The organism is Mycobacterium asiaticum (genome assembly GCF_001673315.1).
In the GTDB taxonomy this organism is placed as follows: Bacteria; Actinomycetota; Actinomycetes; order Mycobacteriales; family Mycobacteriaceae; genus Mycobacterium; species Mycobacterium asiaticum_B.
In genome coordinates this window covers 1-56296 of sequence record NZ_LZLQ01000096.1, presented here as the reverse complement: position 1 = coordinate 56296, position 56296 = coordinate 1, and the positions used below count along the sequence as shown (strand labels likewise).

General features: G+C 64.0%; 59 protein-coding genes and 1 tRNA gene (1 of these 60 cut by a window edge). 34 read left to right on the top strand and 26 right to left on the bottom strand.

Annotated features, from left to right (window positions below; genetic code table 11):
• The 7 genes in view from A5636_RS14900 to A5636_RS14870 are tightly spaced (at most 47 nt apart) and all read right to left on the bottom strand, a layout consistent with a single transcriptional unit that may run on beyond the window.
• Positions 1-895: the 5' portion of a thiolase family protein gene (locus A5636_RS14900; protein ID WP_065159409.1), read on the bottom strand. Its footprint begins 308 nt before the window's first position; 895 of the gene's 1203 nt are visible here — the first part of the coding sequence; the start codon lies at positions 893-895; its stop codon lies beyond the left edge, outside the window.
• Complete coding sequence (locus tag A5636_RS14895) at positions 892-1320, bottom strand: MaoC/PaaZ C-terminal domain-containing protein (protein ID WP_065159408.1); 429 nt, start codon at positions 1318-1320, stop codon at positions 892-894. Before A5636_RS14895 ends, A5636_RS14900 begins: the two co-directional genes overlap by 4 nt.
• Entirely contained in the window at positions 1317-1820 is a 504-nt protein-coding gene (locus A5636_RS14890) for a MaoC family dehydratase (RefSeq protein WP_065159407.1), read from the bottom strand. The genes A5636_RS14895 and A5636_RS14890 overlap by 4 nt, the downstream gene beginning before the upstream one ends.
• The gene (locus A5636_RS14885) at positions 1817-2899 is read right to left on the bottom strand and encodes an acyl-CoA dehydrogenase family protein (protein WP_065159472.1); all 1083 of its coding nucleotides are present in this window, start codon (positions 2897-2899) and stop codon (positions 1817-1819) included. Before A5636_RS14885 ends, A5636_RS14890 begins: the two co-directional genes overlap by 4 nt.
• Positions 2900-2901: 2 nt before the next feature.
• Positions 2902-4080, bottom strand: a complete 1179-nt coding sequence (locus A5636_RS14880) for an acyl-CoA dehydrogenase family protein (protein ID WP_065159406.1) — start codon at positions 4078-4080, stop codon at positions 2902-2904.
• Between the two features lie 47 nt (positions 4081-4127).
• Positions 4128-4931, bottom strand: a complete 804-nt coding sequence (locus A5636_RS14875) for a transglutaminase-like domain-containing protein (RefSeq protein WP_065159405.1) — start codon at positions 4929-4931, stop codon at positions 4128-4130.
• 1 nt (position 4932) lies between these two features.
• Complete coding sequence (locus A5636_RS14870) at positions 4933-5460, bottom strand: DUF5994 family protein (protein ID WP_253900598.1); 528 nt, start codon at positions 5458-5460, stop codon at positions 4933-4935.
• A 346-nt stretch (positions 5461-5806) separates the two neighbouring features.
• On the opposite strand from A5636_RS14870, the gene A5636_RS14865 reads away from it, so the two are divergent.
• Positions 5807-6010 carry a cold-shock protein gene (locus tag A5636_RS14865; RefSeq protein ID WP_065159404.1) on the top strand — a complete coding sequence of 68 codons (204 nt, stop codon included), beginning with the start codon at positions 5807-5809 and terminating at the stop codon, positions 6008-6010.
• A 105-nt stretch (positions 6011-6115) separates the two neighbouring features.
• On the opposite strand, the gene A5636_RS14860 is transcribed toward A5636_RS14865, so the two are convergent.
• Entirely contained in the window at positions 6116-7558 is a 1443-nt protein-coding gene (locus A5636_RS14860; RefSeq protein ID WP_065159403.1) for an amidase, read from the bottom strand.
• Between the two features lie 26 nt (positions 7559-7584).
• A complete protein-coding gene (locus A5636_RS14855; protein ID WP_155763830.1) occupies positions 7585-10893 on the bottom strand; it encodes a LuxR family transcriptional regulator in 3309 nt (1102 codons plus the stop codon).
• Positions 10894-11073: 180 nt separating this feature from the next.
• Between A5636_RS14855 and A5636_RS14850 the strand changes: the two genes are divergently transcribed.
• Positions 11074-12372 carry a hypothetical protein gene (locus tag A5636_RS14850; protein ID WP_065159469.1) on the top strand — a complete coding sequence of 433 codons (1299 nt, stop codon included), beginning with the start codon at positions 11074-11076 and terminating at the stop codon, positions 12370-12372.
• Here the strand turns inward: A5636_RS14850 and A5636_RS14845 are convergent.
• Positions 12351-13289 (bottom strand): carbohydrate kinase family protein, encoded by a 939-nt coding sequence (locus tag A5636_RS14845; protein ID WP_155763829.1) that lies wholly within the window; start codon positions 13287-13289, stop codon positions 12351-12353. The genes A5636_RS14850 and A5636_RS14845 overlap by 22 nt on opposite strands.
• Positions 13290-13375: 86 nt before the next feature.
• Between A5636_RS14845 and A5636_RS14840 the strand changes: the two genes are divergently transcribed.
• Together A5636_RS14840 and A5636_RS14835 are read left to right on the top strand one after the other, a co-directional pair.
• The gene (locus tag A5636_RS14840) at positions 13376-14083 is read left to right on the top strand and encodes an SDR family NAD(P)-dependent oxidoreductase (protein WP_065159401.1); all 708 of its coding nucleotides are present in this window, start codon (positions 13376-13378) and stop codon (positions 14081-14083) included.
• Complete coding sequence (locus A5636_RS14835; protein WP_065159400.1) at positions 14070-14438, top strand: nuclear transport factor 2 family protein; 369 nt, start codon at positions 14070-14072, stop codon at positions 14436-14438. Before A5636_RS14840 ends, A5636_RS14835 begins: the two co-directional genes overlap by 14 nt.
• 3 nt (positions 14439-14441) lie before the next feature.
• Here the strand turns inward: A5636_RS14835 and A5636_RS14830 are convergent, their stop codons facing one another.
• Entirely contained in the window at positions 14442-14738 is a 297-nt protein-coding gene (locus A5636_RS14830) for a hypothetical protein (protein ID WP_065159399.1), read from the bottom strand.
• A 12-nt stretch (positions 14739-14750) separates the two neighbouring features.
• Positions 14751-15710, bottom strand: a complete 960-nt coding sequence (locus A5636_RS14825; RefSeq protein ID WP_065159398.1) for a DNA polymerase domain-containing protein — start codon at positions 15708-15710, stop codon at positions 14751-14753.
• Between the two features lie 370 nt (positions 15711-16080).
• Between A5636_RS14825 and A5636_RS14820 the strand changes: the two genes are divergently transcribed.
• Together A5636_RS14820 and A5636_RS14815 are read left to right on the top strand one after the other, a co-directional pair.
• Positions 16081-16884 (top strand): mycofactocin-coupled SDR family oxidoreductase, encoded by an 804-nt coding sequence (locus A5636_RS14820; RefSeq protein ID WP_065159397.1) that lies wholly within the window; start codon positions 16081-16083, stop codon positions 16882-16884.
• A 40-nt stretch (positions 16885-16924) separates the two neighbouring features.
• Positions 16925-18493 carry a long-chain-fatty-acid--CoA ligase gene (locus A5636_RS14815; RefSeq protein WP_065159396.1) on the top strand — a complete coding sequence of 523 codons (1569 nt, stop codon included), beginning with the start codon at positions 16925-16927 and terminating at the stop codon, positions 18491-18493.
• A 116-nt stretch (positions 18494-18609) separates the two neighbouring features.
• Here the strand turns inward: A5636_RS14815 and A5636_RS14810 are convergent, their stop codons facing one another.
• The 3 genes from A5636_RS14810 to A5636_RS14800 are packed head-to-tail and all read right to left on the bottom strand — an operon-like array spanning position 18610 to position 21583.
• Positions 18610-19701 carry an NAD(P)H-dependent amine dehydrogenase family protein gene (locus tag A5636_RS14810; protein ID WP_065159395.1) on the bottom strand — a complete coding sequence of 364 codons (1092 nt, stop codon included), beginning with the start codon at positions 19699-19701 and terminating at the stop codon, positions 18610-18612.
• A gap of 2 nt (positions 19702-19703) precedes the next feature.
• A complete protein-coding gene (locus tag A5636_RS14805; RefSeq protein WP_065159394.1) occupies positions 19704-20783 on the bottom strand; it encodes an NAD(P)H-dependent amine dehydrogenase family protein in 1080 nt (359 codons plus the stop codon).
• Between the two features lie 11 nt (positions 20784-20794).
• Positions 20795-21583, bottom strand: coding sequence for an SDR family NAD(P)-dependent oxidoreductase (locus A5636_RS14800; protein ID WP_065159393.1), 789 nt, complete (start codon positions 21581-21583; stop codon positions 20795-20797).
• Between the two features lie 191 nt (positions 21584-21774).
• Between A5636_RS14800 and A5636_RS14795 the strand changes: the two genes are divergently transcribed.
• The 14 genes from A5636_RS14795 (at position 21775) to A5636_RS14735 (ending at position 33495) form a co-directional block, all read left to right on the top strand.
• Entirely contained in the window at positions 21775-22377 is a 603-nt protein-coding gene (locus A5636_RS14795; RefSeq protein WP_065159392.1) for a TetR/AcrR family transcriptional regulator, read from the top strand.
• 148 nt (positions 22378-22525) lie between these two features.
• Complete coding sequence (locus A5636_RS14790) at positions 22526-23173, top strand: hypothetical protein (RefSeq protein WP_065159391.1); 648 nt, start codon at positions 22526-22528, stop codon at positions 23171-23173.
• A gap of 126 nt (positions 23174-23299) precedes the next feature.
• The gene (locus A5636_RS14785; RefSeq protein ID WP_065159390.1) at positions 23300-23905 is read left to right on the top strand and encodes a TetR/AcrR family transcriptional regulator; all 606 of its coding nucleotides are present in this window, start codon (positions 23300-23302) and stop codon (positions 23903-23905) included.
• A 140-nt stretch (positions 23906-24045) separates the two neighbouring features.
• Entirely contained in the window at positions 24046-25575 is a 1530-nt protein-coding gene (locus tag A5636_RS14780; RefSeq protein ID WP_065159389.1) for a nitric oxide reductase activation protein NorD, read from the top strand.
• Positions 25572-26357, top strand: a complete 786-nt coding sequence (locus tag A5636_RS14775) for a CbbQ/NirQ/NorQ/GpvN family protein (RefSeq protein ID WP_065159388.1) — start codon at positions 25572-25574, stop codon at positions 26355-26357. Before A5636_RS14780 ends, A5636_RS14775 begins: the two co-directional genes overlap by 4 nt.
• Before the next feature lie 26 nt (positions 26358-26383).
• Complete coding sequence (locus tag A5636_RS27620) at positions 26384-26515, top strand: hypothetical protein (RefSeq protein WP_036352406.1); 132 nt, start codon at positions 26384-26386, stop codon at positions 26513-26515.
• A gap of 86 nt (positions 26516-26601) precedes the next feature.
• The gene (locus A5636_RS14770; protein WP_436405282.1) at positions 26602-27207 is read left to right on the top strand and encodes a hypothetical protein; all 606 of its coding nucleotides are present in this window, start codon (positions 26602-26604) and stop codon (positions 27205-27207) included.
• A 12-nt stretch (positions 27208-27219) separates the two neighbouring features.
• A complete protein-coding gene (locus A5636_RS14765; protein WP_065159386.1) occupies positions 27220-27651 on the top strand; it encodes a hypothetical protein in 432 nt (143 codons plus the stop codon).
• Positions 27648-28706, top strand: coding sequence for an NAD(P)H-dependent amine dehydrogenase family protein (locus A5636_RS14760; RefSeq protein ID WP_065159385.1), 1059 nt, complete (start codon positions 27648-27650; stop codon positions 28704-28706). The genes A5636_RS14765 and A5636_RS14760 overlap by 4 nt, the downstream gene beginning before the upstream one ends.
• A 25-nt stretch (positions 28707-28731) precedes the next feature.
• The gene (locus tag A5636_RS14755; RefSeq protein WP_065159384.1) at positions 28732-29796 is read left to right on the top strand and encodes an NAD(P)H-dependent amine dehydrogenase family protein; all 1065 of its coding nucleotides are present in this window, start codon (positions 28732-28734) and stop codon (positions 29794-29796) included.
• A complete protein-coding gene (locus A5636_RS14750) occupies positions 29793-31028 on the top strand; it encodes a cytochrome P450 (protein ID WP_065159383.1) in 1236 nt (411 codons plus the stop codon). Before A5636_RS14755 ends, A5636_RS14750 begins: the two co-directional genes overlap by 4 nt.
• Positions 31025-31444: a hypothetical protein gene (locus A5636_RS14745; protein ID WP_065159382.1), complete on the top strand. Its 420-nt coding sequence runs from the start codon at positions 31025-31027 to the stop codon at positions 31442-31444. Before A5636_RS14750 ends, A5636_RS14745 begins: the two co-directional genes overlap by 4 nt.
• A 99-nt stretch (positions 31445-31543) precedes the next feature.
• Positions 31544-32521, top strand: a complete 978-nt coding sequence (locus A5636_RS14740) for a YihY/virulence factor BrkB family protein (protein WP_065159381.1) — start codon at positions 31544-31546, stop codon at positions 32519-32521.
• A 41-nt stretch (positions 32522-32562) separates the two neighbouring features.
• A complete protein-coding gene (locus A5636_RS14735; protein WP_065159468.1) occupies positions 32563-33495 on the top strand; it encodes an LLM class F420-dependent oxidoreductase in 933 nt (310 codons plus the stop codon).
• 8 nt (positions 33496-33503) lie between these two features.
• On the opposite strand, the gene A5636_RS14730 is transcribed toward A5636_RS14735, so the two are convergent.
• On the bottom strand, positions 33504-34976 hold the full coding sequence (locus A5636_RS14730) for a phospholipase D-like domain-containing protein (protein ID WP_172827239.1): 1473 nt from the start codon (positions 34974-34976) through the stop codon (positions 33504-33506).
• A 139-nt stretch (positions 34977-35115) separates the two neighbouring features.
• Here A5636_RS14730 and A5636_RS14725 point away from each other — a divergent pair, with 139 nt between their 5' ends.
• A complete protein-coding gene (locus tag A5636_RS14725) occupies positions 35116-35901 on the top strand; it encodes an emopamil-binding protein (RefSeq protein ID WP_065159379.1) in 786 nt (261 codons plus the stop codon).
• 3 nt (positions 35902-35904) lie between these two features.
• Positions 35905-36177, top strand: a complete 273-nt coding sequence (locus tag A5636_RS14720) for a hypothetical protein (RefSeq protein ID WP_065159378.1) — start codon at positions 35905-35907, stop codon at positions 36175-36177.
• A 358-nt stretch (positions 36178-36535) separates the two neighbouring features.
• Here A5636_RS14720 and A5636_RS14715 read toward each other — a convergent pair whose 3' ends face one another.
• Complete coding sequence (locus A5636_RS14715; protein ID WP_065159467.1) at positions 36536-37312, bottom strand: helix-turn-helix transcriptional regulator; 777 nt, start codon at positions 37310-37312, stop codon at positions 36536-36538.
• Positions 37313-37388: 76 nt separating this feature from the next.
• Here A5636_RS14715 and A5636_RS27315 point away from each other — a divergent pair, with 76 nt between their 5' ends.
• The 4 genes from A5636_RS27315 (at position 37389) to A5636_RS14700 (ending at position 40661) form a co-directional block, all read left to right on the top strand.
• Positions 37389-38033 carry a DUF5994 family protein gene (locus A5636_RS27315; RefSeq protein WP_367592600.1) on the top strand — a complete coding sequence of 215 codons (645 nt, stop codon included), beginning with the start codon at positions 37389-37391 and terminating at the stop codon, positions 38031-38033.
• A gap of 501 nt (positions 38034-38534) precedes the next feature.
• Positions 38535-39446 carry a slipin family protein gene (locus A5636_RS14710; protein ID WP_172827240.1) on the top strand — a complete coding sequence of 304 codons (912 nt, stop codon included), beginning with the start codon at positions 38535-38537 and terminating at the stop codon, positions 39444-39446.
• A 17-nt stretch (positions 39447-39463) separates the two neighbouring features.
• Positions 39464-40015, top strand: a complete 552-nt coding sequence (locus tag A5636_RS14705) for a DUF488 domain-containing protein (RefSeq protein WP_065159377.1) — start codon at positions 39464-39466, stop codon at positions 40013-40015.
• 178 nt (positions 40016-40193) lie between these two features.
• Entirely contained in the window at positions 40194-40661 is a 468-nt protein-coding gene (locus tag A5636_RS14700; protein ID WP_065159376.1) for a nitroreductase family deazaflavin-dependent oxidoreductase, read from the top strand.
• Positions 40662-40923: 262 nt separating this feature from the next.
• Here the strand turns inward: A5636_RS14700 and A5636_RS14695 are convergent.
• Positions 40924-41007, bottom strand: a tRNA-Tyr gene (locus A5636_RS14695).
• Positions 41008-41075: 68 nt separating this feature from the next.
• Here A5636_RS14695 and A5636_RS14690 point away from each other — a divergent pair.
• The 4 genes from A5636_RS14690 (at position 41076) to A5636_RS14675 (ending at position 45894) form a co-directional block, all read left to right on the top strand.
• A complete protein-coding gene (locus A5636_RS14690) occupies positions 41076-41567 on the top strand; it encodes a YajQ family cyclic di-GMP-binding protein (protein ID WP_065159375.1) in 492 nt (163 codons plus the stop codon).
• A gap of 17 nt (positions 41568-41584) precedes the next feature.
• A complete protein-coding gene (locus A5636_RS14685; protein WP_065159374.1) occupies positions 41585-43060 on the top strand; it encodes a flavin-containing monooxygenase in 1476 nt (491 codons plus the stop codon).
• Positions 43061-43081: 21 nt separating this feature from the next.
• Complete coding sequence (locus A5636_RS14680; protein WP_065159373.1) at positions 43082-44107, top strand: NAD(P)H-dependent glycerol-3-phosphate dehydrogenase; 1026 nt, start codon at positions 43082-43084, stop codon at positions 44105-44107.
• A 248-nt stretch (positions 44108-44355) separates the two neighbouring features.
• Entirely contained in the window at positions 44356-45894 is a 1539-nt protein-coding gene (locus A5636_RS14675; RefSeq protein WP_081287803.1) for a SulP family inorganic anion transporter, read from the top strand.
• Here the strand turns inward: A5636_RS14675 and A5636_RS14670 are convergent.
• The 3 genes from A5636_RS14670 to grcC1 all read right to left on the bottom strand — a co-directional run bounded on the left by A5636_RS14670 (position 45891) and on the right by grcC1 (position 48167).
• Entirely contained in the window at positions 45891-46115 is a 225-nt protein-coding gene (locus tag A5636_RS14670) for a helix-turn-helix transcriptional regulator (RefSeq protein ID WP_253900596.1), read from the bottom strand. The genes A5636_RS14675 and A5636_RS14670 overlap by 4 nt on opposite strands.
• 75 nt (positions 46116-46190) lie before the next feature.
• Positions 46191-47054 (bottom strand): zinc metalloprotease HtpX, encoded by an 864-nt coding sequence (gene htpX / locus A5636_RS14665; RefSeq protein WP_065159371.1) that lies wholly within the window; start codon positions 47052-47054, stop codon positions 46191-46193.
• A 105-nt stretch (positions 47055-47159) separates the two neighbouring features.
• Positions 47160-48167 carry a nonaprenyl/(2E,6E)-farnesyl/geranylgeranyl diphosphat synthase gene (gene grcC1, locus A5636_RS14660; protein ID WP_065159370.1) on the bottom strand — a complete coding sequence of 336 codons (1008 nt, stop codon included), beginning with the start codon at positions 48165-48167 and terminating at the stop codon, positions 47160-47162.
• A 45-nt stretch (positions 48168-48212) separates the two neighbouring features.
• Here grcC1 and menJ point away from each other — a divergent pair, with 45 nt between their 5' ends.
• From menJ to A5636_RS14645, 3 genes are all read left to right on the top strand, one after another.
• A complete protein-coding gene (gene menJ, locus A5636_RS14655) occupies positions 48213-49427 on the top strand; it encodes a menaquinone reductase (RefSeq protein ID WP_155763832.1) in 1215 nt (404 codons plus the stop codon).
• A gap of 68 nt (positions 49428-49495) precedes the next feature.
• Positions 49496-50182: a class I SAM-dependent methyltransferase gene (locus A5636_RS14650; protein WP_065159369.1), complete on the top strand. Its 687-nt coding sequence runs from the start codon at positions 49496-49498 to the stop codon at positions 50180-50182.
• Between the two features lie 30 nt (positions 50183-50212).
• Entirely contained in the window at positions 50213-50548 is a 336-nt protein-coding gene (locus A5636_RS14645) for a DUF732 domain-containing protein (protein WP_065159368.1), read from the top strand.
• Positions 50549-50555: 7 nt separating this feature from the next.
• Here A5636_RS14645 and A5636_RS14640 read toward each other — a convergent pair whose 3' ends face one another.
• On the bottom strand, positions 50556-51245 hold the full coding sequence (locus A5636_RS14640; protein WP_065159367.1) for a demethylmenaquinone methyltransferase: 690 nt from the start codon (positions 51243-51245) through the stop codon (positions 50556-50558).
• A gap of 65 nt (positions 51246-51310) precedes the next feature.
• Here A5636_RS14640 and A5636_RS14635 point away from each other — a divergent pair, with 65 nt between their 5' ends.
• Positions 51311-52135: an SDR family oxidoreductase gene (locus A5636_RS14635; RefSeq protein ID WP_065159366.1), complete on the top strand. Its 825-nt coding sequence runs from the start codon at positions 51311-51313 to the stop codon at positions 52133-52135.
• 4 nt (positions 52136-52139) lie between these two features.
• Here the strand turns inward: A5636_RS14635 and A5636_RS14630 are convergent, their stop codons facing one another.
• The 4 genes from A5636_RS14630 to A5636_RS26855 form a co-directional block, all read right to left on the bottom strand.
• Positions 52140-53282: a glycosyltransferase family 4 protein gene (locus tag A5636_RS14630; protein WP_065159464.1), complete on the bottom strand. Its 1143-nt coding sequence runs from the start codon at positions 53280-53282 to the stop codon at positions 52140-52142.
• 76 nt (positions 53283-53358) lie between these two features.
• On the bottom strand, positions 53359-53853 hold the full coding sequence (locus tag A5636_RS14625; protein WP_155763828.1) for a DUF3592 domain-containing protein: 495 nt from the start codon (positions 53851-53853) through the stop codon (positions 53359-53361).
• Positions 53850-55544, bottom strand: coding sequence for a 2-succinyl-5-enolpyruvyl-6-hydroxy-3-cyclohexene-1-carboxylic-acid synthase (gene menD / locus A5636_RS14620; protein ID WP_065159364.1), 1695 nt, complete (start codon positions 55542-55544; stop codon positions 53850-53852). Before menD ends, A5636_RS14625 begins: the two co-directional genes overlap by 4 nt.
• Positions 55545-56074: 530 nt before the next feature.
• On the bottom strand, positions 56075-56296 hold a 222-nt coding region (locus A5636_RS26855), incomplete at its 5' end, for a hypothetical protein (protein WP_216638838.1).

Below are 56296 nucleotides of genomic sequence, written 5' to 3'. Positions count from 1 at the left end.
CATAGATCGATGCAACGTCGATATCGGATCGGTCCAGACCCGACATGGCGAAAGCCTTGTCAGCCGCGCGGGCAATCGGCGTGCGCAGCAGATCGTCGGCATAGGTCGGCGTCTTGAACCGGATGTGCTCACCAGAACCCTTGATCCAGACCGGCCGGTGACGTCCGTGTCCGGCTACGTCTGCGTTCGCGATAAGCACGCCGGCGCCGCCTTGGACCCGCATCACGGTTTCCAGCATGTGGATCGGATCGGCGATCACCGGACTGTTCAGCACGTCGTCCACGGTGATCGGCTTACCGTGGAACACCGCCCCGGGGTGAGCGCACGCGTTGGATCGTTGCTGCACCGCGATGGCGGCCAAAGCAGCAGCGTTGTAACCGTATTCAGCCGCGTACCGCTGGGCGATCTGTGCATAGGGCGCGTTCTGGCCAACGTTTCCGTACGGGATCTCGAACTCGGCCTGCGGTGAACCGTAATTATTGCTCGACGCCCCGTACCAGCCCAACGTGCGCGCGGGTCGCTGCTGGGAACGCGGGATTTCCAGCGACCCCGGCACCACGGCCAGCACCGCGTCGCAGATCCCGAGTTCTACCGCCGCAGCGGCCCGCCACACCATGCCCGCGGCGGTGGCCCCGCCCAGGTCCACCCGGTCACCGAAATCGAGCGGGATGCCCAGATATTCCGACAACGTCGCCGGGGCGAACATGTCCGACTCCGCGATGCCGTGGCAGGACAAGCCGTTCACCACAGCCGGATTCACACCGGCATCCTCGATCACCAGTTTGGCGAGCAGTGCGTATTGATCCAGGGTGAACGACGGCGGCCGGCTCTGCCGCCGTTCGGCCGGCAGTTCCGCGATACCGATGATGGCGGCCTCGCCACCCAGGCCGGTCATGTCGTACGCCGCCGCGGCAAAGCGACGGTGGCGGTGCCCGGCATCAGCACGTCCGCATCGCGGCGGCAGAAGATGTCCAGGTCGACCAGATCCGCCGACCGTTTGCCGGTGACGACGCCACCGAATGTGAGCTCCTGGCCCGGGTACGCGATTGCCCGGCTCTGCACCGAGAACCGCACCAATCGGCCTGCACCGCCGATCCAATCGGTGAGGGTCCGCGACAACAGGGCGGCCTGCAGCGGACCTTGCACGAGCACGTCGTCATAGCCTTCCACGTCGCGCGCCCAGTCTTTGTCGTAATGGATCCGATGCCCGTTGTAGGTTGCGGCGCTGAAGAAGAACATCTGCGTCTCGGTGACGGTGGCCGCCAAAGTCGGTAGCAGGTAGCCGGTTTCGATGTCCTCGAAATAGACCTGCGCGGTCATGCCGGCCTGGCAATCATCGACATGGTCGCTTCGGCGACGAGTTGGCTCTCCTGGTTGCGGTATCGGGTGCGCCAGGTCACCAAGACGAACCGTCCCGATCTGCCCTCCTTTTCGACCATCGACTCGACGGTGCGCACCATCTCGATCTGGTCCCGGTGGTAGGCGGGGAGGTGGAATTCGGTGCTTTCACCACCGGCCATGCGCCGCGGTGCCCGCGGAAACGCGAGGCCCCCGGTTACCGCGCCGGACGATCCGTCGGGGCGCAGGTCACCCAACGCACTGACGCCGAGGATGGCGTACTGCAGAAAGAGCGGCGGGCAGATGATGTCGCGATATCCGTGCGCGCGGGCGTAATCGGCGTCGAACCACAGCGGGTTTCGGTCATCGACCGCAGCGGCCCAGCGCTGCCAGTCCCGCTTGTTGACCTCGCCGGTCGCGGTGGCGACGACGGTGCCGATCCGAGCCGCGGATTCGGCATCTATCAGGCTCTCGGTACTCACTGTCCCCTGTTCCAATCCATCTCTGCGTCAAGCCATCCAGCGGCAACATCGGCGCCGCCACCCAACGTCGCGAGCACCCGGGCGCGTTCGGAGAACAGGTGCAAATCAGTCTCCAGCACATAGCCCATGCCGCCGTGCAATTGATGGGCATCGAGCGTGATCTGTTTGACCTTCGCAGCGTGCATCCGCGCGATCGCGGTCTCCCGGGTGGCAGTGTCGCCGCGGCCAATCCAGAACACGGCTGAGTGCGCGGCCAGTCGGGCAGCCGACAGCGCGATGTGCATCTGCGCCACCAGATGCTGGGCAGCCTGAAAGGACGCGATTGGCCTGCCGAATTGTTCGCGCAGCCTGGTGTATTCGACGGTGCGTTGCACTACCGCCTCGCCCACCCCCACCAGGTCAAGACAGAGCAGCGCGGTTGCCGCATTGGCCACGCGGCGGAGGTCCTGCTCGGTCACACTTCGAAAGACGCGGCGGGGATCGTCGACCAGAACGCCGTCGAAGGTGACTGCGCCAGCGCGGTGCCCACCCATCATGGTCAACGGTGCAACCTCGACATCGGCGACGTCGGCGACGTCGACAACGAAAACTGTTATGCCGTAATCGGTTTCCGCGCTGACGACGATCAGGTCCACCGAATCGGCGTCGGCGACGAAGTCGGTGACTCCGGACAGGCTCCAGCCCCCGCGTGGATCGGCGGCGGCGCGGACGGTCGGCGCGAGCACGCCCGCATCACGCGGATTCCACAGCGCCGTGGAGGCCCGAAGCGTTCCAGAGGTTAAGCCGGGCAACCAGAGCGCACGCGAGGACGGACCGGCCAACACATCGATGGCCAGGGCCGCAAACAGCGTGCTGTGCACGGTCAGCGGACACAGCGCCCGGCCGGCCTCCAGGCAGAACACACCAAGATCGGTCCACCCGCCGCCGGAGCCGCCGAACTCTTCGGGAATGCCCAACCCGAGCACACCGGATTCGCCAAGCGCCGTCCACAGCGCCTTGTCGTCGCCGGCGTGCGTGCTGAGCAGACTCCGGCACATGGCGGCCAGATCACGTTCGTCCTGATCGGCGAGCAGTCGCATGATCACCGCCCGTAAGACGGCATGCCGTAACCACGCTGGGCGATCACATCCCGCAATACCTCGTTGGTCCCGCCCCCGAAACGCATCAACGGTGACACCCGATACAGGCGCTCGAAGAAACCACCGAGCGGCGCCTGCGCGCCGCGATGCGCCAACAGGCCATCCGGTCCCAGCAGATCGATCGCCAAATCCGCGATACGCTGGCGCAATTCGCTGGTGAATATCTTCTCGGCACTGACCTCGACCGAGGGGATACGCCCACTGTCCAGGATCGACGCCGCCTCGTATCCCATCAGCTTCGCGACCTCGACGTCGGCCTCGGCTTGGGCGAGCCGACGTCGGAAGGCGGGGTTGTACGCCGGCACCGAACCGTCCCGGCGTGGCTGGACCGCCAGCGCCAGCAGGTCGTCGAGTGCGCGGCGGAGATCGCCCGCGTTGGTCAGCGCGCCACGCTCGAGGTCGAGGGCCCCGGTGATGTACGTCCACCCTCGGTTGGCCTCGCCGATCAGATTGCCGAGCGGTACCCGCACCTCATGGAAGAACGTCTCGTTGGTGCGATAACCCGACCACGCGTACAGCGGGCGAATCTCGATGCCGGCGGAGTCGACGGGCACCATGATCACCGAGATTCCGCGATGGCGCGGCACTGCCGGATCGGTGCGCACACAAAGCCACTCATGGGTGCAGCGCTGGGCACCGCTGTTCCACAGCTTGGATCCGGTGATCACCCACTCGTCGCCGTCACGCACCGCCCGGGTGCGCAGGCTGGCCAGGTCCGTGCCGGCGTTCGGCTCCGAATAGCCTACCGCGCAGACGATCTCGCCTCTGGCGATAGGTGGCAGAAATTCTTTCTTGTTCTGTTCGGTGCCGTGGCGCATGATCATCGGCGCTACCGAGGTGACTGTCAGGTCCGGACCGGGCACGCCCCAATATTCGAACTCACTCATCAGCAGGTGCTGGTGCATGGCGGTCAGTCCGAGGCCTCCGTACTCGCGAGGCCAATTCAGCCCGAACCAGCCGCGCTCGCCGAGCTTGCGCCGGAACGCAGTCAGATGGCCGCCCTGGAATTCAAGGTCATGCTCGGCCATCTCTGCGCGCAGAGCTGCCGTGACGTTTTCGCGAAGGAACCGGCGCACTTCGGCCAGCCAGGCCCGTTGCTCATCGTCGAGCGCGAAGTCCACAACGCGACAGTAGTCCTAGGTCGTCGGTTGTGTGGCCGGGCACGCCCTTAGCCAATCGAGACCATCTGGTCGATTGAGTCTCTCGGCAGTTCACCGTCGACGATCGCGGTTACCTCGAGATAGTCCAGCCTGATCGCACCCCGGTGATTGGTCAGGAAAGCAGTGTCGGCCGCATCGCGACCGGTTGCGATACGTACCAGTGACTGCCTCGGTGCCAACAAGGTACCGTCGACGGCCCGCCAGCCGCCCTCGACAAACGCCTCGGCCACGGCATGAAAATCCATGGGAAACAGGCCCGGTGCGTAGACAGATACGACCCGGGCAGGGACGAAGACGGCCCGCAGCAACGCAACCACCAGGTGTGCGAAGTCGCGGCAGACGCCCGCGCCGGAAAGCAAGGTCTCCGCGGCGCCGTCGATAGGATCACTAGAGCCCGGCACGTAGTTGAGGCGGGTGCCCACCCAGAGGGATACCCGTTCCAGCAGTGCCGCCGAGTCCAAGTAGTTACCGAATTCAGTTGCCGCGAAGCCATATAGCTTGTCGGCCTCGGCGTAGCGGCTAGGACGCAGATACATCGAGAGGTCATCTTCAGCGACCGGCGCCGGGTCAGCCTGGCCGACGATCGTCGCCTCGTAGCGCACTGACAGCTTGCCCGCCGCTGCGTCCAACAGATGTATCCGGTTCCCATGCATACCGCTGATCTCTCGTGACTGCACGGGATTTCCATCGAATTCGAACGACAAGCGTTCTGCTACTTGAGCCTTCGGATGTGGCGCGACGGCAATCTGGAATTCCAACCGCGTCGGTTCGATGATTTCAACTTCCAGCGCTGCCCCGACTTCACGCCTCATATCACTCCGCCGCGGCGGCACCCGCAAAGTCGTTGGTGTCGGCTGCCCCCGCGCGCAGTCGTGAATCGCACAATTCGCTCTCAACGCGCGCAGCACGCACGATGTGGTCGCCGGCCCGAAACATCTGGCTGCTGAGTTCGGACGGCATGATGGGAAGGTCGGCGGCCTGGCGCAACAGCATGACTGCCAAAGTGCTGGAAGTTCTGCATGGCACCACGAGAAGATTCGCCGAAGCCTCACTCCCCTTGACCATCATCAGCCGTTGCCGATTGACGAGATTGCCGGGCAATGCCGGTTTGGCGCCGCAGAGTACGTCGAGGTCCGGCGAAGCCTGCAAGGACGACCAGTTGACGCTGATTGCGACGATTTCGCCCAACCGGGGCGATATGACTTCGATCAACTCAGGAAGTTCCCGCGCAATCGAAGCTGAGTGTGGCCACCACGCCCCGTCGATCGCCCCTCCGAGAACATGTGCCAGGGTGACCCGGACCGGGCTGGCCAGACGTCGCTCGCGCACCTCGCGGGTCATCAGGCCGACACAGATTTCCGCTGCGGCACTGTGCGATCCATATACGATCCTTCTTCGGGTTGACCCGGCACGCTCTGGTGAGGATCGACAACTGAAACCGAACGCACGATCATTTGAGTTGTGAATATCGGGTACTGATCGGTGTCGGCTAATGACACGTTCACCGCCTATGGTACACGGCATTTCGTCAACGAGGGTGTGTTAGCGGGGTGAAAACCAAAGCGCGAAGCGCGATATCGCGCGCCTCGCGCTCGCAACCATTGCCAGAGACAGGGCCGATCCGGCCGTGCTAGTCTGACGCGGGATGTTTTTTCGACATCCGTTCAAATGAGAAAGTTGATTAAGTATGACACAGGGAACTGTGAAGTGGTTCAACAGCGATAAAGGCTTCGGATTTATCGCTCCCGACGGCGACGAGGGGGATGTGTTCGTTCACTACTCCGAGATCACCGGGAGCGGATACCGGTCTCTCGAAGAGAACCAGCGGGTGCAATTCGAGATCGGCCAAGGCGCAAAGGGTCCCCAGGCGATGGGTGTGACAACGATCTAGACGGATCTAGACGGACCTAGACGGATCTAGACCGATCTAGACCAAGCCGTTACCGTGGGCTGGCAGGCAATGTCCTGTCAGCCCACGTTCGTTTGAATACCTGGTTCACGGCACAGCGGGACGGTGTGCCGCCCACGGATGAGCCTGTTCCAGTAGCGCGGCGACGCGAATCAGCACATCCTCCCTGCCATAGGCGGCGACGAGCTGGACGCCGATCGGCAGGCCATCATGGTTGCGGTGCAACGGCAGGCTGATCGCCGGCTGACCGCTCATGTTGAACGGCGGCGTGAACGCCGCGAATTCTCCGCCGCGGCGCATCGGCGCCGTCGGGTGCTCTGGGTCGCTTTCGAACTGCGCCAACGGAATTGGCGGCTCGGACACCGTGGGCGTGAGCAGCAAGTCCCAGCCGTCGGCCCACCACTGCTGCAGCGCACGGCGGAACGCGTACACCGCATTCTCCGCCGCGGCATAGTCGACAGCGCTCAGCTGCCGCGCCCGCTCGATCAGCACCCAGTTCACCGGCTCGATGTCCGCAGCGGTGATCTCCCGGCCGAGCGTCGCACTGAAACCACGCGCCGCCATCGCCATTGTCGTGGCCCACAGCGCCATGAACTTCTGCTGCAACGTCGTATCGGCCAGACAGGACGGCCACGCAGGTTCGACGATATGTCCCAAGCCTTCCAGCATCGACGCCGCGGAGCGCACTGCCGCAATGCAATCCGCGTGGAGGAACCCGCCGCGTGGGTGATGGTCGAGTAATCCGATGCGCAATCGACCGGGATCGGCACCAAGCTCTTCCAGATACGGCCGCTCCGGTGCCGGCGCGATCACGGTGTCGCCGACGCCCGGCCCGCGCACCGCGTCGAGCAATCCCGCCGTGTCGCGTACCGTGCGGCTGACGCACAACTCCACACCCAAACCCACTTCGGCGCGTACCGGTCCGACGGTGATCCGGCCCTGGCTCGGCTTGAGCCCCACCAGCCCACAACATGACGCCGGTATGCGGATGCTGCCCCCACCGTCGGAAGCATTGGCGAACGGAACCATCCCGACTGCGACCGCTGCGGCCGCCCCACCACTGGATCCGCCCGGGGTGCGATCCAAGTTCCACGGGTTACGCGTAGGGCCCCAGGCCAACGGCTGAGTGGTCGGCAGGCTGCCCATCTCGGGGCTGTTTGTCCGTCCGGCGATAACCAGCCCGGCCGCCTTGAAACGCGACACGAGCGTGGTGTCGGCGGTGTCGATGGTGCCCGCCTCCTTGAGCGCCATGTTGCCGTTGGACAGGGTCTGACCGGCGAAACTGGTGTAGAGATCCTTGAGCAGAAACGGGACTCCGCGGAACGGACCGTCGGGTAGGTCTGGGTCGGCCGCCACCGAACCAGCGTGCTCGAACCACTCGATGACCACCGCGTTCAACGCCGGGTTGGACTGCTCGATGCGTTCGATTGCCGCATCCAACAACTCGCTGGGCGTCACCTCGCCGTTTGCCACCAAAGCAGCCTGGTCGGTGGCATCCATCCATCGTGTTTCCTCAGCAAGAGCAGACATGGCTCTCGGTCTACCACGCGTCCGGATCAACCGTGGCGCGCCGCTTCCTGAACGAGTTGCACCCGAGAGGTCAGGCCAAGCTTGGTGTAGACGTGGGTGAGGTGGCTCTCGACGGTCCGCAATGAGATGAAAAGCCGTGCGGCTATGGCCTTGTTGGCCAGGCCGACGCTGACCAACTCGATCACGGCGCGCTCGGTGGGTGTGAGGGATCCCCAGCCACTGCTCGGCCGCTTCCGTGGACCGCGGCCTCGTTGCGCGTACGCGATCGCCTCCTCGGTGGACAAGGCAGCGCCTTCCGCCCACGCTACGTCGAAGTCGTTGTCGCTCAAAGTCTCCCGCAGCGAGGTCATCGATTGGTCGTGGTCAACGTCATAGGACTTGAAGCGGACCGAGCCCATGCGCTGCCGCAGTGCTTGCGCAGCACCGAAAAGCCGGGCCGCCTCGGTGTGACGGTCGGCATCCATGCTCAATGTCGCCAGCAGTTCGAAGAGGTCGGGAACAGCGAGCACACCATTGAGGCTGACCGCCGAAGTCAGGGCGTCATGCACGTCCCGTTCCGCCTTGTCCGATTCTCCTTGCGCGATCGCTACGCGTGCCCGAGCCGCCAGCGACAGCACGCGGTGCCAGCCCGCGCTCTCCACGACGGCCTCGTCTGCCTGGCGACGCGCCTTGTCCAGGTCGCGCTGCGCCAGTGTCGCTTCCGCACGCAGGTACCCATACATCTGTTGGTGATGGCGGTTGACGCGCAACTCCTCCCAGGCCGCAGTGCTTGCCACCGCTAGGTCGCTCACCACCCCCGCGGCCAGCGCTGCTAGCGCATGCACACCATGGGCATTGCCCAACCAGAGACCGCCAAGCTCAGTGATCACCCCCATCGGCGCGCTCAGAACAAGGCGGGCGGCCGGAACGTCGCCGCGGTAGGACAGCGCCAGGCCACCGAAGGTCGTGGCCAAGGACCAAGAGAGTGCGTCCCGGGTCGCCTGCGCGTCGATTTCAATCTCGCGCAGTCGGGACGCGCTGCCGACCACATCGCCGTGGACCAATTGCGCCCAGGCGAGCCAGATGCCGCAGTACCGGAGGGTGAATTGATCGCGGCTCTCTGTCGCCATTCGGTGACCCTCGCCGGCGACTTGCCGTACGGTCGTCGGATCGCCGGCCAGGAACGCGAAGCTTGCTTGCCAGCCGAGCACCTGACCGAGAGTCCACTTATCGCCCAAGGAGCGCGCCAGGCCTATCGTCTCATCGAAGTACTCGTGCTTCGCTTCGCCCTGACTGGCGGCCATCACGGCGCGGGCGGTGAGAGCCCGCACCAGCAGAGCCGGTTCGCCGATCTCGCGGGCCATCGCCACAGCCTGCTCGGCCCAGTCACCGCCATCGGTACCCACCGCCCAGGTGTGCAGCATGGCCTTGTCGGCGAGCGCGCGCGACACTGCGGACGGTGATGTCTCACCGTGCCGGTCGCTTTCGCCGAGCGCGACGTCGAACCAGCCCATCAAAGCCTCTTGAATTCTGCCCCGGACCACCCAGAGCGGGGCGAGAAGGGACGCCATTCGCAAGGCGGTCTCGGTATCTCCTCTGTCCAGACTCCAACTGAACGCGGCCCGCAAATTGTCGATCTCCGCTTCGACCGACGCTATGTACCTCCCATCGCTCGCTCGGACCGGGTCGTCGAGTGCGCCTGCGATGGCCAGGTAATGGTCGCGGTGCCGGGTGCGCACGTCCTCTCCTTCCCCAGACTCACCCAGCTTCTCCAGCGCATACTGCCGCATGGTCTCCAGCATCCGGTAACGCGTTGCCCCACCGGTGTTTTCGGCGAACAGCAGCGACTTGTCCACCAACAGGGTGACCTGATCCAACACCTGGTAGCGCTCGACCTCACCGCCCCCGCCAACGGCGCGCGCCGCCGCCAAGTCGAAGCCGCCAACGAACACCGCCAGCCGGCGAAACAGCACCTGTTCGGCTTGGGTCAGGAGGGCGTGTGACCAGTCGACCGACGCGCGCAAAGTCTGCTGGCGACGCACCGCTGTGCGAGTGGTGCCGGTGAGCAGACGGAACCGGTCGTGCAGGCTGTCCCGGATCTCTTCGACCGACAGCGCACGCACCCGCGCCGCCGCAAGTTCAATCGCCAGCGGCATGCCGTCGAGCCGCTTGCAGATCTCACTGACCGCGAGACCATGTGCACCGACCGCGAAATCAGGCCGGACCAGGCGCGCACGATCGACGAACAATTCGATCGCCTCATCGTCCAGCGACAGCGACGGCACCCGCCGCGTGGCCTCCCCCGCGACACCGATCGGCTCACGGCTGGTCACCAGTAGTCGCAATCCAGCGCAGCCGCCGAGCAGCGCTTTGATTGCCGCCGCCGTCGCATCCAGGAGATGCTCGCAGTTGTCCAGTACCACGAGCATCTGCCGGTCGCCGACGAACGCCAGCAACGTCTCCCTGGTCGAGCGGCTCGGCTGATCGGGCAGACCAAGAGCGCGCGCCACCGCGATCAACACGATGTCCGGATCAGCGATCGGAGCCAGGTCGACGAACCACACTCCGCCGTCCATACCGTCAGCCACCGAAGCCGCAACCTCTACAGCCAGGCGGGTCTTGCCTACCCCGCCCGCTCCGGTCAACGTCACCAGCCGGCCGGCGGATAGTGCTTCACGCACCTCGCTCACCTGCTCTGCACGCCCAATGAAGGTAGTCAGCTGGGTCGGAAGATGGTGCGCAGCATTGCTTTTTGCCGTTCGCAACGGCGGAAACTCGTTGTCGACACCGGGATGGCACAGCTGCAGCACCCGTTCCGGACGCGGAAGGTCACGGAGTTCGTAGGTCCCCAACTCCGCCAGCCACGCGTCCGCGGGCAGGTTGTCAACGACCATCGCCTCGGTCGCACTGGACAACACGGTTTGACCGCCGTGCGCCAAGTCACGCAATCGACCGGCACGGTTGATGGCCGGTCCGACGTAATTTCCCTCGGCGGTCTCGGGGTCGCGTAGCTGGATGTCGCCGGTGTGCAGCCCGATACGCAACCGGATCGGGGCCAGGTCAGCCAGCTGTAGGGCGAGCGCACAGGCCACCGCATCGCCGGCTCGATTGAACGCGACGACGAAGCTGTCGCCTTCACCCTGTTCGATCGGCCTGACGCCGTGATGCGTACTTACCAACTCGCCCAGCGTGCGGTCCAGGCGCGCTACCGCGGCCGCCGCCTCTTCCGGCCTGGTCTCCCAAAGCCGCGTCGAACCCTCGATGTCAGCGAGTAGCAGCGTCACCGTTCCGGTCGGCAGCTCATGCACGCCCAAGTCGCTCCAAATCAACGTGTCCATGCGGGCTGTTGCGCTCATGCTAACCAGCCTCAGCTCAGCCACACAGCAAAACATCCGTGCAAACTCTGAGGCTTGTTTTGACCGCGGCCGAAAAATGCCCGAGTCGCCGTTCGCAGCGACCGCATTTAGGCTCGATGGACACGATCTAGCGGGGGGAACGCTATGAGGGTGCCGATCCGGCTGTTCGCGTCCGAGCGCATGCGTGCGCTGGCCGCCTCATTTGCCTGTCTGGCCATTGCCTCGTGCGCCACCACCGCAACCGTGACGCCCCCCGCCGCGCAGACCACGCCCAGCACAGTCAAGCCGCCACCAAACGCCGTTGCGCCGCCGCCGCAGCACATCAGCGCGCTGGCCAAGGATTGGAAGACCTACGGGCAAACCGTCTACTTCGGCTGCCCGGGCGAATTCTCCGCCAGCAAATCCGCGCTGGAAGACATTCGACCCAAAATCCTGGATCCGAAATCAGCCGATTTGATCATGCCGGCGGTGCCGGCGGTTGCCCCCGGCGACACGGTCACGGGCGCGATGTGCGCGCTGTCAAACGACATCAGCGACATGAAAGTCGTGTACGTCCTCTCAACGGTCAAACCCGGAACCGTCGCCAAGAACACCGCTTATGTGTTCGACCTCAAGTCCAGTCAGCCGCTGGCCACCAGAGAACTGCAACCGCCCGCCCCCGACCTGAAACTCGCCCCTGCCAAGGACTGGCGGCTCGCACCGACCAGGACCGGCGTGGCGTGGCTCAACGCCTTCACCGACGCACGCCCAGTTGCATCGCCACCGCGCACCGTGATCCTGGCCAACACCGATCTGTCGACATTATGGGACGACCCACAGCAGGGGCGGGTATGGCAAGACATTCTTTCCTTTCCGCGCAGCACCGTGCCCGGTAGCACGGCGGGCGCCGAATTGCGGCTTCCCACAGGCGAACCGATACATCAAGACAACGACATCGCCACCGTAGATGGCGAACTTTCCGACGGGCCGGACAAACTCGTGCAGATCACCCGCTGGGATTCACAGCACCCACCCGTCATGTCCACCCAGTTTTTCGACCTGGCTTCCCGGTCGATGATCAAACTTGGTGACACCGAACGGATTTCGGGCGGCGGATTGGTGGCCACCCTGTCGGACGGGAAGCTGTTCGTCGATGGACGCGGTTCGGACACCTCGCAGTTCGGCTACGGGGTATGGAATCTGCGGACCCAACATTGGGATCTCTTGACCAGTCGGGACGAAGCCAAGAAACAACCGATCTCGAAGCTCGCGTTTTTCGGTGACCACCTGTATGTCACCAACACCGCAGGCACATTCTCGGTGCTTGCCCTGCCCGCCACCGAGCCGGTCGCAACCAACTGGTCCGGTCGGCCGTTCGGGCGGATAACGGGTTGGACGCTGGTCTGCCAGGGTGAGACCGCGCCATCCCAACACGGTGACTGCAAGGAGATCGTGCTGGTGCAGGACGCTGACGGCCGCTACCCCGGCCCGTGGTTCTGAGCGAATGCCTCGATGACCGCGAGGTCGTAGGCGCCGGCATCGGTGCCGAGGCCGCCCGCGACGTGAGCCGCTGTGGCGCACCCGAGTCGCGCCGACTGGGTCAGGTCACGGCCGAGAACGCGTCCGAGGATGAATCCCGCCGAGAACGCGTCGCCACATCCGGTGGTGTCGACAACGTCCACGGCGTAGGCGGGCACCGCGATTGTCTCGTCCGCGGTGACCACGAGGGCGCCCTCGCGGCCCCGGGTGACCGCGACGCATCCAACACCCGCGGCCACCAGCGTTCGAGCGCCTGCCTCCAGGTCGGCCGCACCCGTGAAGCCAAGTAACTGTTCGTCGTTGGGCAGCAGGTAGTCGGTGTGCGCAAAAGCCTCGACGATCCATGCCAGCAGTCCCGGATCGCCGGCCGCGAGGATGTCGACGGACGTGCTGAGTCCGTTGTCCCTGGCATGCCGCAGCAGTCTCGCGGCAGCCTGCCCACCAAGGAACTCCGGACCCCCCAGATGCACATGGGTCCCGCGAGCGACGTCGTCGAGATCGACGTCGCCGAGCGTGAATGTGGCGTTGGCGCCCACGCAATGCCACGCCGGCCGGTCGCCGTTGGGACGCACCGGAATCACCGATGCCGACGTCTGGCTGGCCGTGGTGCGCACCAAGCCAGAGACATCGACACCGTGCGACTCGAGTAACGCCAGTAGGGTGTCGCCCATCGGATCGGCGCCCACGGCGCCATAGGAACGGACGCGCGCCCCCAGGCGGCTGAGCACCACGGCGGTACCGCCCGCAGTGCCGGCCGGGGACACCTTGATCGTCTCGACGAGCTGACCCACTGAACCCTCGGGAATCGCGGCGACCCCGACGATGTGGGTATCTAGAACGTGCACCCCGACAACGGCGATGTCGACCTGAGTCACCATGTGGTTCCATTCACTCGGGGCAGCCGGAATTCACCGCAGCCAAATAATTGTTGACGAGTGCACCACAGTCAGAAGGGGTTCTGCCAATGAGTGAACGCGTCGCCATCATCACGGGTGCCTCGCAGGGAATTGGCGATGCCCTCGTCACCGGCTACCGAAAAAGCGGCTATGCCGTGGTGGCCAACTCACGCCACATCGGCGACAGCACCGATCCCCTGGTGCTTGCCGTGCCAGGTGACGTCGCGCAGCCCGGCGTCGGCGGCCAGATCGTCGAGGCGGCGTTGGAGCGCTTCGGTCGCGTCGACACCGTGGTGAACAACGCCGGGATCTTCGTCCCCAAGCCGTTCACGGAATATACCGATGCGGACTACGACGCGGTCACCGGAGTGAATCTTCGTGGCTTCTTTGAGGTTTCGCGTGCCGCGATCGGCGCGATGCTGGGCCGTGAGGGCGGCGGTCATGTGGTGAACATTTCCACCAGTCTGGTCGACCACCCGAATGCTCAGGTGCCCTCCGCATTGGCGTCACTGACCAAAGGCGGGCTCAACGCGGCGACCAAGGCGCTGGCGATCGAGTACGCGGCCCGCGGCATCCGGGTCAACGCTGTCGCGCTCGGCAACATCCGGACGCCGATGCACGACCCGTCGACCCATGACTTCCTGGCCAAGATGCATCCGCTCGGACGACTCGGCGAGATTGACGAAGTCGTCGACGCGGTGCTGTACCTGGAGGGCAACTCGTTTGTCACTGGTGAGATCCTGCACGTCGATGGAGGTCAAAATGCCGGACACTGATGCAGCACAGGCGGTCCGTGCGGTGATGGACTGCTGGAAGGCAGGCATCGACGCCCACGAACCGCAACGGGTAGCCGAGCTGTTCACCGGGGATGCCATCTTCCAGGGTTTGCGCCCCTACAGCGTCGGACCACAAGGCGTCGCAGCGTATTACGACTCTCAACCGCTGGGCATGACGGTCTCCTACGACATCCTGGAAACTCGTCGGGTCGCCGCCGGCAACGTGCTCGCGTACCTCAACGCCGATTTCTCGATCCCGGACCGGCCGATGATCAGCGTGCGCATCGGCATACTCGTCACACAGGCCGGCGGCAGGGCAAAGATCGCGTATTACCAGGCTTCCCGGATCGAGTGAGCCTCAGTCGGCCGGCGAGGTGTCGAAATTCGATCCAAGTCCCCGCTTGCCCTGCACGCGCTTGGCTACCGCCAGTGCAACACGCATGTCCGCAGGCGCCTTGTCCTCGCCGAGAGTGCCCTTTGTGATCGCGAGCGCGATCATGATGTCGGCGTAGGTGATGAACAGCCCGGCCCAGAACGCCCACCGCATGTTCGGGTCCGGGTCCGACACAAAAAACATCACCAGGAAGCTCGGGCCGACGATGCCGAATATGAACATCATGAATTGAATTCCGAGGTACCGCTTGAACGTAGACACGCGTGCTGCTCCTCAGTTCTCGTTCGCTCGTCGCGCCCGGGCCCGTCGCTTTCCCTCATGCATGGCGGCCACCCTTGCGACGGGAATGGTATGTCCTTGCTCAATCAGATCACGCGGGAGACGTTGCGGCCCGGGCATCGAATCGGCCCAGGGGTCACGGCCGGCCAGGGCGCCGATCGCCGTGTGCACGGTGAAGTCGGCGGGGCTGACTCGATCCAGGTCCGACCAGTCCAGCGGGAACGACACCGGCGTACCGGGGCGCAGTCGAGGGCTGTAGGCGGCGGCCACCGTCGCGCCCCCGGCGCGGGTCGCATCGACGAACACCTTTCCCGCGCGATCCTCGACGATGAACGCGGTCGTGGCCAAGGCGGGGTCGAGGGCTTCGGCGCGAGCGGCCAACGCGCGGGTGGCCGCCGCGACATCATCCACCGGCGCATGATCGTCGATGGGCACAAACACGTGAACACCTTTGGCGCCACTGGTCTTAACCGCGCCGGCTAGACCGCATCCCTGCAGCGCCCCACGGACGAGGTGGGCCACCTTCACCACGGCGGTGAAGTCGCCGTCGGCGGGCGGATCGAGATCCAGCACGAGATGAGTGGGCCGATAGACATTCTCGGCCAAGCCCAATGCGGGGTGGTATTCGACGGCACGCTGATTGGCGAGCCAGAGCAGTGTCCGGCGGTCATCACACACTGGATAATGCACCTCGCGGTGGGAGGCCTCAGCCCAGATCACCACCGTTCGTACCCAGTCCGGGGTGTACTTGGGCACGTTCTTCTGCATGAACGGCGCACGCCCGCGCAGCACTCTGAGCACTGTGAGCGGACGGCCGGCCAGGCCGGGCACAATCCTGTCCGCCACCGCGTCCAGATAGTCGATCAGATCGCGCTTCGTTGCGCCGGCGTCGGGACTGAGCGGCTGGTCCAGGTTGGTCAGATCGATACCGGCCCGCGACTCCCCGGAACTCATAGGCAAAGCCTATGCGCACCGCAAATCGACAGGTCCGAATCACTCAAGAAGGACTACCCAAGAAGGACTATCGTTGTTTTCCCAGGCAGTCGGTTCGAGGGCAGATGACGGTCATGAAGATGATGATGGCGGCACTCGTGGCAGCCGGTGCGCTGACATTTGCCGGCCCGCCGATTGCTCAAGCCGATCCGCCGCTTCCTGATCCGGCCTGTCTCGAAGATGGCTGTCACCTACCGCCCCAAGCGGCACCGCCTCCTGTTCGCGGGGTTCTGGGATGCGTCCGGGGTGTCTGCGTTCCCAAGCCCAATCCGCCCCGAACGCGGCACTAGCCTGCGGGTGCTCTGACGGTCAGCGGCTAACGTTGCGCGCTATGGGTGTATTGGACGGGCGGGTCGCATTCATCACCGGCGGGGCTCGAGGGCAGGGCCGGGCACATGCGCTGGCTCTGGCGGCTGAAGGCGCGGACATCGTCGCCGTTGACGCGCCCGCGCCGATGACCGGCCTGACCTACCCGCTGGGCACCGAGGACGACCTGCGCGAGACCGCCAAGCTGGTGGACGAACTAGGCGGACGGTGTTTACCGCTGGCCGTCGACGTGCGTGATTCGGCCCAGGTCAATGCGGCAGTCGAGCAGACCGTCGCAGATCTGGGCAGCCTGGACATCGTGGTGGCCAACGCCGGCGTCGTCAGCACGGGGCCGCTGGAACAGGTCACCGACCACATCTGGCAACAGCTGATCGACACCAACCTGACCGGCGTCTTCCACACGCTGCGGGCGGCCATCCCGATCCTGCGACGACAGCGTTTCGGCCGGGTGGTGGTGACCTCCTCGATGGGCGGCCGGATGGGTATCCCGGAACTCGCGGCCTACAACGCCACCAAGTGGGGCGTGATCGGGCTGGCCAAGTCCGTCGCCCTCGAGGTCGCCAAGGAAGGCATCACCGTCAACGTGGTTTGCCCGACGACGACTCAAACACCGATGGTGCAGCCCACCGGCGGTGACGACATCCCCGACGAGTTGGTGCGCCGCATGATGAAGGCCAATCCGATTCCGCAACCGTGGATCCAACCCGAGGACGTCAGCCGCGCAGTGGTCTACCTGGTCACCGATCCTGGCGTGGTGACCGGCAGCGTGCTGGAGATCGGCCTGGGCGGCAGCGCGCGGATCAACTGATGCCCCGTTCAATTCGCATTCGAGATGGAAGGCCTACCGCATGCCAGAGCTAGCAGATCCGCGCTTCCTCGACGAACGCCTGGCCCACTGGGCCGAGGCCAAGCCCGACGAGGAAGCCATCGATTACTTGGACCGGAACTGGACCTGGGCACAGTGGAACGACCGGGTGCGCCGCCTGGCGGGCGCTCTCACCGAGCTCGGAGTGCAGCGCGGAGATGTGGTGGCGTTCCTGGACAAGAACCACCCGGCCTGCGTTGAACTGACGATGGCCGCGGCGTCGTTGGGCGCGGCGAACGCGATCATCAATTTCCGGCTGGCCGCCGACGAACTCGACTATGTGATCAACGATTCGGATGCCAAGGTGCTGATCGTCGGGTCGGAGTTGAAGCCGAATGTCGAGAAGGTCCGGGCCGCCCTCACCAACATCGAGCACATCATCGAGGTCACCCCGGATGGCGCCGAGGGTGACGAATACGAGGCGCTGCTGGCCGGAGCGACACCCGTCGGCCGCTCCGACGACGTCCAGCCCGACGACGTGTGCATCATCATGTACTCGTCGGGCACGACCGGGCGCCCGAAGGGCGTCGAACTGACGCAGGCAAACCTGATAGCGCACACACTCAATGCGCATGAGGGCTTCGATTTCGACCCCGGCGACAAGAGCATGGTGTCGATGCCGCTGTTCCACGTCGGTGGGTCGTCCTACGTGCAGTTCGGTATTCACGACGGCGTTCCGAGCGTGATGACGCGCGACGTCGACGGCATGACGCTAGCCGGTGCAATCCTCAAGGGCGCCAACAGGACCTTCCTGGTGCCGGCAGTGCTGGCGAAAGTGCTGGAGTCCGGCGAAGACGCCGTGAAACTGTTCGGCGCGCTGAAGACGTATTCGTATGGCGCGTCACCGATGCCGTTACCGCTGCTGCGCGCGGCCCTCGAGGCGTGGCCGAATACGGACTTCATTCAGGCCTACGGACTAACGGAAGTATGTGGCGTGATCAGTCATCTACTCCCCGAGGCCCACCGCGCCCAGGACCACCCGGAGCGGTTGAGCAGCGCCGGCACGTTGGTGCCCAACGCCGAGGTGCGGGTGGTCGACCCGTACACCCTCAAAGACATGCCGGCGGGTGAACAAGGCGAATTGTGGTTCCGTACACCGCAATTGATGAAGGGCTACCACAACAAGCCGGAGGCCACAGCCGAGGCGGTCACCGAGGACGGCTGGTTCCGTACCGGCGACATCGGGCGTGTCGACGACGGCGGGTACATCTTTGTCGAGGACCGACTCAAGGACATGATCATCTCCGGCGGGGAAAACATCTACTCGATCGAGGTGGAGCGGGTGTTGGCCGAGCATCCGGCGGTGGCCGATGTTGCGGTGATCGGGGTGCCCGATGAGAAGTGGGGCGAAGTCGTCAAAGCTGTTGTCGCACTTGAGGGTGAAGCCACCGAGAAAGAACTGATCGCGTTCACTCGCGAGCGCCTGGCCGCCTACAAGTGCCCAAAGACGGTCGACATCGCCGACGAGTTGCCACGCAACCCGACCGGCAAGATCCTGAAGAAGGATCTGCGCAAGCGGTATTGGGACGGGCGCGACCGCGCCACGGTGTGACTCCGCGGTCAAGATGTAACCCGGCTTGGCAGAAGTCTTGGGAGACGGCTTGGCAGACGGCTTGGCGGAAGTTGCGGTGAAATCGTCCTTACCCCACGCGTAGGGAATTGGCGTCGCTAGCGCACCACACCGCGTAGCGTCACAAGTCCGAGTTCCTTGTGGGTGAGGAACCCTGGTGGTGCATCGCAGACGGCCGGGATCGTGTTGACCGGGCCCATCGCCGTCCAGGTGTATCCGGGATTTCCGTGATCACCGTTCTCATCGGCGGCGCCGCGCAGAATCAACTCGGTGGACACGTCGCCCTCCACTACCAGGCGGTAGTGGTAATAGCCGTCCCAGTCGGGCCTGGGGTCAATAGCGTCATGCTCGATGAACGAGTACATCTCGTGCAGGGTGATGAACGGTCTGCCGTCGACCCAGGCCGTCCACTCGTGTTGCTGGGCTGCCACGGTGCCCTTCTTGATGACCCCCTTCAAGCCGGGCATATCCATCTCTTCGGTTCCCTCGTAGGGGATGTCGCGCGTGGCCAGCCCGATTTTGGTCTCCGTTGTGAATTTGTCGACGGTCTTGCCCACGCCGTCCACCACCATGGACAGCGACTGTGCGAACAGGGACCACGCGGCCCCGAACAGATTCCCCGCTTCGAACTCAGCAGGTTGCTTCCCGAATCCCATTTCGTCCAGGTACTTGAGCGTGTCCTTGTTGAAGTTCACTACTTCATAGATGTGAATACGGTCGATGCGGCTCGCGATCCGGCACAGCGTCAGCACCAGCAGGTCCGCGGCAAAGCCGGGATGAATCCCGCCGCCGTGAAACGATGTGCCACCTTGCCGGCATGCTTCCTCGATCTTGTCGATGTCGGAGGCGTTCGTCTCGGTTCGGTACCACCACGCACCACCGGAGGCGACGACGTTCTTGCCGCCACGCAGCAGACGACAGATTTCGTCGATGTCGGACCACAGCGGTGCATAGAACACGCAGTCCGCATCCAGCGCTTCCAGAGCTGCCTTATCGGTTGTCGCGAGCACACCCAATGGGGCCACCCCGACGAGTTCGCCGGCATCCTTGCCGACCTTCTCGGGGCGGCTGCAAAGCACGCCGACGACCTCGTAGACGGGATTGTCGGCAAAGTGGCGCAATGCGAGCGTTCCCACATTGCCGATGCCCCACTGGATCACGCGATACTTCTTCTCCGCCGTCTGCGTCATCGCTACTCCTTCCACATGAGGCCGCGGAGAGTCTCCGCGGGTGGAATCTCATCGACGGCAATCAATCCCGCAGGCGCACGACACACCCAGTCGATGACATTCATGGCCCGAGCGGCCGTCGAGATACAACCGGCGTCTGTCGTGTCGAATACCGGATGCGAGACGTGCGTGTTGATCTCTATTCGGGGTTCACCCTCGGCGACGACCCGGTGTACCCCGGGTTGGCCGTCGGGCGGGAAGGGCCAATCGGGAGCCGCTGCGTCGGTGAGTCTGGTTATGTGCTCCAGCGTGATCACCGGCTGCCCGTCAACGACGCCCTCGGCGGCGAATCGGACCGCGGCCATTCCGCCCGGCTCGACTCTGGTCATGATGCAGTCGATCGGTTCGGGCGTGTACCAGCGTTCATCACGTTGTCGCACCTCGTCGAGTGTGATGCCAAGATGGTCTGCCAGATTCCGTACCGCGCCGCCAAACATGGACACCACCACGCCGGGCAGGAAGAGCATTGGCGGGTCGTCATCGGGTTTCAGACCGAAGCCCATTGACTTACCGGTGAATTCGTAATCGTCGTAGTTCGCGTAGTCGAAGATCTCCTGAACGGTGATCGCGGAAATGCGGGTAGTGAGGCTGCATGCCGAGTAGACCAGTGTGTCCCCGGAGAACCCTGGGTCGATTCCGTTGACGTACAGCGACGTGTTGCCCGCCTCACACGCCCGCTGCAGGGGGTCGCGCAGCCACTCATCGGCATGTCGTGGATTGGCAAGCCAAACCAGTGATGTGCCGACCACATTGGTGCCCGCGGCCAGAAATCTGGTGATCTGGTCGATGACCTCCATCGGCCGTGTCTCACCCAGAGCCGTGTAAACCACACAGTCGGCGCCCAGTGCGACGAGCGCGTCGACGTCGTCGGTGGCCGTGATGCCGGTTGGCTCGCTCAACCCGCACAACTCGGCGGCATCCTTACCTACCTTCGCCGGGCCGGATGCGTGGACTCCGACCAATTCGAAGTCTGGACGTCCGATGATGGCCCGCAACGAATGTCGTCCCACGTTCCCAGTGGAGAACTGGATCACCCGGCGCATCAGCAGCCTCCTCAGTAGTCAGGGATCGGCAAAGGCGAGTTGTTCGACTCGATTCCGCCGTCCACGTGGAAGATCGCATTGGTGGCGTAACAGTCGGCGGTGCTCAAGTACACGCAGAGGCGCCCGAGGTCCTCGACCTTGCCGAGACGATGCAGCGGTGTTGACTCCTGCATTTTCTCCAGCGACCCCGGCATCAGATCGAGGCTGGACTGCAAACCGTCGGTGGCGAACGAACCGAGTGCGATGGCGTTGACCCGGATCTTTGGCGCCAGCTCCTGAGCCATCGCGCGGGTCAGCGCTTCCAGGGCACCCTTGGCGGTGCAGTACGCGGCCAGTGCGCGGATGCCGAAACGTGCTGAACCGGAGGAGATGTTGACGATGTTGCCGCGTCCGGCGTCAATCATGTGCGGGGCGACGAGTTGGCTCATGATGAACGTAGACTTAACGCACCAGTCGAAGGCGAGTTGGAAATCCTCGTCGGTGATATCGAGAAACCTCGCGTACGTCGCTCCCCCGACGTTGTTGATCAGGATGTCCACCCGACCGAATTGCTCGATAGCCGTGTTGACCACTCGCTCGCCATCCGGGCGGCTCATCGCGTCGGCGACCAGCGCCAGCCCCTTCCCGCCGGCGGCCTCGATACCGTCGATGGTGGCCACGATGTCCGACTCTGTCCGAGCGGTGCCTACGACCGTCGCACCGGCCTCGGCGAGCACCCTCGCGATGCCCTGGCCCACACCCTTGCCGGCGCCGGTGACTATGGCCACCTGCCCCGTCAAATCGAACTGCTCCAACGCCATGCGAGCTCCTCCCAGGGTAGGCGGCATGCGGTGCGATACCGTAAATACCGTAGTCATCTAACGACGCAAATTGACTTAAGTCAACGATTGAGCCCGCCCGAATCTGGTCCCTCATCTGGTCGGAATGGGGTTGTCGCGATATTGTGTGCAGTCAAGTTTGCCTCCCAAACAGAACGGACAGCAGAGCCATAATGGCGGCGAGCAATAAGCTTTCGGCGCGCGAAACCAAGCGCTTGCAGACGCGGGAGCGGCTGATGGGAGCGGCTGTCGCCGAATTCAAGCGGTCCGGAATGGCCGACGCGGACGTCGGCAACATCGTGGCGGCCGCCGGGGTAGCCCACGGTACCTTTTTCTTCCACTTTCCCACCAAGGAACATGTGTTGCTCGAGTTGGAGCATCGGGAGGAGCAGCGCATCGCAAACCAGTTCGCCCGGTTCCTGGAGGCCGAGCACGACCTCGCGGATGCCCTGCAGGAAGCGGTCCGGCTCGTCTCCGGTCTGGAGCGTCGACTCGGCGGCGTCTTGTTCAAAGAGTTTCTGGCACTGCATTTTTCACAGACACGACCGCCAGCAGAAGACGGCAGAGACCACCCGATCATCGTCGGGGTCGCCCGTGAGATCGAGCAGGCGCAACAACGCGGGAGCGTGGACCCTGAGGTTATTCCGATGAACAGCGCCGTGTTCTTCTTGCTCGGGTTGTACGCACTTCTCACGACGACGAACACCTGGCCGACTCGCGACGCCATGCTCGGCGACTACGTCACCAGGACCCTGCGCAGCCTACAGCCACGGTAAGCCCTGTTGACCCCAGTCAGTTTCTGGACTAGAACAAGCTGGGGCAAGGGAGGTGAAATTGAATCTGCCTACTATCAACTTCCGCCGCTCGAACGCAGGCGTTCCGTCAACTGGTAATGCCGGCGAAGGGCCCACCTTCGACGAGCACATGGAGGAGTCGCGGCTTGCGCAGCGGCAGGCCGACAAGTGGTTGATCTCGGGGTCCCTGCTGATCGGCACGGCAGCGCTGGGCATCTTCGGCCTCCCCCTGTTCCTTCGCGGAGTCTGGCTGTTGCGCCGTGCACAGCGGACCGGCTTATCCGTGCGGCCGATGCTTGTCACCCTGCTTGGCTATCTGGTCATCATTGATGCGGCCATCAACACAGTGGGTTGGGCGCTGGACATGGTGGGCAACCACACTCTGCTTGGCAGAGTGCTTTTGGTGGGTTGGGGCAATATGTTCGATGCCGGTTACTTCTGGCACTTCAACGAATTGTGGATTGGCGGTGCGGCCGGCCCCGGCGAGAAAGGCTGGGAGGTCGGGTTGATCTTCACCGTATTCACCATGCGGATTGCGGCCGGCATCGGCTTCCTGCAGATGAAACGGTGGGGTCATCAGTGGATGGTCATCACCTGCTGGATGGGCGTGGTGATCTGGATCGGCTACGTGTTCAACATGACCATGTACGCCGACGTTCGCTTCGCCGGCGTCATACTTCCGGTCATCGGCTGGTGGCTCTACGACATCTTTTACATCACCCCCTTCCTTGCCATCCCCTATCTGCACACCGTCAACCGCGAGATCTTCTCTGACTGACTCCTGTCATTGCCAGGGGCCAAGTCAGCCGGCGTGGATTGACTGGTCTTCCAAGCACATCGACGCGCCCGCTCCTGCTCATTAATATTGACTTCAGTCAGCAAAAGGATTACAAAAGAGCACACGATGACTGCCCAAGTCAGAACGTCCGTGCGCGAAGCGCAGCGGTTGCAGACGCGCCAGCGCGTGCTGGGCGCGGCGCTGGCCGAGTTCCAACGGGCGGGAATGGCCGCCGCCGAGGTGAGCGCGATCATCAGCGCCGCGGGCGTTGCGCACGGCACGTTCTTCTTTCACTTCCCCACCAAAGAGCATGTCCTGCTCGAACTGGAGACTCGAGAAGAAGCGCGCATGGCGGCCGAACTCGTGCGCTTTGTGACGAAACCTCGTGACCTGGCTGACGTTCTGGCCAGCGCGGCACAACTCGTCGTTGATCTCGAACAGCGGCTCGGCAGCCCACTCTTCAAAGACTTCCTGGGAATCCACTTCTCACCCACTCGTCCCAAGCGTGATGAGGAATGGACCGATCACCCGCTAATTGTGTTGCTGGTCAGCGAAATTCAGCGAGCACGCGATCTCGGTGAAGCGCACGCTGATGTCGACCCGTTTTACAGCGCTGTTCTATTCCTGCTGGGCGTCTACGGGGCGCTGAGCACGACGCCGTCCGGTCACGCGCGCGACACGATGCTCGGTGAGCTCATCGCCACTGCTGTCAGGAGCCTGGAGCCTCGATGAATCCCGCAACCCGACAAGGAGATTGACGCATATGGATATGGTTTGGGAGCTATTGCGGTACGTCGGCGCATGGGGCGGTACCGCATTGATCATCTGGTTCTGGTACTGGATGTTCTCCAACATCGGAACGTTCTGAGCACGTGTCCGAAGCGGCCGACACGTCGGCGATGTCGATAGAGCGCAGTTGCGCATTGACGGCGGTGGCGCTCAGTGACCGGCGCCGCGAAGGTGCCCGGTTGATGACCGGCGCCCAACGCAACTTCGGCTTGACCGGCGACTTGGACATTGTGCTCGTCCCCTACCCGTCGTTCGCCCGCGACTGGACGCGGCGGACGTTGACGTGCGGGGTTGCCCTGCAATGCTCACCGTCGAAAGAGCGCCTCGCCCATTACCGGCTGACCGATCTCTCTGCGCGAGAACACCGCGCCCTGGTAATCGTTGAGGCGTCTGTCGCCGTGGGCTGGATCGCCGCCAAGTGGCCAGGGCTGATGCCCGAGTTGCACAGGGTGCTGCCTAACATCGAGGTCGGCGACCCAGACCTCGATGCGGCGGCGATGTTCGACCGAGCAATCGAAATGGCGCGCGCCGGTCAGTCGCTTCCCGAGTATCGCCTGCTCGGCACGTTACCGCGCACCTACTCGAGTGCTCGCGGGTTGGCCAGTGCAATCAAGAGATTCGGCCGTATGCCGTGGACCACGACCCAGAAGCGCCATCCCCGTGCTCATTCCGTTCCGGTGGGCGGCGACGGTGGTGTGCGCAACCCCAACCTGCCGCCGCCGAGTCGGCCCGAGGACAACGACCTGGAAATCAGCCCCGAACGCCGACAGGGCATTCCTTATCCCGAGTGGAATGCGTGGACCAAGAGCTTCCTGACGGACCACGTCTCGGTTCTCGAACTTCCACCCGGGCCGCGCGCCTGTCAGCCGCAGCCGCTCTCGGCGAATTTACGCAAATGGTTCGAGGAACACACGCACCGCGCAATGACCAACGGGCTCGAAGACGGATCCGACCTCGACGTCGACCAATACGTCCGCCACTACATCGACACCATGACCAGCCAGACCAGCGAACCCAGAATATTTCGGGAGCTGCTGCCGAGCGGCCGCGACGTCACCACGGCCTTGTTACTAGACGGGAGTTCGTCATTGGGCGTGCACGGCGGCCGCATCTTCCGGCTGGAACTGGAATGTGCCGATGCGCTATCCCGAGCCATGAGTCTCGCCCGCGAACGGCACGGCATTTTCGTCTTTACCGGAAACACCAGGCATCGCGTCGAAGTTCGCTGCCTCAAGGATTTTCGCGACAGCCGATATGTGGCACCGGGCAGCCTCGGCCTGATGACCGGCGGCTACACCAGGTTGGGCGCACCGATTCGCCACTTGACTTCGCGCCTGCTGGCGCAGCCTTCGGAGCGCCGTCTGCTCATCGTGATCGGCGACGGACTGATGTCCGACGAAGGCTACGAAGGGCGCTACGCATGGGCCGACGTAGCCCACGCCGTCGAGGAAGCCAACGACGCCGGTGTCTCGGTGTACTACGTCGGTGTCGGACCGACACGCGTCGACCCCCTACCCGAGGTATTCGGACCCCGCCGATCCCGACGAATCAAACGCGTCGAGGAACTACCGCGCGTCCTTGCCCACGTCCACCGAGAGTTGGTTGCCGCATGACCGACACCTACATTGCCAACGGCAACGAAGTCGAATTGTTCGAACAGGCCTACCGCGAACGCATTCCGGTGATGCTAACCGGACCGACCGGCTGCGGTAAGACCCGTTTCGTCGAACACATGGGTGTGCTGCTTGGACAACCCGTCGTCACCATCAGCTGTCACGACGATCTCACCAGTTCCGACCTCGTTGGCCGGTTCATGGTCACCGGCGGAGACGTGGTGTGGGCCGACGGGCCGCTGACCAGAGCCGTCAAGGCTGGGGCAATCTGCTATCTCGACGAGGTCGTGGAAGCCCGGCACGACTCACTGGCCATCCTGCACTCACTCACCGATCACCGCCGTGCCCTTTTCCTCGATCGCGCGGGCGAAGTTGTCCAGGCACCGGATTCGTTCATGCTGGTCTGTTCCTACAATCCCGCCTACCGCAGCTCACTGAAGGAGCTGAAACCGTCCTTCCGACAACGATTCGCCACGTTGCCAATGAAATACCTGCCTCCCGACCAAGAGGCAGAGGTTGTCGTTGCAGAGTCAGGTGTGGAGATTGCGACCGCCAATCGACTTGTCCATTGCGCCAATGCCATTCGTAACGCCGACGACGTCTTCCATTTCGAGCCGCCGTCGACCAGGGTGCTGGTCACTGCCGCGAAGCTGATTGCGGCCGGCGCCTCAGAAATGAACGCGGCCGAAGCCTGCATACTCGCCCCGCTGAGTACCGACGGTGCGATCAACGACGGTTTGCGTGAAGTCGCGGCAGCGACATTGGTCGCGAGCAACCCCTGAGAGCACGAGAGGAAAGGCAGTACGAAATGGTGGATCAACAAGAGCGCAAGCGCAAGAAAGCACTGATCGTCTTCCAGATCTTCATCTACGGTTACCTGCTGATCATGTTCGGCATCCAGCTCTACATGTCCTTCGCCCGGGGTTGGTGGGATCTGTGAGTCTTTCTGTCGCGCCAGGTGATTCAATCAGCCTGGCCGAGCATGATGACGAGTCGCGGCTTGCACAACGTCGGGCCGACAAGTGGATGATCGTCGGCGCCGGCTTGATGGGATGCTGGGCGCCCGGTCTGATCGGGTTCCCCATCTTCATGCGCGGAGTCTGGTTGCAGCGCCAGGCGTTGCGCGCGGGCCTGTCGGTTCGGCCGATGATCATCACCTTGATCGGTTACCTGGTCCTGATCGACGGAATGCTCAACACCCTTGGCTGGTCCTTGGATCTCGTCGCCAACCACACCTTGATCAATCGGGTGCTGATGGTCGGGTGGGGCAACATGTTCGATGCCGGCTACTTCTGGCACTACAACGAATTGTGGGTCGGCGGCGCGGCGGGCCCCGGTGAAAAGGCCTATGTGGCGGGGCTGATTCTCACCGTGTTCTCGATGCGGGTCGCCGCGGCGATCGGATTCCTGCAGATGAAGCGGTGGGGCCATCAATGGATGATCATCACCTGCTGGATGGGCACGGTCATCTGGACCGCATACGTGTTCAACATGACGATGTACGCTGACGTGCGCTACGCCGGTGTCGTCTTCCCGGTGATCGGCTGGTGGTTGTTCGACATCTTCTACATCACGCCGTTCCTTGCGATCCCTTACCTGCACACCGTGAACCGTGAAATCTTCTCGGACTAAGAGGAATCAACCATGACAACCACACCAGCCGATACCGCGAAAGACGCTACGGCAGAAGACCTTCCGCCAGGCACGACGCCCTACTACGCCCGCATGCACAAGTGGATCAAGCGCGCGGTCCTGGTGTGCCTGATCGCTCTGGTGATCGAGGGCGCGTTCACACTGCCGTTCATGGCGGTCTATTACGGCTATCCGACTTTGAGTCTCACCGAGATCTGCAGTGAGTTACTCAAAGTCCGCTACTCCGACGACGCCCTGGAGTGCAAGTACCCCTACCCACCGCTGGGACCACCCGAGGGCGCCGAAGGCAAGGACACCGCCAAAGACGTGTGGGGCATTCAGCCGATACCGAAATACCACCGGCTGGGGTTCCGTGAACTGGTGCGCATCCACGACGAAAGGCTTGCCCGTCAGGCGCAACAGCCGGCCGGCGCGAGACCGTGACAAAGAAGCTGCGCGTCGTCCAGTGGACGACGGGCAACGTGGGCAAGAAGTCCGTCCACGCGATCACCGCTAACACACAGCTGGAACTGGTCGGTTGCTACGCATGGTCGCCGGAAAAGGTCGGCCGTGACGTCGGGGAGCTGTGCGGCATCGCGCCCCTCGGAGTCCAGGCTACCGACGATGTCGATGCGCTGCTCGGGCTGAAACCCGACTGTGTCGTCTACAACCCCATGTTCACCGATGTCGATGAGGTGGCCGGCATTCTGCGCGCGGGAATCAACGTCGTGACCACCTCAGAGTTCATCACGGGGCATCAACTAGGTGCCGCCCGGGACCGCATCATCGACGCGTGTGCGCACGGGGACTCGACCATTTTCGGCAGCGGCATAAACCCGGGGTTCATTCAGCTCCTCGCGATCGTCACGGCCGGCCTCTCCGACCGAGTCGACCGGATAGCAATCGTCGAATCCTTCGACACCAGCATCTACAACTCGCCGGCGACGGAGATACCGATGGGTTTCGGGTACCCGATCGATCAGCCGGATCTGCACGCCATCACCGAAAAAGGATCTGGCATTTTTCGCGAAGCCGTGCAGCTACTCGCCGATGCCCTCGGCGTCCAACTCGACGACATCAGTTGCACCGCCGAGTATGCCCAAACCACAGACGATCTCACGCTCCCGGGCGACTGGACAATCAAGAAGGGATGTGTGGCAGGCATCGACGTCCGGTGGAAGGGAATCGTCGCCGCCCGTGAAGTGGTTGAACTCCGCGCCGTGTGGACCAAGGGTCAGTCGCTGGACCCGGCCTGGTCGACGAACTTCGGTTACACCGTCACGGTCGAGGGCCGCCCCACCATCAAGACAACACTGAATTTCGAGCCGCCTCCGGACTTTCACGGCGAATCGATCGAGGACTACATCATGCTCGGGTTGACAATTACCGCAATGCCGCCGATCACCGCGATACCCGCGGTTGTCGCGGCGCCGCCCGGCATCGCCACCTACACCGACCTTCCCCTGCTGCTTCCGCGGGGCGTGCTGGCACGCAACTGACACGCAACTGAAAGGACGGCATTCGATGTCGAAGACATATCGCGTCATCCAGTGGATGACCGGAGATGTCGGGCAAGTGGCGCTCCGGCATTTCGCGGACAGCCCCGTGTTCGAACTGGCTGCCGTCCTGGTGCATACGCCCGAGAAGGTCGGCAAAGACGCGGGGGACATCGTCGGCATTGCGCCGACAGGAGTCATTACCACCGACGACATCGACTCGGTGCTCGCGACCCAAGCCGACTGCGTGTTCTACACACCGATCATCATGGATGTCGATACGGTCTGCCGACTGTTGCGGTCCGGCAAGAACGTCGTGACCACCAGCGGATTCTTCCACCCTTCCAGAGACTTTCGCGAGGAGGCCGCCAAGATTGAAGCCGCCTGCCGCGAGGGTAGAACCAGTTTCCACGGCGGCGGCATCCATCCGGGATACGCTGGTGACCTGCTGCCCCTGACCCTTGCCCGCGTCATCAGTCGGATTGACAAGATCGAGGTGTACGAGGTGGTCAACGTGCTTGCCGACGCACCCCTGGACCACATCGACTGGTTGGGCTTCGGTAAAGCCAAGGATGAATTCCTCTCGTCACCAACAATTCTGGGCCTGGGATTGCCGTTCTTCGCACAATCGATGTACATGCTGGCGGACGGCCTCAGCGTCGAAATCGAGGACATCAACTACGAATTGACCGTTGCTACCGCCACCGAAGATATTTCGCACGGATTCGGTGTGATTCCCAGCGGGACGGTCGCCGCGCAGCATCACACCTGGACGGCGTTGGTCGAAGGTCGACCGCTGATCGTCTTCCATGCCATCTATCTGACGGGTGGTCCCGACGCCATCGAGCCGGCGTGGGATTGGGGGAAGACGCGCTACCGCATCGTGATTGACGGTGATCCACCGAGCGCTCTGACCTTGGAAGGTGTCGAGGTGACCGACGGAACTACCCCTTCTTCCATGACACATCCCGGCTACAACTGGACCGCGATGGGTGCCGTCAACGCCATTCCCGACGTGTGCGATGCGGAGCCGGGGTGGCTGACCCATCTGGATCTCGGTTTGGTCCGGCCGCGGGGGCTGGTACGCAAATGACCTCCGCGACCAGTGCGCCCAGCATCTTCGACGCAGGACTCCCAACGCTCAACTACGACGTCGACGAATCGCCACATGCGGTCTGCGATCGAATCCGGGCGGCCCAACGAGCCGCCCCGATGGCCCTCGGACCGCTTGGGCCCGAAGTGCTTTCGTACGAAATGGCTAGAGGCATTCTTCGGGACGCCCGGTTCGTCATCCCCCCGGGTCTACATTTGGCTGCTCAGGGCGTGACGTCAGGTCCACTGTGGGACCGGGTTGTCGGGAGCATCATCTGCGCCGAAGGCGCCGAACACCACCGGCTGCGCAGCCTGGTCTCGCGGGCCTTCACCCCTCGCGCGATCGCCCGGCTCGACGACACCATCGAGACGGTGCTCAACGACCTGATCGACGGCGTGGCGGCCGCGGGACGCTGCGACATCGTCACCGATATCGCCCGGCACTATCCGATCCCGATCATCTGCGCGTTACTCGGTGCGCCACGCGCAGATTGGGGGCAGTTCGAGGGATGGGCCGAAGCGATCTTCAAGATGGTCAACTTCTCGGTCAACCTGGTCGACGAGATGCCGACCGTCCTTCGCGGTTGGGCCGAACTCGACGCTTACGTCGACGACATGATCGCCGAACGGCGGCACCACCTGACCGAGGACCTGCTCTCTGATCTCATCCGCGCCGAGGATCACGGCGACCGACTCAGCGCCGACGAATTGCGCATGACGGTAGCTGGACTGCTCCTTGCCGGCACCGATACCACCCGCAATCAGCTGGCCGCCTCCCTGCAGGTGCTGCTGGATCATCCCGAGCAGTGGGCGGTGCTGCGTGAACGTCCGGAACTGGCCATGTCCGCGGTCGAAGAGAGCATGCGTCACTCGCCTGCCGTCTGCAACACGGTCCGTACCGTAGCTGAGGACGTCGAGTTCGGCGGATACACCTTCCCGGCCGGCGCGTTTATCGTCGTCAATTCCTTTGCAGCCAACCGTGATCCCGCGATCTATCAGGATCCCGACCGCTTCGACATCACCCGGCAGGGGGCCCCCGCGGTGTTGACGTTCGGTGGCGGCGCGCACTACTGCCTCGGTGCGAACCTGGCCAGGATGGAATTGGCCGCAGGACTCAAGATTCTGGCGCAACGGATGCCCGATGCCCGTCGAGTGGGACCGGCCCCCTGGAAGCCGATGATGGGCATGAGCGGGCCGACCAGCCTGGTCGTCGAGTTCGGCCCGCAACGATGACCGACACACCGTCGCGGCTGCATCATGTTGTCTTCGCGGTAAGCCGGGACCGGCACGACAATGTGGGGCGACTGTTCACCGAACTGGGCTTCAGCTTCAACGACGCCACTCTGGACGAGTTGGGACTTCGGGTGATGTTGGACTGGGATCGGGGTATCGAACTGATCAGTCCCGAGCCGGGATCTACCGCAGAGGTGGCGGCCTCGGTGAAGGAGTTCCTCGCCACCCACGGCGACGGCGTCTACACAGTGGTGGTGCAGGTTCCCGGCGCGTCCGCGGCGGAAGACATCGCCAAACGCTACGGCGCGATAACCCGATTCCGACAGGGCTTCTCTGGTGCTGGCAACTATCTCGAGGAGATCGACCTTTCGGTGTGCGGGCTGCCGCTGACGTTCCTGGCCACCAATCTGCCGTGAACATTCACGCCGAGCCTGGTTGACATCGCCCCGTTGGGGGTATCTCACCGGCAGCCCTGCGGGCAGGGAATGGCTTCAGTGCGAACGAAGTGAGCGGCGATGGTCGGCTGGCTGGACAGGCTGCAGCGTCGCAATCGTGGCGTCGGGTTGGTTGTCGGCGTCGTTTACAAGTACCTCGACGACCAGGGTGGTTACCTGGCCGCCCTGATCACCTACTACGCATTCGTGTCGCTGTTTCCACTGCTCTTGCTGTTGACCACGGGGCTCGGGGTGCTACTGAGAGGACACCCGGATCTGCAGGCCCAGGTGTTGCAGAGCACGCTCAGCCAGTTCCCGGTGATCGGTGCTCAGCTACACCAACCTGAAGGTCTCAACGGCGGTCCCGCCGCCGTCATCGTCGGGATCCTCGGCGCGCTCTACGGCGGTCTGGGGGTCGGGCAGGCGGTACAGAACGCGATGGATTCGGTATGGGCCGTGCCGAAGCACGCGCGCCGCGATGCAATCAGGAGCCGCAAACACAGTCTGATGCTGCTTCTGGTGCTCGGTTCGGCGGCGATCGCGACCACCGTCCTGACGGCAATCGGCCATGCGACGGGGTCGCTGGGCGTGCTGGGCAAGATCGGCATCACTCTCATCACCGTCTGCATGAACGCGGTCATCTGTCTGATGCTCTTCCGGGTTACGACGGCGCGGGAATTGACCTACCGCCAGGTGCTGCCGGGAGCACTAGCGGGGGCCGTGATCTGGCAGGTGCTGCAGTGGTTCGGTGCCGGATACATCGGGCACGTCGTGAAAACATCGAGTGCGACCAACAGCGTCTTCGCGCTCGTCCTCGGGATGCTGGCCTTCCTGTTTCTCATCTCCTCCACGCTGGTGCTCTGCGCCGAGATCAACGTGGTGTTGGTCGAGGAGCTGCACCCCCGGGCCCTGCTGACACCGTTCACCGATGATGCCGATCTCACGCCGGCTGACCGCAAGACCTATACCAGGAAAGCCAAAGCCGAGCGGGTCAAGGGATTCCAGCGGGTCAGCGTGAGATTCGGTGATCTGGACCGCAAGAAGACGGACGCTCCCTGACTCGTTAACATGTTGCGGTGAAGACGGATTCGGAAGGAATCATGGAATTTCGGATATTTGTCGAGCCGCAGCAAGGCGCAACGTACGCAGATCAGCTCGCGGTCGCCCAGACCGCCGAGCAACTTGGTTTCGACGCGTTCTTTCGCTCCGATCACTACCTGGCGATGAGTGGGGACGGCCTGCCGGGCCCGACGGATTCGTGGGTCGCGCTGGGCGGGATCGCGCGGGAGACGTCGCGAATTCGGTTGGGTACCCTGGTGACTTCGGCAACGTTCCGTCATCCCGGCCCACTCGCGGTCGCGGTAGCTCAAGTGGACGAGATGAGCGGTGGGAGAGTCGAATTCGGCTTGGGCAGTGGTTGGTTCGAAGACGAACATCGAGCTTACGGGATTCCGTTCCCATCCGTCCGGGAGCGCTTCGACCGGCTCAGCGAACAGTTGGCCATCATCACCGGGTTGTGGACCACCCCGGCCGGTGAGACCTTCGACTATTCCGGCGAGCATTACACCCTCGCCGGCTCACCGGCTCTGCCGAAACCGGTCCAGACGCCGCATCCACCGATTGTGATCGGCGGCACCGGCGCCAAGCGAACCCCGGCACTGGCCGCCGCCTACGCCGCGGAATTCAATCTGCCGTTCGTCTCAATGGACGTGGCTCAGAAGCAGTTTCAACGGGTCGCCGATGCGGTGGACAGCGCGGGCAGGGACCCCCAGTCGATCGTCTACTCCTGCGCGTTTGTGCTATGCGCCGGCAAGAACGACGCCGAAGTTGCCCGACGCGCGTCAGTGATAGGTCGGGAAGTCGACGAGATGCGCTCCAACAGCCCGCTGGTCGGCACGCCCACCGAGATCGTCGACAAGCTCGGTCCCTGGACGGAGTTGGGAGCACAGCGCATCTACGCGCAGATGCTTGACATGTCCGACTTGTCGCAACTCGAACTCTTTGCGCACGAGGTGATTCCACAACTGCGGTGACTGGGCTGTCAACTTCTGAGTCCCGCCAGGAACCGTTGCATGCTCCGGGCCAGTGACCGCGGCACGTGATCGGGATCCATCAGGTCGTTCTCGGCCAACGGATTTGCCTCACCTGACACGGTTTCTTCGGTGAGCGGCCGCAACGTCTTGCCCCGACCGCGCAGTGCCTCAATGGCTTTCAGGACAGAACCGGACTGTCCTGCCACCCGTTCGAACTCGCTGACCGAGACGCCGAGGTGCTCGGCGATCAATTGGTCCCGCACGCACACGACTTGGCGACGCACGTCGTCGCGGGATGCGTCGTCAGGATGCGCCTCGACGGCCAAATCGCATTCGCTGTCAAATCCCAGTGAGCGGTTGTTGATGTTGGATGATCCGACACGCAACAACCGATCGTCGATCGCGATCACTTTCGAGTGAACGTATATCGGTGTGCCGCCATCGGTCACCGGCCAATAGACGCCCAATCGCCGATGGACGTCCGCCTCCCATAGCAGCTGCAGGAGCAGGTGCCGTGCGCTGTCCATCGCTCCTCGCTCGAGCGGGTTGTTGCCACGCCGCGGCAAGACGATGACGACCTCGGGACCGTCCTGCTCTCTCAACCTGGCGGCCAGGGCCTCGACGATGCGCCGCGCGGCCAGATATTGATTCTCCAGATAAATGATTCGGCGTGCGGAGGCGATTGCCGCCAGGTTGAGTGCCTCAACCTCGCGTACCTCAACACGATCGCCCGATTCCGGTATGGTGCGGGCGATTCCGACATCGACCTTGCGCAGGATCGGCTCAAGCCTGCTGGGCCACGGTGCGTGCTTGGCATCGACCGCCGACAACGACTGGCCGGTCGCGTTCTGCCACCGGACCCGAGCCTGCTCGGCGAGTGCGCGCGCCGCGGCCCCGTCGACGGCCGCACCTACCTCATGACGAGGCCCGTAACCGCGTCCCAGCGTCCGGCGGTTGCGAGAGTGATGCTGATGCGCGGGAGTATCCCAGCGACCGATCGTGAGGTCCACGCCGCCACAGAACGCGACGGCATCATCGATGACGGCGATCTTCTGGTGATGGACAGACCCGGTCGGGTGGTCGCCGTCGACAGAGAAGTGCAGCCGCTTGTTGCTGATCTGATTGACCAGAGAGACAGGGGTAAGCCCGAACCAGACATCGTCGAAAACAGGCAGCAGCCGCAGATTCGATTTCAACAGATAGATATCCAGGCCCGGTCGCTTTCTCAACATCCAGTACAAGAACGTGCCCAGTTGATTGGGCCCGGGCATCGTCTTCCCACCCCGCTCGAATGCCATCCGGAGGTCCAAATCCCACCCGATCAGCATGATTCGGTGTTGGGCACGCAACATCGCGGCCTTGACGTGCATGAAGTAATCGGCGGCGTCGACCACGGTGGCGAACTGGTCGGCCCGTGCTACGCGCCAGCAGGTCTGGCCGGGCACAAGCAATCGATCGTCGGGCACGCCAACTCTTTCCATCCGGGTGCACGGCTCAATGCCGGCATCGCTCTAACTACCGATCTTCCGCCGTGCGCAACGTAGACAGGCGTCCGGCACCACCGTATATGCTGCCTCAGATCACAAGTAGTTGATACTCGCCAGGCGACGGAGGTCCCTCGTGCACGACGACGTCACGACATTCCACGACACCGAACATGATTTCGCCCAGCCCTGGGCCCCGCACCGACGGAAGATCTACACCGCTACCGCGGCATTCACCTTTGCCGTGTTCCTCTTCATGACGGTCGGTGTCGGCATTGGAGTCATCGCGCCGACGTTCACCGCAGACGTGATCGCGAACGTGATCTTCGGCATACCGGTATTGCTTCTGCCGTTCGTGATTCTGTGGAATTCACCGGGAGAGAACCGGTCTCGACTGGACAAGGCGACCGAACTGACCCTGTTCTATCTGCCATACACGGCCGGCAGCCAGATCGGCTATGAACTCGTCTTCTTGATCGGCCACCCGCTCGGCCTCTGGGCGCCCACTACCGACCCGGGCTGGAAGTGGTTGTGGTGGCAGTACGGACTGGCCGACACCCGCTATGTCAGCGGCAACCCGTGGATCTTCGCACTCGAGGTCGTGGGGGTATGCACGGGCGTCACCGTATTCGTCATGTGGACGCGGCTGATCCGTCGCAACCTGACCGCCGAATCGCGCATCCGCAGCCTGTGGATTGCGTTCGCCGGATGCGCTGTGCTGATGAGCAGCACGGCCGTCTACTTCCTGGCCGAAGTCGGCGCTGGATTCAGCGACATAGGACAGGGCGCCTTCGGGCTTGGGTTCAAGTTCATCGCCGAGAACATTCCGTTCATCGTGCTGCCGCCGCTGGTTCTGTACTCCATTCACCTTCAGATCGATTACCTGACGCGCCGAGCGGGGGCGAAGCTCGCGCTAGTCTGAGCCGTGACCAAAGCGGGCCTGTGGCTGAACGCAGTCCTCGCGGCGGTCGGGATCGCAGCCTTCCTGGTGATGGCGGGAATCTTCGGTTACAAATGGCTGGCGCGCGACGAAGTAAACCGTTCCTACAGCTGCGGAAGCGGCAGCCGAGGTGGCACGTGCTTCGAGGGCGAAGCGACGAACATGGTGCTTACCTTCGTCTTCGGCGGCCTCGCGGTGCTGGGGATCGTGCTGTGCGTACAGGTGATTCGGTCGCACCGGCGAGCCGGACGCGACTAGCTTGTCTTCACTTTCGCCCCGCGGCAGGAGCGACCGCGTATCCGACACTGTGCGCCGTCGTCCTCGATGACCGTGACCCGTCCGGCGATAAGGCGTCCAGCAGCGACTCACGTGGCTGCTGCGAGGCATCGCCGCCACGGGATATCACTTCAGTTGTTCGAGCTAGATTTGGCCACCGTCAGCAGGACAACCGAATCGTCGATCGCCTCGAGGCATTGCCACGCTCGCGAGATACTCACGTGGTCGCCGACGGTGCATCATCGTCCGTCGCCACTGTGATGCGGTAATTGTGGTCTCCGAGTGCCTCGACGTGCATCTGGTTCGCCCGCAAGAACGCCGACGTGAAGCGGGCAAGCCCTCAGTGAGCCGCCAGTCTGGCCACGCAGAGTTCGGGCTCGACCAACGGCTCGAGGTGTGCTGAGATCTCCTCTGATGCCTGGCGACGACCACCGTCAGCGTCTGCTTGAGCGAGCAGGCCCTGCAGCAGTCCCAAATGCATTGCACATCCCACTTCAGGGTGCGCCCTGGCGAAACTCCTTACCGGGCAAGCGTGCAGTCGCATTATTCGCTCCCGCCCAACCGTCGGCGCGCTGTCGTGGGACGGGTGCGCTGTCGGTTCGGCGGTAGCGGTCAGCTCAGGATCGAACCCCATCCGCTTGAAGACCTCTGTAACGTGCAGAACCGCTCGATCAAATGCCTCATCGACCTCTTTGTCGGAGGCGGCTTCGGTTTGTCCGGCTTGGGCAGTCGGCGAAGCGGTCAACCGGGTGGCCCACTTTCGTCCCGCGTGTTGGGCACGCCGAGCGCGGGTTTCCATCGTCTGGCCCAGTTCCATTGCGAGGACCTCAAGGAGAACCCGGTAATCCAGCCGCTCCTCGACCGCCAGATATTTGGTGCGCGGTCTGCCCACGCCGGGACGGTTGAAGGTGGTGCGCACGATCACTCCTTCGTCGCACAGCGCGTCCAAATGGAACCGGACTGTCGTGACATGCAACCCGATCTGGGTGGCGAGCTGGACGGCATCGACACCGCCATCATGATCACGCACCATCTGGAGTATCTGTTCGCGTCTGTGGTTGTCACGTAAGCGATTTCGCCGCGGGTGCTGCACCTGGGTGTCTGTCTCCTCTTTCAACTGCCACCTTTGCTTAAATATATTTAAAGGATATACTTGCTTTATATTACGGCTTTTCAACGACGCAAGTAGCAATATGAGGATCGGCGTGAACGCCTTGGCCTTGACCGAACTGCACGTCCAGCGTGGACCCGAGCCGCCCGCCAAGGCAGCAAAGCCGGTGGTCTCGACGTCCACCCTGGGAAATCACGCTCCACCAGCCGGCGTAGCTGAGTTCCTAGGCCTGCGCCTAGGACTGAAGCCCGTCCACCAACCATCCGGACACGTGCAGGGCGCGTGGTGGCCGCGATCTACTCAACTAGCCACCGAACTGCCGCAGTTGCTCGCAGCCCTCGCGTCGCGGTCTGGCTCGATTGACCGAGTTGTCTACGACGAGAGGGCTTGGGCGACAGCACCATCGCATCTCCGCTCCGAGGGACGCGATGTGAAACTCTGCAGCTCTTCTGACCGGTCGATCAACACAATTTCGTTGATCGGAGATCAGGTCGGACAGCTTGTTCTCTTGGTAGTCCCCCCATACACCCAACCCTCGCGGGCATATACGGCTGTGATGACGGCGGCGAGATCGGGTGACGAGTCGACGACTGACGAACTGTTAGGGATCGGGAAGCGGGCGGCCGAGGACCGCCGTTCCGCACTGATGGCGCACCAGCGTTGGGACACCGCCGGCGGCGCTTTGCCCCGCCGGCGACAAGACCCGGCGGATCGGTCAACACGCTGAGAGATCAGGAGATGCGAAAATGTCTAGTGACGAAGAACCCGGAGCCATAACTGACACCATGCGTCGGTTTCTCTGGGAAAGAAGAGGTTTCGCTCAGTTGTCTGACGGTGCCGAACCGCGATCGGCGCGGAGTCGCCGTAAGCGATTCCGCACCCGGACGCTCGTGGTTGCGGTGGCTTTTGCAGGTTTGGTGATCCTTGGACCACGCACTCTGAGCGAGAGGGAACTCAGGTTCCGCAAAAGTCCGCCGCTTCCGCGGGAATCGTTGCCCGCCCATGGGGTCACTCGCCACACGGACCTCGCTTCTGGCCCCGCCGCGTTGGTCGCATCGCCGGATACCGTGGTCGATTTGTCTGTACGCCCCTCAGCAACTCTCGCAAACGCGTCATGAAATTCGCTGAGGCTGATCATGTCGATAGACATGACTGTTTCAACACACATTGAGCCCGAGTCCGGCAGCGAGTGCGACCACATACCCGGGCGGAACGGGAGGAAATAGTGATCACCCTCTACGCCGTGGCGGCCACCGTTGGCGTTGGACTTCTCCTGCTGGGAACAAACCTTCGCGTTGTTAAACAATTCGAGCGTGGTGTGGTATTCCGATTCGGTCGTGTGCAACCTCGCGTACGGAGACCCGGCCTCGCACTGCTGATTCCCCTCGCGGATCGCCTCGAGAAGGTCAACATGCAGATCGTCACGATGCCCGTGCCTGCCCAAGACGGCATCACGCGCGACAACGTGACCGTTCGGGTCGATGCGGTCATCTATTTCAACGTTGCGGACCCACTGCGTGTCGCGGTCGACGTGCAGGACTACATGGCCGCTATCGGCCAGGTGGCGCAGACATCGTTGCGCTCCATCATCGGCAAGAGCGATTTGGACGACCTGCTGTCCAACCGGGAGCATCTCAATCAGGGCCTGGAACTGATGATCGATAGTCCCGCACTCGGCTGGGGTGTGCACATCGACCGCGTCGAGATCAAGGACGTGGTCCTGCCGGATTCGATGAAGCGGTCGATGTCGCGCCAAGCCGAGGCCGAGCGAGAAAGGCGGGCCCGGATCATCACCGCGGACGGTGAACATCAGGCCTCGCAACGGCTGGCCCAGGCCGCCGAGGTCATGGCCGAGCATCCTGCCGCACTGCAACTCCGGCTTCTTCAAACGGTTGTCGAGGTTGCCGCAGAAAAGAACTCAACACTGGTGCTCCCCTTCCCCGTCGAACTACTGCGGTTCTTGGAACGGGCAACACCGCAAGGAGTCGATCAGGGAAACAGCAACGTGCATAGCGCCCCCGATCCCACCGCGGCACCCATCAATGAGACGGCGAGCGAGGCTGCGCCGCACGTCCCAAGCGCGCACGAACTCAAATTGGGCGTCCGGATCGAAGATCAACCATTCCAACTGAGCCGATAGCGCCCGAAAGGCTCAGTATGACCGGGCAGGGATTGATCACCGTGGGACACGGCACCTCCGGGCGCACGAAGTTGACCACGTTGCTACATGGCGCCGGTGTGGCGAAACTAGTAGACGTGCGGACCGCTCCGGGCAGTCGTCGCAATCCGGATGCAACCCTGAGTGAGCTCCAATGCTGGCTCCCTGCAACGGATATCGAATACCGCTGGGAGAAGCGGCTCGGTGGCTGGCGCAAGGCCGCCCCGGATTCACCAGACATAGTTTGGCGGAACGTCTCGTTCCGCGGGTATGCCGCCTACATGCGCGATCCAGACTTCGTCGCCGCAATCGAGCCGTTGCTCGAGGACGTCGCGCAGTCACCAACCGCGGTCATGTGCAGCGAGACATTGTGGTGGCGTTGTCACCGTCGCCTCATTGCGGACTTCGTTGTCCTTTCCCGTCGCGTGCCTGTGCACCATCTGATGCAGGACGGTCGACTCGTTCCGCACGTCCCCACGCCGGGAGTGCGATTGCGAGCTGATGGACTACTGATCTACGACGACATCGCGGCGAGTCTTCAGAAAGTCTGATCGATGACCGTGCGTGCTGCATCGACTTATGAGTTCAAACCGATACTGACGCCGCGTCTTTCGCTGCCGCTGGTAGCGCCGGAGGAAATCGCTGAGCAGCGCGGCGGTTGATGAGATTGACCGCAGTGGGGATCGTCGCCCCGCGGCAGCTGCTCGTGCGAATCGAGGAGGAACCGAAATGACACAAAAGAGGCCCCCACTTCTTATCTCATTCCTGGCACCCCGTCTCCTGAAATGGATATCCAAAGCGAACGTGGCAATCTATCGCGCCACCGACGGGCGAGTAGGTGGTCATGAGCTGGGCCTCCCGTTGTGTCTGTTGACCACCACTGGCCGCAAGAGCGGGTTATCCCGGACGACTCCGCTGATATTCATGGCCGACGGTGACCGCGTTGTCCTGGTGGCGTCGCAGGGCGGCCTGCCCGCACACCCGATGTGGCTACTGAACATTCGCGCCGATTCTGACGTGCGCCTCCAGATCCGCGGCGAGAGTCGCGCCATGCGTGCCCGCGTCGCCGACGACGAGGAACGCACACAACTCTGGCCGCGACTCATTGCCCACAACCCACGATGGGCGAGGTACCAATCGTGGACCGACCGGGTCATCCCGGTGGTGATTTGCGAACCGCCGAGTGTGACTGAGTAATCGCGCATGCATTCAGAGCCAAGCAACGAATCGCCCTTGACGGTCGAACCGGCCGCCGCCGCCACGGCGGGTGACCCGCCGCGGACTTGGACCCCAGCGGCAACCCGCTGAGCGAATTTGCCGGTTCGCCCCAACACCATCTCGGGATCTCACCGGCGCCATCTAGGCCACAAGCACGTCAGCGGCACGCTGTCGGTGATCAGCGCTCCATCCGGCTGCACCGAGTTCGTCTTACGTCGTGGCCAAACATCGTCTGACCTGGTGGTGGCAGGTACTGGATTCGAACCAGTGTAGCTTTCGCGACGGATTTACAGTCCGCTCCCATTGGCCGCTCGGGCAACCTGCCGCCTAGCAGGTTACAACGAACGGGTAGACAGTTCACAAACGGCTAGCACGACGAGGAAGGGCTATCGCATGGCGGACTCATCGTTCGACATCGTCAGCAAGGTCGACCGGCAGGAAGTCGACAACGCACTCAACCAGGCCGCGAAGGAACTCTCCACCCGGTTCGACTTCCGCGGCACCGATACCAAGATCGCCTGGAAAGGCGAGGAAGGCATCGAACTCACCTCCTCGACCGAGGAGCGGGTAAAGGCGGCCGTCGACGTCTTCAAGGAGAAGTTGATCCGCCGCGACATCTCTATGAAGGCCTTCGAGGCGGGCGAACCGCAGGCCTCCGGCAAGACCTACAAGGTGACCGGCACCCTCAAACAGGGCATCAGCAGCGAGAACGCCAAGAAGATCACCAAGCTCATCCGCGACGAGGGGCCCAAGACCGTCAAAACCCAGATCCAGGGCGACGAGGTGCGGGTGACCAGTAAGAAACGCGACGACCTGCAGGCCGTTCAGGGCCTGCTCAAGCAGGCTGACCTCGACGTCGCGCTGCAGTTCGTCAACTACCGCTAACCCAAGCGAGGTTTTGCATGACCGACACGGATCAAGTCGACGTCCTGATCGTCGGCGCGGGTATCTCCGGCATCGGCGCGGCCTATCGCATCTCGCAGCGCAATCCCTGGCTCACCTACGCCATCCTGGAGCGGCGGGACCGGGTCGGCGGCACCTGGGACCTGTTCCGCTACCCGGGCGTGCGGTCGGACAGCAGCATCTTCACGCTGAGCTTTCCGTTCGAGCCGTGGACGCGTGAGGAGGGTGTCGCCGACGGCGACCACATCCGCGAGTATCTGGCAGCTACGGCCCGCAAGCACGGCATCGACAAACACATCCGGTTCAACAGTTACGTGCGCCGCGCGGACTGGGACTCAACCACCGACACCTGGACGGTGACCTGCGAGCAGGACGGCGCCGCCAAGCAGTACCGCTGTCGATTCCTGTTCTTCGGCAGCGGCTACTACAACTATGACGAGGGCTACACCCCCGACTTCCCGGGCATCGAGCAGTTCGGCGGCACCGTCGTGCATCCCCAGCACTGGCCGGAAGACCTGGACTATGCCGGCAAAAACGTCGTCGTGATCGGCAGCGGGGCCACCGCGGTCACCCTGATCCCGTCAATGGCCGAACGCGCCGGCCGGGTGACCATGCTGCAGCGCTCGCCCACCTACATGATCTCGGCGTCGAAATACAGCAAGTTCGCCTGGTTCAGCCGAAAAGTCATGCCCCGCAGGGCATCGCACTTGGCAATTCGGTTCTACAACGCCTTGATGGAAGGGGTGTTGTGGTTCCTGTCGCGCAAAACGCCGTCGTTGATCAAGTGGTTGCTACGACGCAAGGCCATCCAGAACCTGCCTGATGGCTACGACGTCGACATCCACTTCAAGCCGCGCTACAACCCGTGGGACCAGCGGCTGTGCCTGATCCCCGACGCCGACCTGTACAACGCCATCAAAGACGGCCGCGCCGAGGTGGTCACCGACCACATCGACCATTTCGACGCCACCGGCATCGCGCTCAAGTCCGGAAAGCACTTGGACGCCGACATCGTCGTCACGGCGACCGGTCTGCAGCTGCAGGCCCTCGGCGGCGCCAGCATCAGCATCGACGGCGCCGAGATCAACCCCACCGACCGTTTCGTCTACAAGGCGCACATGCTCGAAGACGTGCCCAATCTTTTCTGGTGTGTGGGCTACACGAACGCGTCCTGGACCTTGCGGGCCGACATGACCGCACGCGCGACGGCCAAACTGATCGAACACATGGCGGCGCACGGCTACACGCACGCCAGTCCACATCTGGGCGGCGAGCCGATGGACGAAAAGCCCGCGTGGGACATCCAAGCGGGTTATGTGCGCCGAGCGCTGCATGCGCTGCCCAAGTCGGGTACCAGACGGCCGTGGAATGTGCGGCAGAACTATTTCGCCGACGCGATCGACTATCGATTCGACCGGATTGACGAGGCGATGATGTTCGGACGCGCGTCTGACCGGGCAGCCTTGGCGGGCTAGTTCGGGGTTTACGCTAAGCCCATGGCAGCTGACAAGCGCGAACCCAAAGTCGTTGTCCTCGGTGGCGGATCCTGGGGCACCACCGTGGCGTCTATCTGCGCGCGGCGGGGGCCGACACTGCAGTGGGTGCGCTCGGAGGACACGGCCAAGGACATCAACGAGAACCACCGCAATAGTCGCTACCTGGGTGACTCGGTTGCCCTCTGCGAAAGCCTGCGCGCCACAACTGATTTCGCCGAGGCCGCTAACGCCGCCGACGTAATCGTGATGGGTGTGCCATCACACGGGTTCCGGGGCGTGCTGACCGAACTGGGCAAGGAACTGCGTCCCTGGGTCCCGGTGGTCTCGCTTGTCAAGGGTCTCGAGCAGGGCACCAACATGCGAATGTCGCAGATCATCGAGGAGATCCTGCCCGGACACCCGGCCGGCATCCTGGCCGGGCCGAACATCGCCCGCGAGGTGGCCGAAGGCTATGCTGCGGCCGCCGTGCTGGCCATGCCCGACCAGCATCTGGCCACCAGACTGTCGACGTTGTTCCGCACCCGCCTGTTCCGCGTCTACACCACCGACGACGTCGTCGGAGTGGAGATGGCCGGTGCGTTGAAGAACGTCTTCGCGATCGCGGTCGGCATGGGCTATTCCTTGGGCATCGGCGAGAACACCCGCGCACTGGTGATCGCACGATCGTTGCGCGAAATGACCAAATTGGGTGTGGCCATGGGCGGCAACGCCGAAACGTTTCCGGGCCTGGCCGGCCTCGGTGACCTGATCGTGACGTGTACCAGCCAGCGCAGCCGCAATCGGCACGTCGGTGAGCAACTGGGAGCGGGAAAACCGATCGAGGAAATTATCGCGTCGATGAATCAGGTCGCTGAAGGCGTGAAAGCGGCCAGCGTGATCATGGAATTCGCCAACGAGTTCGGGCTGAGCATGCCGATCGCCCGCGAGGTCGATGCGGTGATCAACCACGGATCGTCGGTGGAGCAGGCCTACAGCGGCCTGGCCGCTGAGGTCCCCGGACACGAGGTGCACGGTTCCGGTTTCTAGTCGGATTTGAGCCTGCTGGGGCGGCGCATAGAAGATTTGGGTTCGCTATGCACCTGGCGCGCCAGGTTGCCCACTGGTAGCCCTACCCCTACCGTCGTGCAGAGGTTGCGAGGCGGTCCGGTCCAAAACAGCGTTGTTTCTGGGTAACCGTATTCGCTTGTGCGCCAGATTGTTACGACTGCGTAATAAGACGCGACACGGGGCGGGATATCGGATTGTCCCCCGGTGGTATGACGAGGGAGCCTCCGATGCAACATGTCGACCAGATCGGTGAAACTGATCTTGATCGTGGTATCCAATCCGCCTCGCGCACCGATAAATTGCGCTCGGTCATTGCCCATGACCTGCCCGCATCGCTAGTGGTGTTCCTGGTCGCGCTGCCGCTGTCCTTGGGTATCGCGATCGCCTCGGACGCACCGGTTCTTGCCGGGTTGATCGCTGCGGTTGTCGGCGGAATCGTCGGCGGCGCGCTGGGCGGTTCGCCGTTGCAGGTCAGTGGACCGGCGGCCGGGCTGACCGTCATCGTCGCCGATCTGATCGCCGAATTCGGCTGGGGCATCACCTGTTTCATTACCGCCGTCGCGGGTCTGATGCAGGTGCTGTTGGGGCTCAGCCGGGTGGCGCGCGCCGCATTGGCGATCTCGCCGGTGGTGGTGCACGCGATGCTGGCCGGCATCGGAATCACTATTGCGCTGCAGCAGACCCATGTGTTGCTCGGCGGCGAGTCACACAGTTCGGCATGGGTGAACGTGGTCGAGTTGCCCGCCCAGATTCTCGGCGCCCACCGACCCGGAATGATCCTGGGCCTGCTGGTGATCGCCATCATGGTCGCATGGCGCTGGGCGCCGGCCAAGATGGCCGCAGTTCCCGGTCCGCTGGTGGCCATCGTCGTGGTGACCGTTGCCTCGGTTGTGTTCCCTTTCAACGTCTCTCGGATCGCTCTGAACGGTTCGGTGATCGATGCCCTGCAATTGCCGGCCATTCCACACGGGAACTGGGGTGCGGTGGTGGTCGGCATCATCACCGTCACCCTCATCACCAGCGTGCAGAGCCTGCTGACTGCCGTCGCAACCGACCGGATGCACAGCGGGCCACGTACCAACCTGGACCGGGAATTGATCGGGCAGGGCGCCTCCAACATCGTCTCGGGTGCTATCGGCGGCCTGCCTATCGCAGGTGTGATCGTGCGCAGCTCGGCCAATATCAAGGCCGGTGCCAAGACCGGCGCCTCGACGATCCTGCACGGCTTCTGGATCCTGCTGTTCGCCCTTCCATTCGCAGGACTGATCGAACTGATCCCGAGTGCCGCGCTGGCCGGTCTGCTGATCGTCGTCGGGATGCAGCTACTGCAACCCGCACACATCGAAACCGCGGTGAAGAACCGCGACTTCGCCATCTACCTGGCGACCATCGTCGCCGTCGTGTTCCTCAACCTGTTGGATGGTGTTGTCATCGGGCTGGTCTTGGCCATCGCGATGACGGGGTGGCGCGTGGTTCGGGCCAAAGTAGAAGGCATGCCGGATGGCGACGAATGGCGTGTCACCATCGAAGGCGCCTGCACATTCCTCAGCCTTCCCCGGCTCACCCGCGTGCTGACTTCAGTGCCGCAACGAACCGCGGTCACGTTGCACATCGCAGTCAACTACCTCGACCATGCTGCGCACCAAGCCATTACCGATTGGCAGCAGCAACATCACGCCAGCGGCGGGACGGTGCATGTCGACGGGCTACTGCAGCATGGGCACTCGCCGCGCCGCTCCACGCTGGTGGCCGGCGAAGCGCCTTAATTGATCTCGATAGCGATGTGCAACCGTCGGCCGCACACCCGCGCCAAGCGGTCCAGGACATCGACGCGCGGCGCCTCGGCTCCCGTCTCCCAGGCATCGACATCTGCCTGGCTGACACCGAGTTCGGCCGCCAGTTGCTCCTGACTCAGGTCTGCACCGGCCCGCGTCTCGAATATCAACTCAGCCAAGTTCAGCGAGACACCGGCTTCGTGAACTTCCATTGATTTTTCCTGCGGTGTTGCCATGTTTGTCGTATACCCCGATGGGTGCCTACTCACGCGGCGGGCCAGTGGATTTCAGCCCCGCGCCATCGCCTCCAGCCGGCGGATGCGGTCCTCGATCGGTGGGTGCGTGGAGAACATCGACCCGATGCGCTCGCCGGCACGGAACGGGTTCGCGATCATCAGGTGCGCCTGGCTGGCCAGTTGCGGCTCGGGCGGCAGCGGAGCCATCTGTACCCCACCGGAGATCTTGCGCAGTGCGGACGCCAGCGCGAGGGGGTCACCGGTCAGCATCGCTCCCGACTCGTCGGCCTGGTACTCCCGCGAACGCGACACGGCCAGCCGCACCACCGTGGCGGCGATCGGGCCGAGCAACGAAACCAGCAGCAGCGCAAAAGGATTGGTGCCGCCTTCACGGTTACCGCCGAAAGCCCCGAACAACATCGCCATGTTGGCCAACGCGGTGACCACCGACGCCAGCGCTCCTGCCACGCAAGAAATCAGAATGTCACGGTTGTAGACGTGGGAAAGCTCGTGGCCCAAAACGGCGCGCAACTCGCGCTCGTTGAGAATCTCCAGGATGCCGGTGGTGCAGCACACCGCGGCGTTGCGCGGGTTGCGTCCGGTCGCGAACGCGTTCGGCGCCGTGGTGTCGCTGATGTACAGCCGGGGCATGGGCTGATGAGCCGCGGTGGCCAGTTCCCGGACGATCTTGTACATCACCGGGGCTTGCAGCTCCGACACTGGCTGGGCATGCATGGCCCGCAAGGCCAGCTTGTCGCTGTTGAAGTAGGTGTAGACGTTGATGCCGACGGCGAACAGCGTCGCCAGGATAAGGGCGGTTTTACCGAACAGCGCGCCCACGAAAACGATCAGCGCGGACATACCGACCAACAGCGCGAAGGTCTTCAGCCTGTTGGCATGCGGATGCCAGGTCATTGGTGTGTCCTCCTACGAACACGCAGCTTGTTTGGAAACTTGTTTGAACTACAGCCCAACAACGCCCGGGAAGAGGGTGAAGGTTCCACACCCAGGGAATTCGTCCTACCCGTGCCGACTGACGGTGTAGTCGACCAGGGCCCGCAGCGCGGCGCGGCCGGGGCCGTCCGGCAGCAATTCCAGCTCGTGACGCGCCTGGTCGGCGTACTGCGCCAGGGTCTCCTTGGCCTTGGCCATGCCCGACGACGACCGCAATAGACTGAGGGCTTCGAACACTTCGGCGTTGTCGTGGATGGGTCCGGCCAGCAACTCCCGTAGCCGGGATCCCTCGGGCGCGGTCTCCTGCAGCGCGTAGAGCATCGGCAGGGTGCGTACACCTTCCCGGAGGTCGGTGCCGGGCAATTTGCCTGATTCCTCAGACTCACTGTCGATGTCGATGATGTCGTCGGCGATCTGGAACGCGGTACCCACGATGGCGCCCAGGCGGCTCAACCGTTCGATCTGCTCGTCGTCGGCGCCGGAGAACATGCCGCCGAACCGGCCCGCGGCGCCGATCAGGCTGCCGGTTTTCTCATGCACCACCCGCAGATACTGCTCGATGCGATCCGTGCCCTCCGGGGAGCCGCGGGTCTCCCGCATCTGGCCCGTCACCAGCTCCGCAAAGGTGTCCGCGACGATCCTTACCGCTTCGGGCCCCAGCCGGGATACCAACCGCGACGCGGTCGCCAGCAGATAGTCACCGGCCAGGATGGCGACGTTGTTTCCCCACCGGGCGTTGGCGCTGGGTGCCCCGCGCCGAACCTCCGCCTCGTCCATCACGTCGTCGTGGTAAAGCGTCGCGAGGTGGATGAGTTCGACCACGGCACCGGCCACCGTTACGTCGTCGTTGTTCGGGTCCGGCCCTGTGTGCGCGCTCAGGACGGTGAACAGGGGGCGAAAACGCTTGCCGCCGGCCTGGAACAGATGCAGCAGTGACTCGGTCATGACCTCGTCAGAATCCCGCAATTCGGCGTCCATGAGCTGCTCGACACGACCAACGCCATCGCGCACGGTCGCGGCGAAATCGGCGTCGCCGAAGTCGACGCCCGCCACCACCGTCGCCGGAGTTCTCATTCGACCAACATACTGGTGGACGTGGAGAACGAAGCCCCCAGCGCCCTGCGCGCCGACGTCGTCGTCGTCGGTGCCGGACCGGCTGGGTCGGCGGCGGCAGCCTGGGCCGCCCGTGCCGGCCGCGATGTACTCGTCATCGACTCGGCCAGCTTCCCTCGCGATAAGGCATGCGGCGACGGGCTGACACCTCGCGCCATTGCCGAGATGAAGTTGTTGGGACTGGACGAGTGGCTCGCCGGCCGCATCCAGCACCAAGGTTTGCGCATGAGTGGGTTCGGAGGCGAGGTCGAAGTCGCTTGGCCGGGCCCGTCGTTCCCCGCCCACAGCAGCGCTGTCGCGCGGTTGGAACTCGACGACCGGATCCGTAAGGTCGCCGAGGAGTCCGGTGCGCGGATGCTGCTGGGCGCCAAAGTAGTTGGCGTGCATCATGATTCGTCGCGTCGGGTATCAGGGCTGACGCTTTCTGACCGTACCGAGGTGTCCTGCGGTCAATTGATTGTCGCCGACGGAGCGCGGTCCTCGCTGGGGCGCAAACTGGGCCGGCGTTGGCATCAGGACACGGTGTACGGCGTGGCCGCCCGCGGCTACCTGGCTACGGCGCGCGCCGACGACCCATGGCTGACGTCGCACCTGGAGCTGCGCTCCCCCGACGGCGCCGTGCTGCCCGGTTACGGCTGGATCTTCCCGCTGGGCAATGGAGAAGTGAACATCGGCGTCGGCGCGCTCTCGACGACGAAACGGCCGGCCGACCTGTCGCTGCGACCGTTGATTTCCTACTACACCGATCTGCGGCGAGACGAATGGGGATTCGACGGCGGGCCGCGCGCGGTGGCGTCGGCGCTGCTGCCGATGGGGGGCGCGGTCTCGGGTGTGGCCGGGCCCAACTGGGTGTTGATCGGTGACGCGGCGGCATGCGTAAACCCGCTCAACGGCGAAGGCATCGACTACGGATTGGAGACGGGCCGGCTTGCCGCCGAGGTGCTCGACTCGTCCGACCTGTCCCAGCTGTGGCCGGCCCTGCTCACCGATCATTACGCCCGCGGCTTCTCGGTCGCGCGCAGGCTGGCATTGCTGTTGACCTTCCAGCGATTCCTGCCGGCAACCGGACCGATCGCGATGCGCTCGACCACTTTGATGCGCATCGCGGTGCGGGTGATGGCAAATCTGGTGACCGACGAGGACACCGATCTGGTGGCGCGGGCGTGGCGCAGCGGAGGCCGGGCATCCCGGCTGATCGACCGCCGGCCCCCGTTCAGCTGAAGTCTCGCGCGCGTCGGCAATATCAACTTGGTTGACATATATCAGGCAGATTGATATGAATTTGAAGCATGAGTGCACAACCGGAATTCGAGTTCGACGCGGTCTACCGCGGTGAATCCACCGAACTGGGCGAGGGTGTCCGACCGCCGTGGAGCCTGGGCGAACCGCAACCCGAACTGGCCGCGCTGATCGAACAGGGCAACTTCGTCGGTGACGTCCTAGACGCGGGGTGCGGGGAAGGCGCCATCTCCCTGGCCCTGGCCGAACGGGGCCACACCACCGTGGGTCTTGATTCCTCGCCCACGGCAATCGAATTGGCTCGGCGCGAGGCCGAAAAGCGCGGCGTGACCAACGCCACCTTCGCCGTGGCCGACATCACCGACTTCGGTGCTTACCCGCCGGGGTCGGCCGCCCGATTCGGCACCATCGTGGACAGCACCTTGTTCCACTCGATGCCTGTCGAACTGCGCGAGGGCTACCAGCAAGCCATCGTCCGAGCCGCGGCACCGGGGGCGCGCTATTTCGTGCTTGTCTTCGACAAGGCCGCAATACCCGAGGGTCCACCCTTCGCGGTCACCGCGGACGAACTGCGCGAAGCGGTCGCCAAGCACTGGGTGATCGACGAGATCCGGGCGGCCCGTATCTACGCGCAGGTCCCGGCGAACTCACCCGGGATGCCCTTCGAGACCCGCGACGAACCCGATGGCCGCAAGTCGGTTGGAGCGTGGCTGCTCTCGGCGCATCTAGCCCAATAGCGTGCCCGGCCCAGGTGTATAGTTCGTCTAATGAAGCAGACTCGGCTGGCTGTTTTCGCTGGTCTGACGGTCGCCGCGATCGGCTTTGCGGCACCCGCCCAGGCCGATGACTACGACCAGGTCTTCAACAAGACACTGAACAGCTACGGCATCTACGGCCCACAGGATTACAACGCCTGGCTGGCCAAGATCAGCTGTCAGCGACTGGAGCGCGGCGTGGATCACGACGCCCACCAGGCGGCGACGTTCCTGCAGCGCAATCTGCCCCGCGGCACCACCCAGGGGCAATCGCTGCAGTTTCTGGGCGCGGGGATCGACCATTACTGCCCCGAGCAGGTAGGCGTGCTCCAGCGGGCGGGAACCTAGGGTTTCGCTAGACCTGCTTGTACGCGGCGTGCAGCGCCACGATGCCGCCGGTCAGGTTGCGCCACCGCACCGCCGACCACCCGGCCCGCGCAATCTCCTGCGCTAACGCCGCCTGGTCCGGCCAAGCCCTGATCGACTCAGCGAGGTAGACGTAGGCCTCGGGGTTGCTCGATACCGCGCGCGCCACTCGGGGCAACGCCTGCATCAGATACTCCTTGTACGCCGTGGCGAACAAAGTGTTTGTGGGAGTTGAGAATTCGCACACCACCAATCGACCACCCGGCTTGGTGACGCGCGCCATCTCACGCAGCGCGACGGGATAGTCAGCCACATTGCGCAGGCCGAAGCTGATCGTCACCGCATCGAAGACCTCGTCCGCGAACGGCAGTTTGGTGGCGTCGCCGGCGACTTTGGGCACCTCGCGCGCGCTGCCGGCAGCCAACATGCCGACCGAGAAATCGGCCGCCACACACCACGCTCCGGACTTGGCCAACTCGACCGTCGAGACCGCCGTGCCCGCGGCCAGGTCCAACACCTTCTCATCCGACCCGATGCGTAGCGCCGCACGGGTGGCCCGCCGCCAGAATCGGTCCTGGCCCAGAGAAAGCACGGTGTTGGTGAGGTCGTAGCGACGGGCGACGCCGTCGAACATCGACGCGACGTCGCGTGGATCTTTGTCGAGGTCCGCGCGGCTCACGCCTGAGACGCTACCCGGCCCGCCAACCCGGGAATGCGCCGCCGGGTAATGCGTTGCAACAACGCGTGAGCGAAAAAGTTTGGTTTATCACCGGGACATCACGCGGCTTCGGGCGGCAGTGGGCCGCAGCCGCTCTGCACCGCGGCGACAAAGTAGCCGCCACCGCACGCGACACCGGGACCCTCGACGACCTGGTGAGTGAGTACGGCGACGCGGTGTTGCCGATCCAACTGGACGTCACCGACCGAGACGCGGACTTCGCGGCCGTCAAGCAGGCACACGACCATTTCGGACGCCTGGACATCGTGGTCAACAACGCCGGCTACGGCCAGTTCGGATTCATCGAAGAGCTGACCGAGCAAGAAGCCCGCGACCAGATCGAAACGAACGTGTTCGGCGCGCTATGGATCACCCAGGCGGCGTTGCCCTATCTGCGGGCACAGCGCAGCGGGCACATCATCCAGGTCTCCTCGATCGGCGGCATCAGCGCGTTCCCCGACGTCGGCATCTACCACGCCTCCAAATGGGCGCTGGAAGGTTTCTCCCAGGCGCTGGCCCAGGAAATCGAGTCCTTCGGGGTCCACGTCACACTGATCGAGCCGGGCGGGTTCGACACCGATTGGAGTGGCTCGTCATCCAAACGGGCGAACCGACTTCCGGACTATGCCGAGGTGCACGCCACCCAGGACGAATGGCGTAACCAGCGGTGGGCCCGGCCCGGCAACCCGTCGGCGTCGGCGGCGGCGCTGATGAAGGTGGTAGACGCCGAAAAACCGCCACTGCGAGTGTTTTTCGGTGCCGGTCCGCTGCAGATAGCCAAGCAGGACTACGAAAGCCGGTTGCGCACCTGGGAGCAGTGGCAGCCCGTTGCCGAGTTGGCGCAGGGCTAGAGGACTAGGCGTAGCGCTTGATGACTCCGGGTCGGGCCGGAGCGGCCAACACCGCCTCGTAGTGGCCGAGGAGTTCATCGCAGATGACCGGCCAACTGCGGTCTAGCACGCTGCGCCGGGCCGCCGCGGCATAGCGCTGACGTTCCTGCAGTAGATGTGTAACCGCGTTCGGCAGTTGCGCTTCGAACTTCTCGACGGGCAACAACAGCCCGGTTCGGTTCGGGGCGACCAGGTCACGCGGCCCACCGGCGTCGGGCGCGATGACCGGCAGGCCCGAAGCCAACGCTTCCTGCACGACCTGGCAGAACGTCTCGTGTTCCCCGGGGTGCACGAAGACGTCCATGCTGGCGTATGCCGCGGCAAGTTCGGCACCGTACAGGGCGCCCGTGAAAACCGCTGTGGGCATTGCTGTTTGCAGCTTGGGGCGGTCTACGCCGTCACCCACGACGACAAGGCGAACCGCGCCGCCGGCCGCAAGTCCGGCGAGCCGTTCCACGTGCTTCTCCGGAGCCAGACGGCCCACGAATCCAACGATCGGCTTGCCCTCCGGCGACCACCGGCGGCGCAGTGTCTCGTCGCGGGCCGACGGTGCGAACCGGATCAGGTCGACCCCGCGAGCCCACCGGTGAACCCGTGGGAACCGTTGCGCGGCAAGTGACTCCATAGTGGCGGTGGAGGGCGCGAGGGTACGGTCGGCGAGGCTGTGCAGGTGCCGAAACCATGCCCACGCGGCCCGGGCGGTTATCGGAATGCCGTAACTGGCGGCGAAACCGGGTACGTCGGTTTGGTAGACGGCAACCGTCGGCACACCGAGGCGCCGTGCGGCGAGCATCCCGCCGTAACCCAGCAGTGCCGGTGAGGCCAAATGCACCACGTCCGGGTCGAATCCGCGTAACACCCGCAGCATGGTGGGAGTCGGCACCCCCAGCGGAAGCGATGTCACCTTGGGGAACATGCGAGAAGGCGTCCGATGCACCCAGACACCGTCGTGCAACCGGTCGGCGCGGGGCTCGCCGGCGGGGTTGTCCGGTGCGATGACGAGGGCCTGGTGACCGGTGCAACGCAGATGTTCCAGCACTCGCAGGACCGAGTTGCTGACACCGTTGACCTGCGGAAGGAAAGACTCCGCGACGATCGCAACACGCACCACACCACCGTGGCAGCACCGCCTGTCGCCAAGGTTGCCGTCCGGAATACGCGACGCGAAAAGTTGGCGCTGCAGGCTAAGCGCGACTGCTCAACCGTTTGTCCAACACCGCGAGCAGGGCCAACGCGATGGCGGCCGCCAGCCAGCCCACCACCGCGATCGATCCGGCGGGGATGATCGCCAGCGCGGCGTTACGGTGCTGCACCCGCACCAGATTGGGGTCCCGCTTGTTGTACTCGACATAGATCCGCATGCCCGTCGCGAGCTCGGAGGGGTAGAGCACGCCAAGCTCGGGCCGATAGGTGACGCGTTCTGGTGTGACGAATTCGATCGTGGAGCGCCGCGGTCCAGCGCTGAGCACCTCGGCCTGCGCCACCCCCATGTTGCGTTGAATCGCCAGGTCGTTGCGCCACGCGCCGGCCACCAACAGCACCGATTGCAGCGTCACCAGGAACGTCACGATCAACACGATGATGCGCGCCCAGCGCACTACGATCCTGGCCCGGGTATCCGGCATCTCTTCACTGGTGCCGTGAATCAATATGCGCAGCAGATGTTTTGGTGATTTCAAAGGGCTGCCCTGATCGCGGCGTGCAGTCTTCGCAGCGAGGACCGGTCGGCCTTGACCTCCAGCACCCGCATTCCGGCGCCGGGTTCCTCCAGAGCGTCGGCCAACTCATCGACCTCGATCTGGCGGCTCTCCACGTGGTACGCGCGGCACAGCGCGCCCACGTCCACGTCGTGCGGGGTACCGAAGATGCGCGACGACACGTCCCGGAACCGCGGGTCACCTTGCTCGAGCAGTTCGAAGATCCCGCCGCCGTTATCGTTGGACACCACGATCGTCAGCCGGCGCGGGGTGGGTTCGGTGGGACCGATCAACAAGCCCGAACTGTCGTGGACGAAAGTCAGGTCGCCGATCAGCGCGACGGTGCGGGGCGGGTCGTCTTGGTCGCCGGCCCGCTCATGCGTCCGCTCATACGTCTGCTCATACGTCTGCTCATAAGACAGCGCCGCCCCGATGGCGGTGGACACCGTCCCGTCGATACCGGCGACTCCGCGGTTGGACCGCACTTGGATGCCGTTCGTGTCGAGGGAGACCAGCGCCGCGTCCCGCACCGGGTTGGACGCGCCGAGCACCAGTTGGTCGCCGGGCCGTAGTGCGCCAGCCACGGCGGCGGCGACGTGCAGACCGGTGGTGAGGGGGTGTTCGGCGAGTTGGTCGCGTACCGCTGCCACGGCCTGCTGGTTCAGTTCGGCGCAGCGTCGCAGCCAGGCGGCGTTCGGTGTACCGGTGGTGACCGCCCGGGTTCCGTTGGCCTGCGAGTTGCCCGACACGTCCGGCCAGCGCGGACCCGTCGTCAGCGCATACACCGGCACATTGGGGTCAGCCAGCAGCGCCGAGACCGGGCGGTGCAACGTGGGCCTGCCCAGCATGATCACCTGCTGAGGGCGTATTAGCGGCAGCGCGAGGGGATGCAGTGGGTTGGCCGCCGGGGGGGCTGTCGGTTCGGCGACGGTCGGCAGGTCGCCGAGGTTCGGGTAGCTGCCGGCACCGTGCCCGGCGATCACGATGGTGTCCGGCGTGAGGTCGATGTCGAGCGGTTGGTCGAACGTGACCGGTGGCGTATAGGTCCACGGCTTGCCGTCGGGTCGGCCGGGCGGGGTCGGCGCATTCAGGTGTTCCGGGTCGGGCACCAGGGGTTCGCGCAGCGGGATGTCGAAGTGCACGGGCCCGGCATTTGCGGTGCGAAAACCCATGGCGGCGACCAAGACTCGGCTGGTCGCCGAGCGCCAGGTGGCGTTGAGGGCGGCCATCCGTTCGGGCGCATCCTCGGCCAGTCCCAGGCTGATCGTGGCGCGGACCTGTGAACCGAAGTAACCCAGCTGCTCCATGGTCTGGTTGGCGCCGGTGCCCAGCATTTCGTAGGGCCGGTTGGCGGACAACACGATGAGCGGGACCCGGGCGTAGTTGGCCTCCACCACCGCCGGCCCGAGGTTGGCGACAGCGGTGCCCGACGTCATGGCGATACAGACGGGGGCGTGACCGTTGGAGGCCCCGATGGACAACCCGATCGCCAGGTAGCCGGCGGTGCGTTCGTCGATGCGCACGTGCAACCGCAGCCGCCCGGCCCGGTCGGCGTCGTGCAAGGCGAACGCCAGCGGCGCGTTCCGAGACCCGGGACACAGCACCACGTCGCGCACGCCGCCGCGGATCAACTCGTCAACGACGACGCGGGCCTGAGTCGTCGAAGGGTTCATCAGTACAGGGTGTCACAGGCTGTGGAAGAGCAGGTACGGCGGCGAGAGTGCTGTGGGGGCGTCGAGACTGCCGTCCCGCCCGCGCCGAGACTGCGGGCTGGGGACGCCCACCGCAGTCTCGGCATCGAGACTGCGGGTGGGGAATCGAGACTGCGCCCAGTGTGTCCTCGCCGGGCGTGTCGAGACCGTCACCGCAGTCTCGCTGCGGCTACCGCAGTGTCGACGCCGCCACCGCAGTCTCGCTGCGGCCACCGCAGTCTCGGGACGCCCACCGCAGTCTCGGCATCGCGACTGCGGGTGGGGAATCGAGACTGCGCCTAGTGGGTTCTCGGCGGGCGTGTCGAGACCGCCGCCGCAGTCTCGCTGCGGCCACCGCAGTCTCGGCCCAGCCGCCGCAGTGTCGACATCGAGACTGCGGGTGGGGAATCGAGACTGCGCCCAGTGCGTTCTCGCCGGGCGTGTCGAGACCGTCGCAGCAGTCTCGCTGCGGCGACCGCAGTGTCGACGCCGCCGCCGCAGTCTCGCTGCGGCTACCGCAGTGTCGACGCCGGCACCGCAGTCTCGCTGCGGCCACCGCAGTCTCGGGACGCCCGCCGCAGTGTCGCTGCAGCCACCGCAGTCTCGGCGCCCCCCACCGCAGTCTCGGCGCCCCCCGCCGCAGTCTCGGCGCCCCCGCCGCAGTCTCGGCGCGGGCGGGACGGCAGTCTCGACGCCCCCACAGCACTCTCGCCGCCGTACCTGCTCTTCCACAG

Excerpts from the sequence above, each read along its gene's own strand:
- A5636_RS14895 (WP_065159408.1), bottom strand. The coding sequence starts at position 1,320 with ATGACCGCGCAGGTCTATTTCGAGGACATCGAAACCGGCTACCTGCTA.
- A5636_RS14885 (WP_065159472.1), bottom strand. The coding sequence starts at position 2,899 with ATGCGACTGCTCGCCGATCAGGACGAACGTGATCTGGCCGCCATGTGC.
- A5636_RS14875 (WP_065159405.1), bottom strand. The coding sequence starts at position 4,931 with ATGAGGCGTGAAGTCGGGGCAGCGCTGGAAGTTGAAATCATCGAACCG.
- A5636_RS14870 (WP_253900598.1), bottom strand. The coding sequence starts at position 5,460 with ATGACCCGCGAGGTGCGCGAGCGACGTCTGGCCAGCCCGGTCCGGGTC.
- A5636_RS14865 (WP_065159404.1), top strand. The coding sequence starts at position 5,807 with ATGACACAGGGAACTGTGAAGTGGTTCAACAGCGATAAAGGCTTCGGA.
- A5636_RS14860 (WP_065159403.1), bottom strand. The coding sequence starts at position 7,558 with ATGTCTGCTCTTGCTGAGGAAACACGATGGATGGATGCCACCGACCAG.
- A5636_RS14855 (WP_155763830.1), bottom strand. The coding sequence starts at position 10,893 with ATGAGCGCAACAGCCCGCATGGACACGTTGATTTGGAGCGACTTGGGC.
- A5636_RS14850 (WP_065159469.1), top strand. The coding sequence starts at position 11,074 with ATGCGTGCGCTGGCCGCCTCATTTGCCTGTCTGGCCATTGCCTCGTGC.
- A5636_RS14845 (WP_155763829.1), bottom strand. The coding sequence starts at position 13,289 with ATGGTGACTCAGGTCGACATCGCCGTTGTCGGGGTGCACGTTCTAGAT.
- A5636_RS14840 (WP_065159401.1), top strand. The coding sequence starts at position 13,376 with ATGAGTGAACGCGTCGCCATCATCACGGGTGCCTCGCAGGGAATTGGC.
- A5636_RS14835 (WP_065159400.1), top strand. The coding sequence starts at position 14,070 with ATGCCGGACACTGATGCAGCACAGGCGGTCCGTGCGGTGATGGACTGC.
- A5636_RS14825 (WP_065159398.1), bottom strand. The coding sequence starts at position 15,710 with ATGAGTTCCGGGGAGTCGCGGGCCGGTATCGATCTGACCAACCTGGAC.
- A5636_RS14820 (WP_065159397.1), top strand. The coding sequence starts at position 16,081 with ATGGGTGTATTGGACGGGCGGGTCGCATTCATCACCGGCGGGGCTCGA.
- A5636_RS14815 (WP_065159396.1), top strand. The coding sequence starts at position 16,925 with ATGCCAGAGCTAGCAGATCCGCGCTTCCTCGACGAACGCCTGGCCCAC.
- A5636_RS14810 (WP_065159395.1), bottom strand. The coding sequence starts at position 19,701 with ATGACGCAGACGGCGGAGAAGAAGTATCGCGTGATCCAGTGGGGCATC.
- A5636_RS14805 (WP_065159394.1), bottom strand. The coding sequence starts at position 20,783 with ATGCGCCGGGTGATCCAGTTCTCCACTGGGAACGTGGGACGACATTCG.
- A5636_RS14800 (WP_065159393.1), bottom strand. The coding sequence starts at position 21,583 with ATGGCGTTGGAGCAGTTCGATTTGACGGGGCAGGTGGCCATAGTCACC.
- A5636_RS14795 (WP_065159392.1), top strand. The coding sequence starts at position 21,775 with ATGGCGGCGAGCAATAAGCTTTCGGCGCGCGAAACCAAGCGCTTGCAG.
- A5636_RS14790 (WP_065159391.1), top strand. The coding sequence starts at position 22,526 with ATGGAGGAGTCGCGGCTTGCGCAGCGGCAGGCCGACAAGTGGTTGATC.
- A5636_RS14785 (WP_065159390.1), top strand. The coding sequence starts at position 23,300 with ATGACTGCCCAAGTCAGAACGTCCGTGCGCGAAGCGCAGCGGTTGCAG.
- A5636_RS14775 (WP_065159388.1), top strand. The coding sequence starts at position 25,572 with ATGACCGACACCTACATTGCCAACGGCAACGAAGTCGAATTGTTCGAA.
- A5636_RS27620 (WP_036352406.1), top strand. The coding sequence starts at position 26,384 with ATGGTGGATCAACAAGAGCGCAAGCGCAAGAAAGCACTGATCGTCTTC.
- A5636_RS14770 (WP_436405282.1), top strand. The coding sequence starts at position 26,602 with ATGATCGTCGGCGCCGGCTTGATGGGATGCTGGGCGCCCGGTCTGATC.
- A5636_RS14765 (WP_065159386.1), top strand. The coding sequence starts at position 27,220 with ATGACAACCACACCAGCCGATACCGCGAAAGACGCTACGGCAGAAGAC.
- A5636_RS14755 (WP_065159384.1), top strand. The coding sequence starts at position 28,732 with ATGTCGAAGACATATCGCGTCATCCAGTGGATGACCGGAGATGTCGGG.
- A5636_RS14750 (WP_065159383.1), top strand. The coding sequence starts at position 29,793 with ATGACCTCCGCGACCAGTGCGCCCAGCATCTTCGACGCAGGACTCCCA.
- A5636_RS14745 (WP_065159382.1), top strand. The coding sequence starts at position 31,025 with ATGACCGACACACCGTCGCGGCTGCATCATGTTGTCTTCGCGGTAAGC.
- A5636_RS14740 (WP_065159381.1), top strand. The coding sequence starts at position 31,544 with ATGGTCGGCTGGCTGGACAGGCTGCAGCGTCGCAATCGTGGCGTCGGG.
- A5636_RS14735 (WP_065159468.1), top strand. The coding sequence starts at position 32,563 with ATGGAATTTCGGATATTTGTCGAGCCGCAGCAAGGCGCAACGTACGCA.
- A5636_RS14730 (WP_172827239.1), bottom strand. The coding sequence starts at position 34,976 with ATGGAAAGAGTTGGCGTGCCCGACGATCGATTGCTTGTGCCCGGCCAG.
- A5636_RS27315 (WP_367592600.1), top strand. The coding sequence starts at position 37,389 with ATGAGGATCGGCGTGAACGCCTTGGCCTTGACCGAACTGCACGTCCAG.
- A5636_RS14705 (WP_065159377.1), top strand. The coding sequence starts at position 39,464 with ATGACCGGGCAGGGATTGATCACCGTGGGACACGGCACCTCCGGGCGC.
- A5636_RS14700 (WP_065159376.1), top strand. The coding sequence starts at position 40,194 with ATGACACAAAAGAGGCCCCCACTTCTTATCTCATTCCTGGCACCCCGT.
- A5636_RS14690 (WP_065159375.1), top strand. The coding sequence starts at position 41,076 with ATGGCGGACTCATCGTTCGACATCGTCAGCAAGGTCGACCGGCAGGAA.
- A5636_RS14685 (WP_065159374.1), top strand. The coding sequence starts at position 41,585 with ATGACCGACACGGATCAAGTCGACGTCCTGATCGTCGGCGCGGGTATC.
- A5636_RS14680 (WP_065159373.1), top strand. The coding sequence starts at position 43,082 with ATGGCAGCTGACAAGCGCGAACCCAAAGTCGTTGTCCTCGGTGGCGGA.
- A5636_RS14675 (WP_081287803.1), top strand. The coding sequence starts at position 44,356 with ATGCAACATGTCGACCAGATCGGTGAAACTGATCTTGATCGTGGTATC.
- A5636_RS14670 (WP_253900596.1), bottom strand. The coding sequence starts at position 46,115 with ATGGAAGTTCACGAAGCCGGTGTCTCGCTGAACTTGGCTGAGTTGATA.
- htpX (WP_065159371.1), bottom strand. The coding sequence starts at position 47,054 with ATGACCTGGCATCCGCATGCCAACAGGCTGAAGACCTTCGCGCTGTTG.
- grcC1 (WP_065159370.1), bottom strand. The coding sequence starts at position 48,167 with ATGAGAACTCCGGCGACGGTGGTGGCGGGCGTCGACTTCGGCGACGCC.
- A5636_RS14650 (WP_065159369.1), top strand. The coding sequence starts at position 49,496 with ATGAGTGCACAACCGGAATTCGAGTTCGACGCGGTCTACCGCGGTGAA.
- A5636_RS14645 (WP_065159368.1), top strand. The coding sequence starts at position 50,213 with ATGAAGCAGACTCGGCTGGCTGTTTTCGCTGGTCTGACGGTCGCCGCG.
- menD (WP_065159364.1), bottom strand. The coding sequence starts at position 55,544 with ATGAACCCTTCGACGACTCAGGCCCGCGTCGTCGTTGACGAGTTGATC.